The following is a 43133-nucleotide window of genomic DNA, read 5'->3' as shown; positions in this document are numbered from 1 at the left end:
ATTCTGGACAATCACAAGCACAGCCAGGACCCCAGCGTCCACCCGCGGCTGGCCGGCCCCGTGGCGGGGGCCCCCCCCGCGCGGGCGCCGCACAGCCCCCCGCCGCGCAGGCGCCCGCCCCCGTCGCCACCCCCATGACCAGCGGCCCCGGCGGCGGCCAGCACTCCTGGGCGCAGCAGGTCCACCGGCTCGCGGGCGCCGACGAGGACCAGCCCGTGGCCCCCTGGAAGCCGCCGGTCGAGGACATCTTCCAGGCGGCCGCCAGGCGCCAGGCGGCGGCCCGCCCCGCAGGCCTCGGCAAGCGGCTGGCCGCCCGGCTGCTGGACACCGTCGTCCTCGCGGGCGTCACGGCCGTGGCCGCCGTACCGCTCGGCGCCAAGGCGGTCGACCACGTCAACCAGAAGATCGACGAGGCCAGGCTCTCCGGCCAGACCGTGACCGTCTGGCTGCTGGACGGCACGACCTCGGTGTACCTGGGCATCATCCTGGCCGTCCTGCTCGGCTTCGGCGTCCTCTACGAGGTGCTGCCCACCGCCAAGTGGGGCCGCACCCTCGGCAAGAAACTGCTGGGCCTTGAGGTGCGGGACATCGAGGCGCACGAGCCGCCGACCTTCGGCGGGGCGCTGCGCCGCTGGCTCGTGTACAGCGTGCCCGGCCTGCTCGGCATCGGGGTCGTGGGCGTCCTGTGGTGCCTGTTCGACCGTCCGTGGCACCAGTGCTGGCACGACAAGGCCGCGGGTACGTTCGTCGCGGGCTGAGCGCATACGACGTATGCACCGGCCGATTCGGTACTCCGGACGGCCGTCCGCCGGATGCGGAGCCGGGTGGTTCGCGGTCCACTCGGGCCATGAGCAGCGAACCGCCCCCCGGATCCGGCGGACCGCCGGAGGACGACCCGTTCAGGAAGCCACCGTACGACGCCCCCGGCGGCGGCGGGCAACCCCCGCCGTACGCCGGACAGCCCCCGCCGTACGGAGGTGACGCCCACGGCGGCGGCCAGTACCCCACCGACCCCCTCGCCGGTATGCCCCCGCTCGCCGACAGCGGCAGGCGCACGCTCGCCCGGATCATCGACCTGATCCTCGTGGGCATCGTCGTCTGGCTGCTCACCTGGGCGTTCAACGTCCACGAGTACGACGTGAACGGCAACAACCTCTCCTACACCAAGTCCTTCGCGCAGTCGGTGATCGCCGCCGTGCTCTACATCGGCTACGACACGTATCTGATCAGCAGGACGGGACAGACGCTCGGCAAGAAGTGGCTGGGCATGCGCGTCGCCGACCTCGACAACGGCTCCACGCCCTCCGTGCAGACCTCCCTGACCCGCGCGGCGGTCCTGTGGATCCCGTTCGCTTTCTGCTGCGCCTGCATCTGGACCGCCATCTCGGGCGGCTGGAGCTACTTCGACCGCCCCTACAAACAGGGCCTGCACGACAAGGCCGCGAAGACGGTCGTGGTCAGCACAAGTTGAGCAGGCCGGCCCCTCCGAAGCGGCCTGCGGTGCGGGAGCGCCCAAAAGGTGCGCGGGCCGTATCAATAGGCGGCTCCGCCGCGTGGGAGCGACCGGCCACGATGGCGCCGCAGTCGACCGACGGCCGTATCGCGTTCAGGAAGCGGCGCGCTCCCGTACCGGCTCGGAAGCCGCTGCCGCGACCGGCACGGGCGCCTCCTCCGCAACCGCCGGAGGCTGCTGCACCGCAACGACCCTCGGCTTCGGCAGCGGAACCGTCATGGCGACCAGAAGCCCGAGGGCGAGTGCCGCGAAGGCGATGACCGCGATCCCGACGCCCGAACTCGTCTGCGACAGCAGCAGCATGGCGAGCGTCGAGAAGATCACGGTGCACGAACCGTAGACGAGCTGGGCGGGCGTCGGACGAGGCATGGCAATCGTGTCCTCGGAAGTGGGGGTACACGGGGGAGTCGGCCTGGTTTTCTGCCGATTTCCGGGCAGTCCGCCAACCGACTCTAATCGCGTGCATGCCCGAGTGGAACGAACGGTAAGCGTGACCTAACCGACAGGGCCGGTGCACAGGGGGCGCACGGAGTCATGGCGTCCATCAAGTGGACGTTCGAACGCGCCGGTCAGGGTGTCCGTAAAGCGGACCCCAACTCCGCATAGTGCAATTGTTGTGTCCAAGTCAAGGTCTGTTTTTTCTTACCGACCTCTAGTCAAATTGCGTCACTTGACTTGCCACCTTGACCAAGAGGAACTCAAGTGACTCCAAAACCCTGGACGTTCAGAGCAACCGCGGTCGGCGTCGCGCTCGCGGCGGCCACCGCCACGTTCTCGACGTTCGCCGTGGCCCAGGCCGCCGACCCTGCCGGCGCGACGCCCGCCCGTGACCGTCATGACCCGGCGGCGGTCAAGAGCCTGGAGCAGGACGACCTCGACGGTCCGCTCTCCAAGACCCGGGATGCCCAGCGCCAGGAGGCCCTGAACCAGGTCATATCCGGCCGGGCCCAGGTCAGGGACCGGGACGGTTCACAGGTCGTCCAGCTGAAGGGCAGGAAGGGCGACAGCAAGTACGTGGAGCTGGGCCGGGAGAAGACCGACAAGATCTTCACGATCCTGGTCGAGTTCGGCGACAAGATCGACAGCACCTACGGCGGCACGGCGGGCCCCGCGCACAACCGGATAGCCCAGCCCGACCGGGCGAAGGACAACTCGACCGCCTGGCAGGCGGACTACAACCGGCAGCACTTCCAGGACCTCTACTTCGGTACCGGCACCGACTCCATGAAGTCCTTCTACGAGAAGCAGTCCTCGGGTCGCTACTCGGTGGACGGCGAGGTCGCCGACTGGGTCAAGGTCCCCTACAACGAGGCCCGTTACGGCAACAACGCCTGCGGCTCCACCAACTGCCCCAGCGTGTGGAACGTCGTCAGCGACGGCGTCACCGCGTGGGTCGCCCAGCAGAAGGCGGCAGGCAAGTCCGACGCCGACATCAAGGCGGACCTGGCGAAGTTCGACCAGTGGGACCGCTACGACTACGACGGCGACGGCAACTTCAACGAGCCCGACGGCTACATCGACCACTTCCAGATCGTGCACGCCGGCGAGGACGAGTCCGCGGGCGGCGGCGTCCAGGGCAAGGACGCGATCTGGGCACACCGCTGGTACGCCTTCGGCTCCGACACGGGTGTCACCGGCCCCACGGGCAACAAGCTGGGCGGCGCGCAGATCGGCGACACCGGCATCTGGGTCGGCGACTACACCATCCAGCCGGAGAACGGCGGACTCGGCGTCTTCGCCCACGAGTACGGCCACGACCTGGGCCTGCCGGACCACTACGACACCACCAACGCCGGGGAGAACTCGACCGGTTTCTGGACCCTGATGTCCAACGGGTCCTGGCTCGGCCGCGGCGAGGACGCCATCGGTGACCTGCCGGGCAACTTCAACGCCTGGGACAAGCTGCAGCTGGGCTGGCTGAACTACGACACGGCGAAGGCCGCGACGAAGTCGAAGCACAAGCTGGGCGTCGCCGAGTACAACACCAAGAACAAGCAGGCGCTGGTGGTCTCGCTGCCCGACAAGGCGGTCACCACCGACGTGGTCACCCCGGCGCAGGGCGCGTCCCAGTGGTGGAGCGGCAGCGGCAACGACCTCAGGAACACACTGACCCGGTCGGTCGACCTCACCGGCAGGTCCAAGGCCGCCCTCACCCTCGACGGCTACTACGACATCGAGGCGAACTACGACTACCTCTACACCGAGGTGTCGACCGACGAAGGCGCCAACTGGACCCCGCTCGACGGCACGGTGGACGGCCAGGCGATCCCGCGTGACGGCAGCGGCAAGCCGGCGCTGACGGGCACGGTCGACGGCTACAAGAAGCTGTCCTACTCACTGGACGCCTACGCGGGCAAGAAGATCGGCCTGCGCTTCCGCTACCAGACCGACGGCGGTGTGGCGCAGAAGGGCTTCGCGGCCGACGAGATCACGGTGACCGCTGGGGGTACCCCCTCTGGGGGAGGCACGGCGCTGTTCAGCGACAACGCCGAGAGCGCGGACCCGGGTTGGACCGCCACCGGTTTCTCCCGCATCGGTGCGTCCTTCACCAAGGACTACAAGCAGTACTACATCGCGGAGAACCGCCAGTACGTGTCGTACGACAGGACCCTGAAGGTCGGCCCGTACAACTTCGGCTTCTCGGCGAGCCGTCCGGACTGGGTGGAGCACTACCCCTACCAGAACGGCCTGTTGATCTGGAAGTGGGACACCTCGCAGCAGGACAACAACACCAGCCAGCACCCCGGTGTCGGCCTGGTCCTGCCCGTCGACTCGCACCCGACGGCGCTGAAGTGGTCCGACGGCACGCTGATGCGCAGCCGTATCCAGTCCTACGACTCTCCGTTCAGCCTTTACCGCACGGACGGCATCACGCTGCACAACGCGGACGTCGTAACGACGCTCCCGTCGTCGAAGGGCGTGCCGGTCTTCGACGATCATGCGAGCACGTACTACGACGACGCGACCCCCTTCGCCGGTGTCAAGATCACTGACACCAACACCAAGATCAGGATCGTCAAGGAGGCCAAGGATGGCTCGACGATCAAGGTCGAGGTCGGCCCTGCGGTGAAGTAGTCGGTATTTCTGCAGGTCAGAGGCGTATCGGCGGTGACCCCCTGGCGGGTCGCCGCCGATCGTGTTTAGGTGCGTCCTGTGCTTCCCTTATTGACACCGGTAACGACATCGACTCGCACGGGGGTGTGACTGCATGGCCGCAGGAGGTTTCTGCAAGCTGCCGACAGGCAGCGTGGTGGTGGCGCTGAACCTGCCCAGCCCCACCGCCGACGGCACGGGCTGCATACGCTTCCTCGTCCACGCCCAGAACCGGGCGCGCGCCCTGACCAGGCTGCGCAACCTGGGCATGCGGGCGGTGTACCTGCGCGGCAACGCCGCCCCGCCGACCCCGGACGAGATCACCGCGGTCCTGCACCACCCCGACGGCCTCATATGGCGCACGGCACCTGACAACGGTGTCGTAGTCGGCCCGCAGGAGCTGTGGCACCCCGTCAGGGCATTGCTGAGGCAGCGCATCGAAGGGGCGCGGGGAACGGCGCGACCAGCCACATTGGACCTGTAAACGCCGGACAGCCCATCGTGGCACCCCAGAGCGCAAACGCTCAGGCAACCACAGGCTTCCCGGACAACTCCACACCCGCCGAGCGCAGCTCTTCGAGGGCCCGCTCGGTGGTGTCCTCGGCCACCCCGGCGGTCAGGTCGAGCAGCACCTGGGTGCGAAACCCCTCCCTCACGGCGTCCAGCGCGGTAGCGCGCACGCAGTGGTCGGTGGCGATCCCGACGACGTCGACCTCGCCGACCTCCCGGGCGCGCAGCCAGTCGGCGAGCTTCACGCCGTGCTCGTCGTCCCCCTCGAATCCGCTGTACGCCGCCGCGTACGCCCCCTTGTCGAAGACGGCGTCGATCGCCCCGGAGGCGACGGCGGGCGCGAAGTTCGGGTGGAAGCCGACACCCTCGGTGCCCGCGACGCAGTGCGCGGGCCAGGAGTGCCGGAAGTCGGGGTTGTCGGCGAAGTGGCCGCCGGGTGCGATGTGGTGGTCGCGGGTGGCCACCACGTGCTGGTAGCCGGAGCCGCCCGCCTGCCCGATCAGCTCGGTGATGGCGGCGGCAACATCGGCACCCCCGGCCACGGCGAGGCTGCCCCCCTCGCAGAAGTCGTTCTGGACGTCAACGACGATCAAGGCGCGGCGCATGGTGGTTGTCCTTCTCGACGATGGGGTCGGGGGAGGGGTGCGGGCCCGGCCATTGAACCTCCGAGCGTATTGAGTTCCCGCCCGGTAGGGGAGGGGGCGTCACGGGGCGTATCCGGCGGCACCAGCTTTAGCTACCCGAGCGCCCGTGCACGTACTCCGTCGGAATGACCGGTTCGCCGCGCGAGAGCTGGGTCGCGGACAGCGGCAGATTGGCGCGCGCGGCCGTGTGCCGGTCGCGTACGACGTCCAGCGGCTCGCGCGCCACCACGTCACCGCCCTTGACCAGTTCGACCAGCAGCTGCAGGTCCGCCAGCTCGGCCGGGACGATGCCGGTGCCCACGACCTCGGCCTCCGCGACGCCGTCCGCGTCGAGGCGCCGCGCGGCCCACTTGCGGCCGCCGACGGACGTCTTGCCGCCGCTGGACTTCTTCGCCACCGGCACCAGTGGCGCCTTCGGGTCGGCGGACTCGGCGCGGGCGACCAGCTTGTACACCATCGAGCAGGTCGGGTGCCCGGACCCGGTGACCAGCTGCGTTCCGACGCCGTACGCGTCCACGGGCGCCGCGGCCAGCGAGGCGATGGCGTACTCGTCGAGGTCCGAGGTCACGATGATCTTCGTGGCCGTCGCACCCAGCTCGTCCAGCTGCTGTCGCACCCGGTGCGCGACCAGCAGCAGGTCGCCGGAGTCGATGCGCACGGCACCCAGCTCGGGCCCGGCGATCTCGACGGCCGTGCGGACCGCCTCGGCGACGTCGTAGGTGTCCACGAGCAGGGTGGTGTTCCGGCCCAGCGAGTTCACCTGGGCCTGGAAGGCGTCCCGCTCGCGGTCGTGCAGGAGGGTGAAGGCGTGCGCGGAGGTGCCGACGGTCGGGATGTTGTAGCGGAAGCCGGCCGCGAGGTCCGAGGTGGACGCGAAGCCGCCCACGTACGCGGCGCGGGAGGCGGCGACGGCGGCGAGCTCGTGCGTACGCCGGGCGCCCATCTCGATCAGCGGGCGGTGCCCGGCGGCCGAGGACATCCGGGAGGCGGCCGCGGCGATCGCGGAGTCGTGGTTGAGGATGGAGAGGATCACCGTCTCCAGCAGCACGCACTCGGCGAACGACCCCTCGACCCGCATGATCGGCGAGCCCGGGAAGTACACCTCGCCCTCCGGATAGCCCCACACGTCACCGGAGAAGCGGTAGGAGGCGAGCCACTCGAGGGTCGCCTCGTCGACGATGTTCCGCTCGCGCAGGAAGCCCAGGACGCCCGCGTCGAAACGGAAGTTCTCCACGGCGTCCAGGACCCGCCCGGTGCCGGCCACCACTCCGTAGCGCCGCCCTTCCGGCAGCCGCCGGGTGAAGACCTCGAAGACGCTTCGCCGTTCGGCCGTACCGGCCTTGAGGGCGGCCTGCAGCATCGTGAGCTCGTACTGGTCCGTGAAGAGCGCCGTCGAGGGAACGTCCACCGGCAGCCCAAGGTCCGCTACGTCCACCACAGCTCTCCTAGCTATGACTCTTCGGGTGCCCCCAGGTCGGCCGGGGGTTCGGGGGTTGTCCCCCGATGTGTGCAGCATGGCAAGGGATGCTACACCCCTTTACGTCAGTGTGACGATTTGTGGGGCCCGTGGCAGCATGGGCTGTGTGACGTCACCCGCTCCCCTTGAGATCGAACGCACCGAATCCGCGGAAGAGGTCTTCGCCGTACCCGAGCCGGACGTCCCCTGGGTCACGATCGTCCACAACGACCCGGTCAACCTCATGAGCTATGTGACGTACGTCTTCCAGACGTACTTCGGCTACACCAAGGACAAGGCCACCAAGCTCATGCTCGATGTCCACCACAAGGGCCGGGCGGTCGTCTCCAGCGGCACTCGCGAGGAGATGGAACGCGACGTGCAGGCCATGCACGGCTACGGACTGTGGGCCACCCTCCAGCAGGACCGGAAGTAGCGACTCAACCTGATGCCAGGAACCTTCGAACCGCTCCCCGGCGGCGGCGCGGCCGTCGCGCTCGACGACGTCGAGATCTCCATCATCCGGTCACTGGCCGTCCAGCTCCTGGAGCTCGTCGGACCCGGGCCCGGCGAGGACGCCCCCGACGACCCGCTGGCCGAGCTCTTCGCCGAGGGCCCCAGCGAGCCCCCGAAGGACCCCGTGCTCAGGCGGCTCTTCCCGGACGCCTACAGCGACCCGGAGGGCACCCCCGGGCCCAAGGAGGCGGAGGAGCAGCGGGCGTACTCCGCCGAGTTCCGCCGCTACACGGAGAACGACCTGCGCGCCGGCAAGCGCGAGAGCGCCCTCGCCGTGATCCGCTCCCTGGACGCGCTCACACCGGCCGGTGACGGCGGGGCGATCCTCAAGCTGTCCGTCGAGGAGTCCCGGCAGTGGCTCGGCGCCCTCAACGACCTGCGCCTGGCGATCGGCTCCCGCCTGGAGATCACCGACGAGGACGACACCGACCTCCTCTACCGCCTCCCGGACGAGGACCCGCGCAAGCCGATGGTGATGGCGTATCTGTGGCTGGGCGGTCTCCAGGAGACGCTCGTCTCGACCCTTATGCCCTGATCCGAGGCGTTCGGCGTTCGCTCAGAGGACGCTCAAATCCGGATAACGATGAGGTCACCGGGGCCGCCTTCTATGCGCCCGTGAGGTGGCCTTTGTCCGGTTCTCCCTGTGATGTGCGCCACATCTCGCCCGGATGATCAAGATTGCGGCCGTGATAAATCTTCACGACCGCCCGGCGAACACCACCCATGTTCGGCCGGGTGCGCCACCGAGCCGGTAACCGCCGGCCAGGCATCGCTCCATCTATCCGGGGGGATCGAGAGCCGATCCGGGGCCGACGAGAGGCCCGGGGTCGGAATGGAGAAAGGCGCACCACCACATGACCTCCGCTCAGGTCGGTACGGACAACGCCCCCGAGGGGGCCGAAGAGGGGTACGAGCGCGGACTCGGCAGCCGTCAGGTCCAGATGATCGCGATCGGCGGCGCCATCGGCGTCGGCCTCTTCCTGGGTGCCGGGGCGAACATCGCCAAGGCCGGCCCCAGCCTCATCTTCATGTACGCCCTCGCGGGCGTGATCATCTTCTTCATCATGCGGGCACTCGGCGAGCTGCTCCTCTACCGCCCGGTCTCGGGCTCCTTCGCGGAGTACTCCCGCGAGTTCCTCGGCCCGTTCTTCGGTTACTTCACCGCCTGGACGTACTGGCTGATGTGGGTCGTGACCGGCATGGCCGAGCTGACGGCCGCCGCGATCTACGTCCACTACTGGTTCCCGCACATCCCGCAATGGACGACCGCCCTGGTCTTCCTGGTGATCCTCTTCGGGGTCAACCTGATCTCCGTGAAGCTCTTCGGCGAGCTGGAGTTCTGGTTCTCGATGGTCAAGGTCACCGCGCTGATCGGCATGATCGTGATCGGCCTCGGCGTCCTCACCTTCGGCTTCAGCGCCGCCGGTGACACCGCGTCGGTCGCCAACCTCTGGCAGTTCGACGGCTTCTTCCCCAAGGGCGTCGGCTCGTCCCTGATGACCCTGCAGGGCGTCATGTTCGCCTACCTCGCCGTCGAACTGGTCGGCGTCACGGCCGGCGAGTCCGAGAACCCGGAGAAGACCCTCCCCAAGGCGATCAACACCCTGCCCTGGCGCATCGCGCTGTTCTACGTCGGCGCGCTCACCGTCATCCTCTGCGTCGTCAAGTGGACCGAGTTCGCTGCGGGTGTCAGCCCCTTCGTGAAGGCGTTCGCGCTGATCGGCATCCCGGCCGGCGCCGGCATCGTCAACTTCGTCGTCCTGACCGCGGCCCTGTCCTCCTGCAACTCGGGCATGTACTCCACGGGCCGCATGCTGCGCACGCTGGCGGACAACGGCGAGGCCCCGCGCGCCTTCTCCCGGCTGTCGGCCTCCAAGACGCCGGCCCTCGGCATCACGGTCTCCGTCGCCTTCATGGGCATCGGCGTGGTCCTCAACTACATCGTCCCGGAGAAGGCGTTCGGCTACGTCACCTCGGTGGCCACCGCGGCCGGCATCTGGACCTGGCTGATGATCCTGATCAGCCATGTCCTCTACCGCCGCGCCGTCGTCGCGGGCCGGCTGCCCGCCTCGTCCTTCCCGGCGCCGGGCGGCGCGGTGTGCTCGTACATCGCGATCGTGTTCCTGCTCTTCGTCACCGGTCTGATCGCCTACGACGCCGACTCCCGCGTCTGCCTCTACGTGATGGCCGGCTGGGCGGTCGTCCTCGGCATCGGCTGGGCGATCCTCAAGGCGAGCAACCCCGAGGTCACCCGGCGGCGCGAGCCGGAGCTGGAGAAGGTCGGCTGACCCCGTCCCCTGTTCGGCATCCGGGCCGTTCCGTACCAGCCATCGGTACGGAACGGCCCTCTGCTTATCCTGGCGAGCATGCTGACCATCACCCAGGCCCTCGTCGACCAGATCGTCGCGCACGCGCGCAAGGACCACCCCGACGAGGCGTGCGGCGTCGTCGCGGGCCCGGTCGGTTCGGACCGCCCCGAGCGGTTCATCCCGATGCTGAACGCGGCCATGTCGCCCACGTTCTACGAGTTCGACTCCGGCGACCTGCTCAAGCTCTACCGCGAGATGGACGACCGCGACGAGGAGCCGGTGGTCATCTACCACTCCCACACCGCGACCGAGGCCTACCCGTCACGCACCGACATCTCCTACGCCAACGAGCCCGGCGCGCACTACGTCCTGGTCTCCACCGCGGACACCGACGGCCTCGGCGACTTCCAGTTCCGCTCGTACCGGATCGTCGAGGGCGAGGTCACGGAGGAGGAGGTCACGGTCGTCGAGGCCTACTGATCTCGCGCTTCGGTCAGAATTCGTCCGGTATTCGAGATCACATTCCGGGACCGGCTCCGGGAATCGATACGATGACCCCATGGTTTTCCACGACGTGAGCGACAAGACGCCGGGCATGCTGCTCGTGGCGCGGCTGCACGTCGACCTGTGCAGGCTGCAGAGCGCCATCTGTACGCGCTGATTCCTGCCGCCGTACGGCCGTGAGCCGCGGCGCCTTGTGCACCACAAGCTCCAGCGCTGCCGCGCGCCCACCGACTGACTACTCCCGACAGGAGCCCTGAGCCATGGCCATCGAGGTCCGCATCCCCACCATCCTTCGCACCTACACCGCCGGCGAGAAGGCCGTGGAGGGCAACGGGGACACCCTCGCCGAGCTCTTCGCCGACCTCGAGACCCGGCATGCGGGCATCCAGGCCCGCATCGTGGACAACGGCGAGCTGCGCCGCTTCGTCAACGTCTATCTGAACGACGAGGACGTCCGCTTCCTCGAGGGCATCAACACCAAGGTCGCCGACGGCGACAACGTCACGATCCTGCCGGCCGTGGCCGGCGGTATGGCCTGATCCGCATGCGCTACGACTCCCCGCTGGCCGCGGTGGGCAACACCCCTCTGGTGCGCCTGCCGCGGTTGTCGCCGTCCGAGGACGTCCGCATCTGGGCCAAGCTGGAGGACCGCAACCCCACCGGCTCGGTCAAGGACCGCCCGGCCCTGCACATGATCGAACAGGCGGAGAAGGACGGCCGCCTCACCCCGGGCTGCACGATCCTGGAGCCGACGAGCGGCAACACCGGCATCTCGCTCGCCATGGCCGCGAAGCTCAAGGGCTACCGCATGGTGTGCGTGATGCCCGAGAACACCTCGCAGGAGCGCCGCGACCTGCTCGGCATGTGGGGCGCGGAGATCATCTTCTCCCCGGCGGCGGGCGGCTCCAACACCGCGGTCCGGGTGGCCAAGGAACTCTCGGCCGAGCATCCGGACTGGGTGATGCTCTACCAGTACGGCAACCCGGACAACGCGGGCGCGCACTACGCGACGACCGGCCCCGAGATCCTCGCCGACCTCCCCTCGGTCACCCACTTCGTGGCGGGCCTCGGGACGACGGGGACGCTGATGGGCGTCGGCCGCTTCCTGCGCGAGAACAAGCCGGACGTCAAGATCGTCGCCGCGGAACCGCGCTACGACGACCTGGTGTACGGGCTCAGGAACCTCGACGAGGGCTTCGTGCCGGAGCTCTACGACGCCTCCGTGCTGACGACCCGCTTCTCCGTCGGCTCGGCGGACGCCGTCACCCGCACCCGTGAACTCCTGCAGCAGGAGGGCATCTTCGCGGGCGTGTCCACCGGCGCGGCCCTGCACGCGGCGATCGGCGTCGGCCACAAGGCCCTCAAGGCCGGCGAGAGCGCGGACATCGTGTTCGTCGTGGCCGACGGCGGCTGGAAGTACCTCTCGACGGGCGTCTACACGGCGGCCACGACGGAGGAAGCCATCGAGACGCTGCAAGGACAGCTCTGGGCCTAGTCCTTGGTGAGCCTTCCTTGGTGAGCCTGCCCGAAGGGCTCATGTCGCAAGGTGACGGACCTGGTCCCACAGGACCGGGTCCACCACACCCACCCTCCGGCGGAACTCCCACACCGGAACCTCGCGCAGCTCGTCCGTCTCCAGGAAGCTCGCGCGCCCCTGCGCATCGCCGACGGCCCCCGGGGGCAAGGGGATCACCCCGGCCCGCTCGTCGTGGTACTTGCTGGTGATCTTCGCGACGACCGCCCGCTCCCCGTGCACCACCAGCACCAGACAGGGCCGGTCCTTGTTGCCCGGCTTGTCCTCGTAGGGAACGTTCGCCCACCAGATCTCCGCGGGCTTGGGCCGCCCGCCACCCCGCACACCCGGCCGGCCCGGCGGCCGCGTCCGACGCCCCGTGGGACGCCGCCCCCGTCCCCAGCCGTCGACGAGCGTGGCGACCAGCGCGAGCAGTATCACCGCCGCGAGCGCGAGCCACCATGACGTGTCCATACGAAGACGTTACCGGCGCACGATCGGTGCCGCGCGCCCTCTGCGCAACCCGTGCTCGCCCTCTCGCGCCTCACCCGCCCCGCTTCCAGCCGAACCGGTGACACCACAGGTGAGTTCGCCCACAACAGCCCTTGCTTGAGGAGCGACCGGACGTTTTGCGCCTTACGCTCGACGGACCGCACGACCCCCGTTCTCCTTCCCGGAAAAGTTCCCGCCAGCGGAGGTTTCTGCTTCATGAAGCTCACCGTCGTCGGTTGCTCGGGGTCGTTCCCGTCCGCGGAATCGGCCTGCTCGAGCTACCTCGTAGAGGCCGACGGCTTCCGGCTGCTTCTCGACATGGGCAACGGTGCCCTTGGCGAGCTGCAGCGCCACTGCGGTCTCTACGACCTCGACGCGATCTTCCTCAGCCATCTGCACGCCGACCACTGCATCGACATGTGCGCCTACTTCGTGGCGCGCTACTACCGGCACGACGGCGGCCGCTGCGACCCCATCCCGGTCTACGGACCCGAGGGCACCGAGCACCGGCTCACCACCGCCTACGCCGACACCCCCACCGCCTCCTCCATGAGCGAGGTCTTCGACTTCCACACGGTCAAGCCGTCCACGTTCGAGATCGGCCCGTTCACGGTGCACACGGAACGCGTGGCCCATCCCGTGGAGGCGTACGGCATCCGCGTCGAGCACGGCGGGAAGTCCCTGACGTACTCCGGCGACACGGGCACGACCTCCGTCCTGGACGAACTCGCCCGCGACACCGACCTGTTCCTGTGCGAGGCCGCCTTCACGCACGGCAAGGAGAGCATCCCGGACCTGCACCTCAACGGCCGCGAGGCGGGCGAGACGGCGGCGCGGGCGGGCGCCCGGCGCCTGGTCCTCACCCACATCCCGCCGTGGACCGATCCGCAGATCAACCTGGCGGACGCCCAGGCGGTCTTCGACGGCCCGGTGGCCCTGGCGGCGCCGAGGCAGACGTACGAGATCTAGAGCTACGAGATCCAGAGCGGCGAACATGCGGAAGGCTCCCGGAACCAAGGGTTCCGGGAGCCTTCGTGCACGGTGGCGTGAGGCTACTTGGCCTCCGCCTTCTGCAGTTCCGCCAGTTCCTCGTCGGACTCGCGGCCCGGCGTCGGCAGGTTGAACCTGATGATCGCGAAGCGGAAGATCACGTAGTAGAGGACACCGAAGCACAGGCCCACCAGGATCAGACCCAGCGGGTTGGTCGCGATGCCCCAGTTCAGGCCGAAGTCCACCACGCCCGCCGAGAAGCCGAAGCCGTCCTTCATGCCGAGCGCCCAGGTCAGCGCCAACGACACACCGGTGAGGACCGCGTGGATGGCGTACAGGACCGGCGCGATGAACATGAACGTGAACTCGATCGGCTCGGTCACACCCGTCACGAACGACGTCAGCGCGATCGAGAACATCATGCCGCCGACCACCTGGCGGCGCTCCGGACGGGCGCAGTGCACGATCGCGAGACAGGCCGCCGGCAGACCGAACATCATGATCGGGAAGAAGCCGGTCATGAACTGGCCCGCGTGCGGGTCGCCCGCCAGGAAGCGCGCGATGTCACCGCTCTTGCCGTGGTAGTCACCCGCCTGGAACCACGGGAAGGAGTTCAGCAGGTGGTGCATGCCGATCGGGATCAGCGCACGGTTGGCCACACCGAAGATGCCCGCGCCGACCGCGCCCGACTTGACCAGCCACTCACCGAAGCTGTGCAGACCCGTGCCGAGGACCGGCCAGATGTACCCGAACACGATGCCGATGACCAGGCCCGCGAAGGCCGACAGGATCGGCACCAGACGCCGGCCGCCGAAGAAGCCCGCCCAGTCCGGCAGCTTGGTGCGGTAGAAGCGCTGGTAGAGCAGCGCGACCACGAGACCCATCACCACACCGCCGAGCACCTTGGCGTCGACCGGCGCGTTCACCATGACGACCTTGCCGTCGACGGCCGTCGCCACCTTCGGCAGGTTCTTGTCCGTGAACGTGGCCAGCACGTTCTTGAAGACCAGGTAGCCGACGACCGCGGCGAGCGCCGTCGAGCCGTCCGACTTCTTGGCGAAGCCGATCGCGATGCCCACGGCGAACAGCAGCGCCATGTTGTCGAGGATCGCGTTGCCGCCCGCCGCCATGAACCCCGCGATCTTCGTGAGGAAGGTGGGGAAGGACGGGCGTCCCAGCATGTCCGTGTTGCCCAGCCGCACCAGCAGAGCGGCGGCGGGCAGGACGGCCACCGGCAGCATCAGGCTGCGCCCGATACGCTGCAGCACAGCCATCGCGCCGGGGCCCTTCTTCTTCTCGGCCGCGGGAGCGGCGCTGGCCGTGGTCACAACTTCCTCCAGGGGGCAGAGCGCCGCCCGGGGACAGGGAAGAGGACGGCGGCGTCGCTGGTCCGAACCATTGTGGAACACTCAGTGGTTTAGACCTGTGGTGTAGACCTGTTGTAGCACGGTGAAGGCTAGATAAGGAACCCACTGTTTTCTGGCGGCCTGTCAGGCCTCGGCGGCGAAGTGCGGCCCCAGGTTGGCGACCACCTCCCGGGTGGTGTAGACCAGCTACGGGCGACAGCAACTGCGCGTGAGGAGACTGACATGGCCAGCAAGGCTGAGAAGATCGTTGCCGGGCTCGGCGGCATCGACAACATCGAGGAGATCGAGGGCTGCATCACTCGGCTGCGCACCGAGGTCAGCGACGCCTCGCTGGTCGACGAGACCGCCCTGAAGGCCGCCGGCGCCCATGGCGTCGTCAAGATGGGCACCGCGATCCAGGTCGTCATCGGCACCGACGCCGACCCCATCGCCGCGGAGATCGAAGACATGATGTGACCAGACGTGAGATGAGCCACGGCCGCCCCGGCCGGCACTCACTCGTTGGGGCCCCTTCCCACCGCGGGAGGGGCCCTTTCCGCTTGTACGGCTAGGCTCGTCGCCATGTCTCGAATCGACGGCCGCACCCCCGAACAACTCCGCCCGATCACCATCGAACGCGGCTGGAGCAAGCACGCCGAGGGCTCCGTCCTCATCGCCTTCGGCGACACCAAGGTCTTCTGCACCGCCTCCGTCACCGAAGGCGTCCCCCGCTGGCGCAAGGGCAGCGGCGAGGGCTGGGTCACCGCCGAGTACTCCATGCTGCCCCGCGCCACCAACACCCGCGGCGACCGCGAGTCCGTACGCGGCAAGATCGGCGGCCGCACCCACGAGATCAGCCGCCTCATCGGCCGCTCCCTGCGCGCCGTCATCGACTACAAGGCCCTCGGCGAGAACACCATCGTCCTCGACTGCGACGTCCTCCAGGCCGACGGCGGCACGCGTACGGCGGCGATCACCGGCGCATACGTGGCCCTGGCCGACGCCGTCGCCTGGGCCCAGGGCAAGAAACTGATCAAAGCCGGCCGCCAGCCGCTCACCGGCACCGTCTCGGCCGTCTCGGTCGGCATCGTCGGCGGCATCCCCCTGCTCGACCTCTGCTACGAGGAGGACGTGCGGGCCGACACCGACATGAACGTCGTCTGCACCGGCGACGGCCGCTTCGTCGAGGTCCAGGGCACCGCGGAGGCCGAACCGTTCGCCCGCGAGGAGCTCAACTCCCTTCTGGACCTGGCGGTTTCCGGCTGCTCGGAACTCGCTGTCCTGCAGCGCAAGGCACTTGATACCGTCCTCGAAAAGTAAAGGACGCACCAAGCGGAACGGCGGCCCCGGGCAACCCCGACGCCCGCCCCGGCGTCCCTACGAATGCGGGCGCACGGCACACCACCGTGCGCCCGACCAGTACGGGGGGCCCACGGGCCTGGACAACGGAGGGACCACAGTCATGGCCGCGAGCCGAGGCCGCCGCATCACCGTCACCGTCGCAGCACTGGCAGCCACCGTGCTGACCGCGGGCCTCACCACCGGCTGCGGCGCCGTCGACAAGGCCATGGACTGCGTCCAGACCGCAGACACCATCGCGGACAGCGTCACCAACCTCCAGCAGGCCGTGGAAAACGCCTCGAACGACCCGACCAGGCTCGACGAGTCGCTCGCCTCCATCGACAAGAACCTCGACGAGATCGGCGACAAGACCGACAACGCCGACGTCAACAAAGCGGTCGACGACCTGAACAAGGCCGTGAGCAACGTCCGTACGGCGATCAAGAACGGCGACAGGACCCCGGACGTCAGCCCCGTCACGGACGCGGCCGGCGAACTCACGAAGGTCTGCACCTCCTCGTAAGGACCCCTACGGGCCGCGCCGTACTGTTGCCCCATGACGACGCGCTTGATCCTCGCCACCCGCAACGCCGGAAAGATCACCGAGCTCAGGGCGATCCTCGCCGAAGCAGGACTCGCTCATGAGCTGGTCGGGGCGGAGGCCTACCCCGAAGTGCCCGACGTCAAGGAAACAGGCGTGACGTTCGCCGAGAACGCCCTGCTCAAGGCCCACGCCCTGGCACAGGCGACGGGCCTGCCCGCCGTGGCCGACGACTCGGGCCTCTGCGTCGACGTCCTGCACGGCGCCCCGGGCATCTTCTCCGCCCGCTGGGCGGGGCGGCATGGCGACGACAAGGCCAACCTTGAGCTGCTGCTGGCCCAGCTCGGCGACATCGCGGATGAGCACCGGGGTGCCCACTTCGCGTGCGCGGCCGCGCTGGCGTTGCCCGACGGGCGGGAGCGGGTGGTCGAGGGGCAACTGCGGGGTGTGCTGCGTCACACGCCGGTGGGCACGAACGGCTTCGGCTACGACCCGATCCTGCAGCCGGAGGGGGAATCGCGGACGTGCGCGGAGCTGAGCCCCGAGGAGAAGAACGCGATCAGCCATCGGGGGAAGGCGTTCAGGGCGTTGGTGCCGGTGGTGCGGGAGCTGTTGGGCTGACACCGGTGAAGGTCCACCTGTATTCAGGTGGACCTTCGAATCAAAGGTGTGCGGCCGGAGGGACTCGAACCCTCAAGGGATTTCTCCCACAACATCCTAAGTGTTGCGCGTAGGCCAATTCCGCCACGGCCGCCTGCGCGCTCATGCTACCCGGCGAGGCGGCTTCGTAGTCGAGGGCCTACGCGGCTCTACGGCCCCCTCGGCACCACGTGCTGGTGATCGAGTGGCAGTTGGGGCACAGCAGCCGCAGGTTCTCCCGCCGGTCGTCGCTCCAGTCCCCGTTGATGTGATCGACCTCCAGTGTCATGGGCTTGCCGAGCCACTCGGGGTCTGTTCCGCACTCGGCGCACTCCTCGGGGACGCCTACCTCCAAGAGTGCCCGGCGGAGCAGATGAGTCCTGGTCCGGCGCTGGCCGTCATGCTGGACAAGGATGTCCTCGGCGCGCCTGAGCGGTGTGGTGCCTGACCCGCCGCGTTGATGGGCCTGCCCAAGGAAATGGGAGGTGTCGAGACCGTCCTCCATCACCCAGCACCGGAGCTGAGCGCGCAACCTGCTGTTGTAGGGCTCCATCCCCAGGGCGCGCAGCGTATCGGCGATGGAGGTTGCTCCTGCGACCGCTCGGCGCAACTCGTCCGCAGCTGGTCTGGCGGGCACTCCGCTCGCTCGCCTCTGGCGGGGCATGTGCGAGACGTCGATTCCGAAGTGGTCGAAACGTCGGAAGAGATGACGGCGCAGTTGGCCGTATGGTCGGGTGCCGAAGAAGGCGATGACCTCGTCGATGTCCGAACACTGGGCGGCGGCTTCGGCCAGCCGTTCCCGGGTGTACTGCACGCCGTCGCTCATGAAGTCCTGCCTTTGCCGCGACCACGGTAACTGTCCCTTGTCGAGTGGCAGTTGGGGCACAGGAACCGCAGGTTCTCGATGCGGTTGTCACGCCAGTTGCCGTCGATGTGGTCGACCTCCAGCGGGAGCGGATGCCCTCGCCAGACCGCTTCGGTCCCGCACAGAGCGCACTGCTCCTGCATTCCCATGGCCTTCATCGCCCACTTGAGCCGGTCGCTCGGGATGCGCCGAGCCTGGCCGACGGGCTGCTCGACGAGTAGTCCCTCAGGTGTCCGGGGGCGCCACGGTTTGCCGCGTCGGGTCGGCACCTGAAAGTGCGAGGTGTTGATCCCGTATGCCTGGATCTGTCGGCTGATGTGTGTGTGGTGCCCGCCCACGACCTCCAGCCCGAGATGCCGTAGGACGTCGCACATGTTCGTCGACGCCGAGACCGCCGCCTGCAGGATCTCTCTGGTCCACTTGACGCCCTCGCGCTCAAAGTGCGCCGTGTCCACCCCCAGCTTCTTCATCCGCCCCAAGACATACCGCCGCGTAGAACTCCCCGGATCCACCCCCAACCTCTCGCATGCCTCCGACAACGTCCGCGCCCCCCGAGCCGCCTCCTCCAGCCGCTCCTTGGTGTACGCACTGGCCCCCATCGAGTCCCCTCCGTTCCGGCCGCACGTTCGCAGCCTCGCACGGAGTAGCGAACCGCTAATCGGACAGTCACGCCCGAAACGTAAAGCGGCCCGCACCAGGGCATCCCGGTGCGGGCCGCTCAGGCAGCGGAAGCGGATCCTCAGATCCCCAGATCCTTGATGATCTTCGCCACGTGCCCCGTCGCGCGGACGTTGTACAGCGCCCGCTCGACCTTGCCCTCCTCGTCCACGATCACCGTGGAGCGGATGACGCCCATGTACGTCTTGCCGTAGTTCTTCTTCTCGCCGTACGCGCCGTAGGCCTCGGTGACCGTCTTCTCCGGGTCGGCCGCCAGTGTGATCTTCAGGGACTCCTTCTCGCGGAACTTCGCCAGCTTCTCCGGCTTGTCCGGGGAGATGCCGATGACGTCGTAACCGGCACCGGCCAGGAGTTCCAGGTTGTCGGTGAAGTCGCAGGCCTGCTTGGTGCAGCCGGGCGTCAGGGCCGCGGGGTAGAAGTAGACGATGACCTTGCGGCCCTTGTGGGCCGAGAGGGACACGTCGTTGCCGTCGGCGTCGGGGAGGGTGAAGTCGGGGGCCACGTCCCCCGGCTGGAGTCGCTCGCTCATCGAACCAGCGTAACCGGGGGTCCTGACAGTGCAGGGGTGGGCGGAACTGACAGACTGTCCAGAACAAGTAGCAGCAGGCAGGCACCAGGCGACTTCGGAGGCCCCACGGTGGCGGACACGTCGGACACCAGAACCCCGGCGCAGATCGAGGCGGACATCAGGCGCCGCCGCGAAGTGCTGGCCGAGACGCTCGACGAGATCGGGGTGCGGGTGCATCCGAAGACGATCGTCGGCGACGCCAAGGCCAAGGTCGTGTCGAACATCGACCAGACCCTCGGGCGGGCCTACGTCGAGGTCAACAAGGTCGTGAGCGATGTGAAGGCGCAGTTCGTGGACGAGGAGGGCGCGCCCCGGCTCGAGCGGATCGTGCCGGTCGCGGTCGTCGCCGTAGGACTGGTCGGGCTGCTGGCGCTCGGGACCCGGCGGCGCAGGGGCTGAGCAAGCGCCGACCCGGCGGCGTACGGACGTGGCGAAGGCAGGTAGGTTCAAGACGTGAGCGCCAAGAGAAACGAGCACAGCACCCAGCACGACAAGCTGCCCATCCGGATGCTGCACGACCGAGTCCTCGTGCGGCAGGAGACCGGTGAGGGTGAGCGTCGCTCGGGCGGGGGCATCCTGATCCCCGCCACGGCGGCGGTCGGGCGTCGGCTGGCCTGGGCCGAGGTCGTAGCGGTGGGCCAGAACGTACGGACCGTGGAGCCGGGCGACCGGGTCCTTTACGACCCGGAGGACCGTGCCGAGGTGGAGGTCCGGGGCGTCGCCTATGTGCTCATGCGTGAGCGTGACCTGCATGCCGTGGCCGCGGACCGGTTCGAGGGGTCCGAGGACACCACGGGCCTGTATCTGTAGGACCCGGTACCCGCAGGACAGCGACGAAGAGGGCTGGTGACCATCGTCACCAGCCCTCTTCGTCGTGTCAGGTCGGTGGGCCGCCGGTGCCCGCCGACGTACCCACGTCCGTGCCGGCCGTCGTGCCGCCGTCGATCGTGCCCCCGGTGTCCGTGCCCGCCGTGGTCCCGCCGTCCGTCGTGCCGCCGGTGGTGTTGCCGCCCGTCGTGGTGTTTCCGCCGTCCGTCGTGCCGCCGGTGGTGTTGCCGCCCGTGGTGCCGCCGGTGGTGTTGCCGCCGGTGGTGTTGGTCCCGCCGTTCGTCGTGCCGCCGTTGTTCTGGCCCTGGGTCTGGCCCTGGTTGCTCTGGCCGTTGGTGGTGGGCGTGGGGCCGGTGGTGCCGCCCGTGCCCGGCTGCTGCGGGGGCTCGCTGGTGGCGGGCGGCTGGGTCTCTTCGGCGCCGGCCTGGAGCTGGAGGTCGAAGTCCGTCGCCGGCTTCCCCTTCAGGGCGTCCTTCGTGTACTGCGCCCAGATGTCACCGGGCGGGCCGCCGCCGTTGACGCGGGGCAGGCCCAGGGCGCCGTACAGCGACTTGTGGGCGGCCGTGACCGGGTCCTGGCCCATGACGGAGACGACGGTCGCGAGATCGGGTGTGTAGCCGGCGAACCAGGCTGCCGTGTCCTCCTCCGCGGTGCCGGTCTTGGCGGCGGCGGGGCGGCCCGCGTCCTGGGCCGCGGTCGCGGTGCCGTTGTCGACGACGCTCTGCAGGATGGACGTGGTGGTGTCGGCGGCCTCGCGGCTGACGGCCTTCGTGGTGGTGTCCTTCGGCATCTCCACGACGTCCTTGCCGTCCTTGGTGATCGAGTCGATCATCGTGAACGCGCTGTGCTCGCCGTGGTTGGCGAGCGTCGCATAGGCCTCGGCCATGTCGAGGACGCTGGCGGTGTTCACGCCGAGCGCGATGGAGGGCGTCGCGGTCAGGTCAGGGGTGTCGGACGGGATGCCGAGTGCGACCGCCGTGTCCTTCACCTTGTCGGGGCCCACGTCCACGGCCATCTGCGCGTACACCGAGTTGACGGACTTGTCGGTGGCGGTGCGCACGGTGATGTCGCCGTACGAGCGGTCGTCCTCGTTCGCGGGGGAGTAGCCGCCGCCGGACCAGCCCTGCACGGGGCGCTTGTTGGTGCCGTCGTAGTAGGTGTTCGGGGTGATGGTCTGGTTGTCCTGCGTCGTGGAGTGGTTCTGGACGGCCGAGGCGAAGACGAAGGGCTTGAAGGTGGAGCCGACCTGGAAGTCGCCGCGGGTCGCGCCGTTCGTGTACTGCTTGACGTAGTCGATGCCGCCGTACATCGCGACGACCTTGCCGGTCTTCGGGTCGACGGAGGCGCCGCCCGCGCGGACGTAGTTGTCGACCTTGTTGTTCTTCTTGTCGAGCTTGGAGATCACCTTGTCGTTGACGGCCTTCACGAAGGCGTCCTGCTTGCTCTTCTGCAGGGTGGTGGTGATGCGGTAGCCGCCGGCCTCCAGGTCGTCCGTGGTGACGATCTTGTTCTTGGTGAGGTAGTCCCTGATCGCGGTGACGATGTAGCCGCGCTGCCCGGACATGCCGGTGGAGACGGTCTGTTCCTTCGGCATCGGGAACTTGAGGCCGGACCGCTTGGCCTCGCTCAGCCAGCCCTTCTTGACCATGCCGTCCAGGACGTAGTTCCAGCGGGCGACGGCCGCCGCCTTGTTCTCGGGGTGCGCGATCACGTCGTACTCGCTGGGGGCGTTGACGAGCGCGGCGAGGTAGGCGGCGTGGGCCGGGTCGAGGTTGGTGGCGTTCTGGCCGTAGTAGGCCTGGGCGGCGGCCTGGATGCCGTAGGCGTTGCGGCCGAAGTAGCTGGTGTTGAGGTAGCCCTCGAGGATCTTGTCCTTGGGCTGCTCCCGGTCCAGCTTGATCGAGATGAAGAACTCCCTGGCCTTGCGGGTGAGGGTCTGCTCCTGCGCGAGGTAGTAGTTCTTCACGTACTGCTGGGTGATCGTCGAGCCGGACTGCTTGCCCTTGCCGGTGGCGGTGTTCCAGGCCGCGCGCAGCATCGCCTTGGGGTCGATGGCGGACTCGGAGTAGAAGTCGCGGTCCTCGGCGGCCAGGACGGCGTGCTGGGCGTCCGTGGAGACCTGGGCGAGCGTCACGTTCTCCCGGTTGATGTCGCCGTCCCGGGCGATCTGGGAGCCGTCGGCGTAGAGGTAGACGTTGGCCTGCTTGGTGGCGAGGGCGTTGGCCGGCGGGATCTGCACCATCGAGTAGCCGAGGAAGAACAGACCGATCAGCAGCAGTACGCCGACGACGAAGGTGCCGAGGACCATCCGCCAGGTCGGGATGAGCCGGCGCCAGCCGGTGCGCCGCGGCCGCTTCGGTTTCGCGCCGCCCGGCTCGGCAGCGCCTTGCGGCTCTCTCGGTGCCCAGCCCCGGTTCGGCTGCTGCGGCTGCGGCTGGTCGCTCATCTCGTGCACGGACTCCTGTTTCGCGTCGTACGTTCCCGTACGCCCTCGTACGCCATCTGCGCCCCCTCTTGAAGACTCTCGCACCATGCGTTCCGTTCCCGGATCACGGCACGCGTCCCCTCGGGAAAATGCGTGGCGTACGTCACTGCCAGCGGACTAGGCTCCTGCGCTTCGGTGTCGGGCGGTCCGGGAGGTTGACTTACGTGGGCTCGGGACGGTTGTACGTGGCCGTCGTAGCGGGCGGTTTCAGACGTTACGCGACGTATCGGGCGGCCACTGCGGCAGGGGTGTTCACGAATACCGTCTTCGGGTTGATCCTCGTCTACACGTATCTGGCGCTGTGGGACGAGAAGCCGCACCTCGGAGGGTACGACCAGGCGCAGGCCGTCACCTATGTGTGGCTGGGCCAGGCGATCTTCGCGGCGCTGGCGATCGGGGGCAGCGGCGTCGAGGGCGAGTTGATGGAACGGATCCGGACGGGGGACGTCGCGATCGACCTGTACCGGCCCGCCGATCTTCAACTGTGGTGGCTGGCGGCAGACGTGGGGCGCGCACTGTTCCAGCTGCTCGGCCGGGGCGTGATCCCGTTCGCGTTCGGTGCACTGGTCTTTCCGGTGGCGCTGCCGGGGGATGTGGCGACCTGGGCTGCGTTCCTGGTGACTCTGGTGCTGGCGATGATGGTCGGTTTCGGTATCCGTTACCTGATCGCGCTGTTGACGTTCTGGCTGATGGACGGCACGGGCATGACGCACATGACCATGCTCGCCGGGTTCTTCTGCTCGGGGATGATGCTGCCGCTCAATGTGTTCCCGGGCGCGCTCGGCGATGTCGTACGGGAGTTGCCGTGGTCGGCGCTGCTGCAGAAGCCGGCCGACGTGCTGCTCGGGGAGGCCGATCCGTGGGCGACGTTCGCCTTCCAGGGCGCGTGGGCGGTGGTGCTGCTGGGGTCCGGGCGGCTGCTGCAGGCGGTGGCGACGCGGAGGGTGGTCGTTCAGGGTGGCTGAGGTGAGCCGGGTGGTGGACGGGCTGCGGGCCTACCGCCTGATCGGTGGGATGTGGATCCGCTCCACGATGGCGTACCGGGCGTCCTTCGCGATGACCACGTTCGCGAACTTCGCGGTGACCGCGCTGGACTTCGTGGGGATCCTGCTGATGTTCTCGCGGGTGAAGGTGCTGGGCGGCTGGCCGCTGCCCGAAGTCGCCTTCCTGTACGGCCTGTCGAGCATCGCCTTCGGGTTCGCGGACCTCGCGATCGGTTCGATGGAGCGGCTCGGACAGCGGGTGCGCGACGGCACGCTGGACACGCTGCTCGTGCGTCCGGCGCCGGTGCTGGCGCAGGTCGCGGCCGACCGGTTCGCGCTGCGCCGGCTGGGGCGGATCATGCAGGGCGCGCTGGTGCTCGGGTATGCGCTGACCGCCGTCGACATCGACTGGACGGCGTCGAAGGTGCTGTTGATGCCGGTGATGGTGGTCAGCGGTGCGGGGATCTTCTGCGCGGTGTTCGTGGCGGGCGCGGCCTTCCAGTTCGTGGCGCAGGACGCGTCCGAGGTGCAGAACGCGTTCACGTACGGCGGTGCCACGCTGCTGCAGTATCCGCCGACGGTGTTCGGCAGGGAGCTGGTGCGCGGGGTGACGTTCCTGCTGCCGCTGGCCTTCATCACCTGGCTGCCCGCTGCCTATGTGCTGGGGCGGCCGATGCCGCTCGGGCTGCCGCACTGGGTGGCCTTCGCGCCGCCCCTGGTGGCGGTGGCATGCCTTGCGCTGTCCGGTCTGGCGTGGCGGGCCGGGCTCAGGTCGTATCGGAGTACGGGGAGTTAGCAGGGTGGGTGGCAGGGTGACGATGGACGCCTTCATTGAACTGGACCGCGTCGAGAAGGTCTTCGACGTACGCAAGAAGACCGGTTTCCTCAAGCGCGAGCGGCGGCAGGTGCGGGCCGTCGACGGCATCTCCTTCACCGTGGCGCGCGGCGAGATGGTCGGCTACATCGGCCCGAACGGCGCCGGGAAGTCGACGACGATCAAGATGCTGACGGGGATCCTCACCCCGTCCGGCGGGCGGCTGCGGGTCGCCGGCATCGACCCGTCCCGCGAGCGCACGCGCCTCGCGCACCGCATCGGGGTGGTGTTCGGGCAGCGTACGACGCTGTGGTGGGACCTGCCGCTGATCGACTCGTACAAGCTGATGCACCGCATGTACCGGATCCCGGACGCCCGCTACCGCGAGAACCTCGACCGCTGTGTCGAACTCCTCGAACTGGGCGAGCTGTTGGACGTTCCGGTACGGCAGCTGTCGCTCGGCCAGCGGATGCGCGGGGACATCGCGGCGGCGCTGCTGCACGACCCGGAGGTGCTGTACCTGGACGAGCCGACGATCGGCCTTGACGTCATCTCCAAGGCCAAGGTGCGGGGCTTCCTGCGGGAGTTGAACGCCGAGCGGGGCACCACCGTGCTGCTGACCACGCACGACCTCCAGGACATCGAGCAGTTGTGCTCGCGGGTGATGGTCATCGACCACGGGCGGCTCATGTACGACGGTGCGCTCGCCGGGCTGCACGAGGTGGGGGAGAGCGAACGCACCCTGGTGGTGGACCTGGAGCGGGAGACGGCGCCGATCGACGCGGCGCCCGCGCGGGTGGTGAAGGTGGAGGGGCCGCGGCAGTGGCTGGCGTTCCCGGCGGGGGAGTCGGCGGCGGCGCTGGTGGCGCGGATCGCGGCGGAGTATCCGCTGGCGGATCTGTCGGTACGGGAGCCGGACATCGAGGCCGTGATCGCCAAGATGTATGCCGGTTCGGCCCCGGGACAGACCGAGAAAGCGGTCTCGTAGCCGCGGGGCGGGCGAACTCGTAGGCTGCCTTGTATGACCGACGACGCCGCAGTCCCGGAGCTTCGCGCATCCGATGCCGATCGTGAACGAGTCGCCGAGGTCCTGCGGGACGCCCTCGCGGAGGGGCGTCTCGACATGGAGGAGTTCGAGGAGCGGCTGGAGGCCACCTACAAGGCACGGACGTACGGCGAACTCACGCCGATCACCCGTGATCTGCCGGCCGCCGGGGTGACCCCGCCGCCTCCCGTGTCGCTGGTCAAGGAGCCTGTGTCGAACGGGAGTTGGGCCGGTCGGATTGTCGGCGGTGAGGGGTCCTCGTCGTGGGCCGTCGCCGTGATGTCGGGGTTCCAGCGCAAGGGGCGCTGGACCGTGCCGAAGGTGTTCACCTGCTTCGCCTTCTGGGGCGGCGGGGAGATCGATCTGCGCGAGGCGAACTTCGCGGACCGCGAGGTCGAGATCAACTGCGTTGCGATCATGGGCGGGGTGAACATCATCGTGCCGCCGGGGGTCGAGGTCGTGGTGCGTGGCATCGGGATCATGGGCGGGTTCGACCACAGCGAGGAAGGTGTGCCGGGGGAGCCCGGGGCGCCGCGGGTGATCGTGAACGGGTTCGCCTTCTGGGGCGGGGTCGGGATCGAGCGCAAGCGGACTCGGGAGGAGCGGCAGCGGCTCAAGGAGGAGCGGCGGCAGGGGAAGCTGGATCGCGCGGGGGCGCAGGCCCTGGGTGAGGGGTTTGCGGATCACCGCCGGATGCTGGAGGAGCATCGGGAGTGGCGGCGCGACCTGCATGAGCAGCGCCGGGAGCGGCATGAGGAGCGGCGGGAACGGCAGCGGGAGCGGCGGGAGCGGCGGCGGGACGGGGAGTACTGAGCCGGCGGCTGCGCTGGGGTGACGGCGGGTTCGCCTGCCGGGTGCCGCCTGTCTTCGGGTCGGGAGCCGCCCTTGGGCGGCACGACTGCCCGCAGGCTCGGTGAGGCCGGGTCCCCTAGAGCTCTGCCGGGGCCGAGCCCTTCAGCTCGTTCAGGTCGAAGGCTGCGGCCATCCTCGCAAAGCCCCTGTCCGTCGGGTGGAGGTGGTCGCCCGAGTCGTAGTCGGAGCGGAGGCGGCGCGGGTCGTACGGGTCCCGTAGGGCCCTGTCGAAGTCGACCACCGCGTCGTAGATGCGGCCCGAGCGGATTTCGGCGTTGATCTGTTGCCGGACCGCCTCGCGGGCCGGGGTGTAACCGCGGTGGCCCTCGAAGGGCATCAGGGTGGCGCCGATGACCTTGATGCCGTGGGAGTGGGCCTCGCGGACCAGGGTGCGCAGGCCGTCGAGGATCCTGTTCGGGTCGGCGAGACGGGGGTTGCGCAGGATGTCGTTGACGCCGAGGTCGACGACGACGACCTTGACGTTCGTACGGGCGAGGGCGTCACGGGAGAAGCGGCTGAGGCCGCTCTCGTTGTCCGCGGGGCGGCCCAGGCCGCTCGCGAGGACCTGGTTGCCGCTGATGCCCTCGTTGACGACGCTGTAGCGGGGCAGGTCCTGGCCGGACCTGATCGCCGTGCGCAGCCGCTCCGAAAGGACGTCCGTCCAGCGGTGGTTGGCGTTCTGGGTGGACGTTATGCCGTCGGTGAGGGAGTCGCCGAACGCGACGACGGCGCCGTCCGACTCGTTGCTCAGCACGTCCAGCGCCGTGAGGTAGCGCCAGAACGGCGTCTGCTCGGTGTAACCGGTGCCGGTCACGTCCTCGGTGAGGTCGCCCTCTGCGACGTACGAGATCTGGCGTGCCTGCGGGTGGTAGGTGACCGGGCCGGACGGGGTGGGCGAGTACGTGGTGACCAGTACGTCGCTGCCCTCCGGGATCACGATGCGGACGGCGTCGCTGAGGACCTGCTGTCCGGCCGGGACGACGACCGTGGTGCCGCCGCCGAAGGTCAGCCGCCGCATGGTGTCCGCGGAGGCCGCCGCGGTGTCGGAGGCGACGGCCACGGCGATCGAGGCGTGCGTGACGGTCAGCGCCGTCCGGCCGTAGAGATTGGAGAGGGTGATACGGGCACTCGTACCGCCCACGCTCGTGTGCACGACGTTGCGGACCGAGCGGCCCGCCATGCCGAACGTCTCGGTGCCGGGCTCGGCGCCCGCCGGGGAGGCCGACCAGGAGCCGACCCAGATGCCGGTGGAGGCGGGGGCGGCGGGGTTGTGCGGGGCGACCGCCCCGCCGAGGGCGTTGGTGCCGGCGCTGCCGTCGTCGGCTGCGACCCCGACGTATATCGCAGTGGAAAGGCCCACGATCACGGCGATGATCGCAGAAAGCAGGGCATAACCGTGATACCTGGTCATGCGGTGCGGGTCTCCTCGAAAAAGTGGAGCCCCAGGCTCCGAAGTGAGCAACCCCATGATGCGACATGGGGTCAGGGGTGGCCGAACAGGACCCCCCTTTGGGCCCCCGGAGTTCACGAAGAGCCTCCCCCTCCTGACCGACGCCGGGAACTCTTGTTCAGTTCCAGTAGTCGGTCAGGAAGGGACAATGTGTGCAGGGGATCACGAACGGGTGGAGTGTATGGAGCGCACGAATCCGGTGGAGAAGGCGGAGAAGGGTGTCACCGCCCGCGCGATGACGACGTTCAGTGCCGCCGACGAGGAGAAGCAGCGCGGGGTGCGCCGCATGAAGCTCACCGCGGCCGGGCTGCTCCTCTTCGTGGCGCTGGTGTACGCCCTCGCCAAGTGGGCGGAGAACTCCGGGGCCGGCCCCTGGGCGGGCTATGTCGCCGCGGCTGCCGAGGCGGGCATGGTGGGCGCGCTCGCCGACTGGTTCGCGGTCACCGCCCTCTTCCGGCACCCGCTGGGCCTGCCGATCCCGCACACGGCGATCATCCCGACCAAGAAGGACCAGCTCGGGGTGTCCCTCGGCGAGTTCGTCGGCGAGAACTTCCTCTCCGAGGACGTCGTACGACAGCGTCTGCGTGCCGTCGGCATCGGCAGCCGGCTCGGCGCGTGGCTCGCCGACCCCGAGCACGCGGACCGCGTGACGGCCGAGCTGTCGGCGGCGCTGCGGGGTGCGCTGACCGTGCTGCGCGACTCGGACGTGCAGGCGGTGGTCGGCGAGGCGATCACGCGGCGCGCGGACTCCCAGGAGATCGCCCCCGGCATCGGAAAGATGCTGGAGAAGGTCGTCGCGGACGGCGGCCACAAACGGGTCGTCGACCTGATCGTGACACGGGCGCACGACTGGCTGGTCTGGCACGACTCGGAGATCATGGAGGCCGTCCAGGGCGGTGCCCCCGGCTGGACGCCCCGTTTCGTCGACAAGAGGGTCGGCGAGCGCGTCTACAAGGAACTCCTCCGCTTCGCCGGCGAGATGCGTGACATGCCGTCCCATCCCGCGCGGGCAGCGCTGGACCGGTTCCTGTCGGACTTCGCCTCCGACCTGCAGTCCGACACCGACACGCGCGCGCGTGTCGAGCGGCTCAAGGGCGAGGTGCTGGGCCGCGGCGAGGTCCAGGACCTGATCGCCTCCGCCTGGACCGCCGTACGATCCATGATCGTCTCGGCGGCGGAGGACGAGCGCAGCGAGCTGCGCCTGCGCGTGCGGGCCTCACTGCTGTCGCTCGGCGCGCGGATGGCGGCCGAACCGAAGGTGCAGGCCAAGGTGGACGGCTGGGTGGAGGGCGCGGCGGTCTACGTGGTCACCACCTACCGCAAGGAGATCACCTCCCTGATCACCGACACCGTGGCCGGCTGGGACGCCGAGCACACCACCCGCAAGATCGAGGCCCACATCGGCCGTGACCTGCAGTTCATCCGGATCAACGGCACGGTGGTCGGCTCGCTGGCCGGGTTGTTGATCTATACGGTGTCGCAGGCGCTGGGGGCGTGAGGGCGGGGCCGCACATCGGCCGGGTGCCGCACATCGGCCCGGTTTCGCTCCTCCGAGCCGGGTGACTCACCGACCGCCGGGCGTAGTGCCGCCGGTCCGGGATACCCGCCACTGGTTCGCTCGATGAGGAGGGAGCCCATGCCCAGCGCCCAACCCGGCGGCAGCGTCACCGCCGCAACCGGCCACACCGTGACCACCGACATCCCCGCCCGCCTCGACCGTCTCCCCTGGTCGCGCTGGCACTGGACGATCGTCATCGGCCTCGGCACCGTCTGGATCCTCGACGGCCTGGAGGTCACGGTCGTCGGCAACATCGCCAGCCGGCTGTCCGAGTCCGGCAGCGGCCTGCCGATCTCCTCGGGCCAGGTCACCGGCATCGCGGCCGCCCTGTATGTGGCGGGAGCGTGTGCCGGCGCCCTGTTCTGGGGCCGGCTGACCGACAAGTGGGGCCGGAAGAAGCTCTTCATGATCACCCTGGCCGTGTATCTCGCGGCCACCGCCCTGACCGCCGTCTCCTTCGCGAGCTGGTGGTTCTTCGCCTTCCGCTTCCTGACCGGCTTCGGCATCGGCGGCGAGTACGCGGCGATCAACTCGGCGATCGACGAGCTCATCCCGGCGTTCTACCGTGGCCGCGTCGACCTGATCATCAACGGCAGCTTCTGGCTCGGCGCGGTGGGCGGCTCACTGCTGTCGATCCTCGCGCTGAACACCGCCGTCCTGCCGAAGGACGTGGGCTGGCGGCTGACGTTCGCCCTCGGCGCGCTCCTGGCGTTCGTGATCCTTCTCGTACGACGGCACGTCCCGGAGAGTCCACGGTGGCTGCTGATCCACGGCAGGGACCGTGAGGCGGAACAGATCGTGACAGCGATCGAGGAACAGGTGGAAGCGGAGAAGGGCCGGCCGCTGGAACGCCCCGAGGGCGAGATCACGATCCACCAGCGCCGCAGCGTGACCTTCACGGAGATCGCCCGCACGCTGTTCTCCGACTACCGCCGGCGCTCGATCCTCGGCTTCTCGCTCTTCATCGGCCAGGCCTTCCTCTACAACGCGATCACCTTCGGCTTCGGCGCGATCCTCACGAAGTTCTTCAACGTCCCGACCGGCGACACCGGCTACTACTTCGCGGTCATCGCGATCGGCAACTTCTGCGGCCCGCTGCTGCTCGGCAAGCTCTTCGACACGGTCGGCCGCCGGGTGATGATCTCGTCGACGTACCTGATCTCCGGTCTGCTGCTGTTCGGCACGGCATGGCTGTTCGACCGGGGCTCGCTGAGCGCGGACACGCTGACGGCCTGCTGGTGCGCGGTCCTGTTCTTCGCCTCGGCCGGCGCGTCCAGCGCCTATCTGACGGTCTCCGAGGTCTTCCCGATGGAGACCCGTGCGATGTCCATCGCCTTCTTCTACGCCCTCGGAACCGCGGCCGGCGGCATCAGCGGCCCGCTGCTGTTCGCCGACCTCACCGGCACGGGCAAGGTCGGCGACACGGTCCTCGCCTTCCAGATCGGCGCGACGCTGATGTGCGCGGCGGGCCTGGTCGCGGCGTTCCTGGCGGTACGAGCGGAACGCCGCTCCCTGGAGGACATCGCGAAACCGCTGACTGCGGCGGCCTCCGCGGTGCGGTCGAGGAGAGGACGGGAGCCGGAGTCCCGCCCGGCCACGGCGTAGGGCTGCGCCGCACGGTCATGGCCCGGGACTGCCGAGGCCCGGGGTCACTGAGCGCCGTCGCGGCGAACGCGGTCGCGGCGGCGCAGGAACAACAGACCACCGGCGACGGCGGTGACCCCCGCCGCGGCCGCCCATCCGACGACGTCCTGCGAACCGGTGGCGGCCAGGTCGCCGCCGCCGGGGGAGGCGGACGCGGTGGCCGCCACCGAGGGCGCAGGCGCGGCGGCGGCGGTCACCCCCTTGTCCCGGGTGAACGCCAGCGTCCCGAACCCGAGCTGGTCGTACCCCCCACTGTTCGGCCCGTAGTCCCCGCCGCCGCCCTCGGGCGCGGACTTGGCGGCGATCTGCGTGAGATAGGTGGCGGACAGCCCGCGCCGCTTGGTGTAGTGGTTGGCGACCATGGCCCAGACCGGCCGTACCTGTGTCGGGCCGGCCTGGGCGACCGCGGTGGGGTGCTGGATCCCCGGACGCTGGTCCAGTTGGGCGTAGGGCGTGTACGGCACATTCCCGCCCAGGCTCCACTTGGCCACGTACTGAGCGCCCTTGAGGAAGCGGTTGTCGTCGTAGCCGTACAGGTCGATGCCCTGGTTCCAGGCCATCTCGCAGAAGGTGCCCATCAGCCCGACGCCCATCAGCGAGTGCCCCTGGTCGCGCCCGGCCTCCATCCACTCGGCGAGCCCGTCGTCGTGCACGACCGGGATGGCGTGCTTGATCGAGCCCATGCCGGCGCCGTGCTTGAAGTACTCGACGGCCCGCTCGACCTTGCTCTGGTCGTCGCAGAAGATGCCCGTGGCCAGCGCGCAGGCCATGTTGCACAGGTCCCAGTTGGGCCAGTAGTGGGGGGCCGGGGTGCCGTTGTTGTGCCTGACGAGAAAGTCCTCACTCACCGAGTAGAAGACGTCGACCAGCATCTTCTGGAATCTCTCGAGCTGGAAGTCCTTGTGGTCGCGGACGAGTTCGGCCGCATTGGCGGCCTGGTACCCGTATATCCCGGCGGCCAGGAACCGGTCGGCGCTGCCGAAGACCTTCGTCAGCTTCGCCGACCAGGCGTTGAGGATCGCGACGGCGGTGTCGGCGTGCGCGCTGTCACCACTGACGTGATAGCGCAGGGCGTTCTGGTAGGCGGCGTGGATGTCGTTGTAGAGGGCCCCGTAGTTCTGCGGCCACGTGCTGCGGGGGCGCAGTTCCACGCCCCGGTACACGACGGCCTGCGGATTGGGTATCCAGTCGCTCTGCGAATGCCGGTTGGCGGTCAGCTTCGCGTACCCGGCGGTGTAGGGGGCGGCACCGGCCTTCACCTTGGCGGCCATACGGGCGAGGTCGGCGCCGGTGTGGAGGAGCCCGGGATGCGCGAAGGCCCCGCCCGCGGCCACCGCGGGGGTGGTGACAGCGGTGAGACCGACGGCTCCGGCTGCGGCGCCCGTGGCCTTGAGCATGGTGCGGCGGCTGATCTGTCGTGTCACATGCATGGTACGGAGACGGCCGGGCCGCCCCTCGATAACAAAAACTGGCGGGCAGCCGCACCGGGTTTGTGCCCGGGGTGCGGCTGCCCGCCTCCGTGGGCGCGCTCAGCCCCAACGGCGCCGCACCCGAAAAGCGATTCGTCCCGGCCCGCCCGGCGGAGCGAAACCTGCCGACGAACTGAGCCCGGCGGTGGACCACCGCCGGGCTCAGTCGTGTCTACGGCGACGCGCCGGCTCCCCAAGGGGCCCGGCGCAAGGCTCAGTTGTAGAACGCCACCCTCGGCGCCACCGTGCCCCTGGCCTCCGGGTTGGTGACGGTGAGGCGGTAGACCTGGGTGAGGGTCTCGCCCGCGTGCAGTGTGCGCCGGCCGGTCGAGAGGTCGGTGAACAGCGTGCCGGTCTGGGTGCCGACCTGGACGGCCTCCCAGCAGCCGTCCGCCGTGCGCCGCTCCAGCCTGATGTCCGACGGCGCGAGGAACGGCCCGGCGTCCGGCGACTCCACCAGCAGCTGGGGAGCGACGGTCCGGTCCGCCGAAGAGTCGTTGCGGTAGGTGACCGTGAACTCGTGCTGCGCGCTGCCCACCGGGAGGGCGCTCGTCGGCAGGTCCACGAAACCGGCAGGTACGGCCGGCGCATGCTCCTGCGACCCCGCGGCCGCGACCGCTCCCGCGGCGGTGTGCCGCGTGGCCGCCATGGCCGGGCTCGCCATGGCCAGGCCGGAGACCGCCACGACGAGAGCCAGGGAAGCAAGCCTGAGACGACTGTTCTTCAACGACACGTTCGCTGTTCCTTCGTTCGGGTTCGCTGGGGTGAACTGGCCTGCCCGGCAGGGCTGTCGCTCACGGACTTCCTCAAGACTACGCAGTGCAGCACAGGAAGTCGGCGCCACCCGGCGTATCGGCCGAAAGGACGAGGTGGACGGGCCGGATTCCGGCCGAAGGTGGAGGAGAGCCGTCCCGCCTCCTGACCGAACAGGCAAGGCGAACGACACGTGAAGCCCGGCGATCCGGCTGGGTGCAGATGTGAAGGCCCTGCAACGAGCGCGCCGCTCAGGCAAGAGAGGAACCCCGGCCGACGCACGGCCGGGGTTCCTCAGGTCGGCGAGCGGGTCAGCGCTGCAGAGTGAGCAGACCCGGCCGCCACGGCAGCAGGTTGTAGGGGGTGCCCGACGGTGTGTCGGGGGACAGGCCCTGGTAGAGGAGCTGCAGGTTGCAGGGATCGATGGTCATGGTCTGGTCGGGGTTGTTGCGGACCAGGTCGCCGTGGCTGATGTCGTTGGTCCAGGTGGCACCGCTGTTGGCCTTGCCCGCGAAGGGGTTGGACTCGGTGGCGGCCTGCGGCGTCCACGTACCGTTCAGGCTGGAGGCCGTGAACGAACGGAAGAAGCGCTGCTCGGTCGCACCCCGCGCCTCGACGATCATGAGGTACTGGTTCTGGCCCTGGACCTTGTAGACCTGCGGCGCCTCGAAGAGGTTCTTCACCGAGTCGCTCATGACCGTCGTGTACGACGAGCCGAAGCTGCCCGGGAAGTTCCCGATCGGCATGCTCGCCCGGTAGATGCTGCCGTTGTCACCGGCGAAGAACAGGTACATGTTCTGGCCGTCGGCGATCAGGGTCTGGTCGATCGGAGCGGCGCCGCCCGGGAGGCTGCCGGTGAACAGCGCCTGCGGCGCGGACCAGCTGTTGGGGTTGGTGGGGTCGCTGGAGGTGCGGTAGAAGAAGGGCCACTGACCCCACTGGGACGCCAGCACCCAGATGTTCTTGGGCGCGAAGTAGAACAGCGTGGGCGCCACCGTGCCCTGGTTCATCCCGGTCTGGCCGGCCGACGCCATGTCGGACCAGTTCGTGAAGGGAGCGAAGCCCATCGAGCCGTACGACCCGGATTGGTTGACGGTCGAGCCGTAGACCAGGTGCTTGCCGTTGTACGTCACGTTGGTGAAGTCCTTCAGCGAGACCCAGCCGTTCGCCGGCTGCGCCAACGGGCCGGTCGAGCTCCACCGGTACGTCGACGGAAGCGAACACGTGCTGCCCGCCCCGGACAGGCCGGTCCACTTCTGGTTGCTGCCACCGGTGCAGTTCCAGAGCTGCACCGCCGTGCCGTTGGCGGTGGCTCCGCCCGACACGTCCAGGCACAGCCCGGACTCCACGGCGACGACCGTGCCGTCGGAGTTCACCCGCCACTGCTGGTTCGTGCCGCCGTTGCAGGACCAGATCTCCACCTTGGTCCCGGCCGTGGTGGCATGACCCGGAACATCCAGGCACTTGTTGCCGTACACGGTCAGCTGACTGCTGTCCGTCAGCGTCCACTGCTGGTTGGACGCGCCCGTGCAGTCCCAGATCTGCAGGAGCGTGCCGTCGGTCTGGCCGGCGCCCGGTACATCGAGACACCGGCCGGCACCGACGCCGCGTAAGGCACCGCTGGTGGCGGCCTGAGCCGGGCCGGCGACGAGCATTGCGGCCAGCGAGACCAGGATCGCTACCGCGGCGGCGAGCACTGCAGAGGGATGTCTGCGGCTGAAAATACGTCTGCGCATGGAGACCTCGTCATCCTCGAACAAGCGGTTCCGTTTGACCCCGACGGGGGCTTTGCGGTTGAGCTGTGCGGACTGTCGATGCGGTGCAGCCGTGGCGCCGTTCGCTATTCCGAACAAAGGTCGAAGGGTCGGGCAACCGGATCATAGAGAACCCCTGATCGGCGTCAATACCTCTCACACAATTCGCGAGTCGAAAACATTCGCAGGCTGAAATCGGGTGGTCTCGAGTTCCGTGGTGGTGCGGGCTCTGGTCCCCGCCTGCGGTGCGTCCGCGGAGGTCACGCGCCGGCCGCCACAACTCCTACCCGTCGCTGCCGTGTTCGTCGACGGCCGTCCATCCTGGCACCGGGATTACCTGCTCCGAGCGGGGGCGGGCTTGCCTTCAGACAAAGGTGCACGCCGGGCCCGCCTCTGCGACTCACCCCTGATACGCCCGGAACGGCACGGCGTTCTACAGCGCAAGCTCACGCCACGCGAGGTACTTGCCGATGTCCGGATCCCGGATCAGCTCCCGATTGATCTGCGTCCCGTCCGGGCGGTAGTTGAGGTGTACGACGGTCGTCTCGTCGAACATCCAGAAGTCCTGTTCCGGCAACCCGGGATTCGGCCGCTCGGTCACATCGAGGATTCGGTAGTCCTCCCCGGCTTCGACGTTTCCGGGGATGCCCCACGCGAACAGGTAGCGGCTGTACGACGAGAGAGGGTGCCGAACGATCTTTGCGCGGGTCATCGTCCGCCCCGCCGCCGCGTTGTCCCGGATGGTCTGGTGCCACGCCTTGTTGAAGTCCGTCGGCATCGGTTCCCCGGAGCGGAAGGCGCGGAACGTCTCAGCCTCGCCGGGCATCGTGTACGTCTGGTGCACTTCGAGCCGGAACGCGGAGCGTTTGAAGTCGCGGAAGTATGCCTTCCATTCGTCGCCGTCCAGGTACACGGGGTCGGAGCCGGTGTCAGGCATGTGCAGCCTCCTCAGAGCGAAAGCGTGGAGTTGGCGCGGGTCGTCAGCTCGATCCGGCCGGTCATCAGGACGTCGTGGTTGGCGAACAGCGCGTCGAGGGCGAAGCGTCGGCGGATGTACGCCGTCCAGGTCGCGTCCGGCAGGTCGGTGTAGGCGCTGACCATCCGGGCACGGCTGGCCTGGGTGAGGATCCACCGCGCCTGGTCCCCGCCGGTCGTACGCCCGCCGAGGTCCAGCGCGAGCTGCCACAACTCGTCGCCGTCGTAGCCGAGTTCGTCGCCGTCTTCGTGGACGACGGTGACGAGCCCGATGTCGCCCAGGTCGCGCTTGTCACTGGACTGAGTCGTGTAGGCGACGGTGAGCTTGTCGAGCGGGAAGACGGTCAGGCGGCTGGTCGCGCTCAGTTCGGTCAGGGGCACGGGGGTGAGTCCGATCTGGCGCAGGGGGAGCGAGCGGGCCGACCGGGAAGGCCGACCCGCTCAGAGGGGGAGGGTTACGGGAGTGCGCTCAGCAGCAGGGACCGTCGCCGCAGCAGCTGGGCGGGTTGCAGTCGGCCGCCGTACCCCACAGCCGCTCGTCGACCTCGAATCCGGCCGCGCGGATCCTCCCGACGACGTCGGTCATCAGGCCGCGCGTGCGGGTCTTGCTGTTCGGCTGGTGGTGGAGGAAGTAACCGAACTGCTCCTGGCACCAGTTGGCGTACCAGTCGGTGTGCAGGATGAGCGTGTGCCATCCGGGGTCGACCTGCTGGGAGGGGGCCATGGTGGCTCCCTCGCCGGTCGAGCCCATGACGTACACCAGGGCAAGGGCCTGATCCGTGACGCGGTCGGCGACGCCGCGTTCCAGGCCGTACTCGTCGGCGCAGAAGGCGGCGAGCATGTCGAAGTCGGGGTCGGTGACGAGGGAGCGGCCGGTGCGGGTTGCGGTGGCGACGGTGGTGGTCATCGCGTCGCCCCCTTCGCGCACTGATCCGGGCATGACGGGGTTGTGTAGGTCACGAATTCACCTCACAGTGGATGGACCTTCGGGTAGACCTCTCCCTGAGTGCCGAATGCCTGTCGAATCTCAGGGAGAGGGCTTTTGCGCTCGCCGCCGAACTGGTGGGCGTGTCTGACTCCATCCGATACGGCAGCGAGATTCCGTAAAGCCGAAGTCAGGCGGTGGCGTGCAGCGCCAGCGTCCGACGGCCCTTGGCGATGAGGGAGCGCACGGCTCCAGGGCGACAGAGATCACCGTCGTATCGCGGAGGCACCACCCAGTAGGTTCCGGGCGGTTCTCGGCGATCGATGCGCGGGACACCGAGGTAGGTGCCCGTGCTCAGGCAGGGCGCATCCTCGTTGTGGTCCATCTGCTGGATTACGCCCGCGCCCCAGTTGATCAGGGCGTAGTACGTGGGGCCTGTGGTCCGGTGATCGTGGATGACGGGGCCTTGCAGCAATGCATCCAGGGCGGAGGCCACTTGGCTGGCGTCCTCGCTGTTGACGGCGGCGTGGACGAGTTCACCCGGCAGACGAACCGCGGCGAACAGGCCGCCGAGCGGGAGTAACGCCACCGCTTGGTTCGACCATTCCGCACGAGCACGCTGTGGCACTGGATGCGCCCGGGCAAGCCACTCGGAGATCAGTCTGTCCATGTCTGCTGGCGCCAGCACCGTAGCTCCCTGGGTTGAGTGCGCTGTTCACACTCATGAGGAAACCCGAAGTGACCCGTCGTCCATGAGGACAGATGTTGGGGAGTTACCCGCCGCCGACCGGACAGTTTTACCGAGCGGCGGTTGGTAGGACTACCGTCGAGGGACCAGCCAGGCGAGGGAGCATCTGTGGCCGCCAAGAGGAACACCAGGCTTGAAACCCTGTTAGCCGAGTTCGGCTACACCCACGAGGAACTCGCTGAGGCTGTGAACAGCGCCGCGGTGGATCTCTTTGGCAACCCTGTGAACTGCACTGATCGCCATGTGCGCAGGTGGATCGCAGGCGACGTGCAGTGGCCGTGGCCGCGCTACCTGGTGCCCCTCCAGCAGATCTTCGACCGAAGCCCGCAAGAGATGGGATTCATCCCGCGCAAGTCCTCACGCATCCCGCCACAGCCGACACGGCCACGGCAGGGATTGCAACAACAGGCCTTAGGTCGAAGGGAGTTCATTGCGGTCGGCTTGGCCGCAACCCTCAGCCTGGATCTCATTCCGACGGTTGGTCGGCTCGGCACCAGCGATGTGGAGCGCATCCGCGACATCGTTCCCACGCTGTACAAGTACGACCACGCCCTGGGCGGCGGTGCCTTGCACGACGTCGCTTCGGAAGCTCTGCGCCGTGTTCAAGGTGCCGTCAACCGCTGCACCTACGGAGAGCGAGTGGAGCGATTGTTGTACTCGGCAATGGGAGATCTGGCTGCCTCTGCTGGATGGTTCGCCTACGACGCCGGTCGGCAGACAGACGCGGCCAATCTGTACAACGAGGCACTGCAAGCTGGCATGCTCTCCGGAGACGGGATGCTGCAGGCTCGGGTCTGGTCCAACCTTGCGATGCAGGCTCGGCTTCTCAACCGTGACAGGGAGGCCCTGTGCATTGGACGTGCCGCCGTTGAAACTAGGCAGGCGAAGAACGATGCGTGGCTGATGGCATTGCTCCACTGCCGCCAGGCTGTCGGTCATGCTCGAACCGGCGACCGTACGCGTGCCCAGCGGTCGCTCGCCCGAGCTGAGACTGCATATGAGCGAACGCAGGGCCAGCCCGTTGCCTGGCTCTCGTTCCTCACCCCCGCAGAGCTGACAGGCCTGGCGGGTGCCGCGCATCAAGCCCTCGGGCAGTACCGGCGAGCCGAGGAACTTACCGCCTCGGCACTCCAGATGCTCGAACCGCGCTTCGAGCGCAACCGGGTCTACTACACCGTCCAACACGCCCAGGCGCTCCTCGACGACGGCAATGTCGAGCACGCTGCTGCCCAGGCCGGCGAAGCAGTCGCCCTTGCGGGACGCGTTCAAAGCGAGCGAGTTCAGGGAAAGCTCGATGACCTGCGGCGGCGTCTCCAGCGTCACGCGCAAGTCCCCGCCGCCGCAGACTTCCTGGAACAGACACGACGGGCGGGAGAATGAAAATGGAAGGGCTGCGGCTGGAACGCAGGGACGCGGCAGGCCTGAGCGAAATCCGACAGCAGCTCCTCGACGTGTATGCCGATATCTACAAGGACCAGCTGGGCGAAGACTTCCACAGCGTCGAGCGGTTCGACGAGCGGCTCGGCTGGAACGCTGAGGTTCCGGGATTCGCCGCGGTTGTCGGCTATCTGGATGGCACCCCGATCGGTTACGCGTACGGATGCACCTTGCAGGAAATGACGCGATGGTGGAATGGGCTGCAAACCCCCGTGCCGGACGAGGCCACTAGGGAGACCGGTTCACGCACCTTTGCGCTTTCAGAGCTGATGGTTGTCGAGAAAGTCCGCGGTACTGGTACGGCGCGACAAATCCACGACGCCTTGCTGAGCGGCCGTCCAGAGGAGCGGGTCACACTCCTTGTCGAGCGCGATCACCCTAAGGTCCGCGCGCTCTACGAGTCGTGGAGCTACGAGTGGTTCGGGGAACTACTGCCGTTCCCTGATGCGCCGTTGTACGACGCGTTGGTGCTCCGGCTACGGGCTGGATGAGACCGGACTCCTGATCGGCTAATCGGCGACCGTCAGAGCGTGAGGCGTGGAGCTCGCGGATCAGCATGGACCGAGCAGGCCGTCCATACTGCTGAAGCCTGGACTCAGGACCGAGCGCCCTTGTGGAACTTTACCCCGGACGGTGCTTTGGAAAGGCCAAGCGTGCAGGTGCGGACGCTGAGGTCGATTTCGCGTCGATCGTCACAGAGTACGCACACACGGTGGTGATGACTGGGACACGCTGGCACTTCGGGTATGCCCCCTGTGCAGTTACGGATCTTGCTGAGCGGATGCTGACGAGACGTCCAGTCCAGAACCTCCCAACCCGGCGTTCGGATCTCTGACGGTACCCCTGGCATGATCCGGCTCCAGCATCGGCCTGTCATCGGCTCAGTTACGTCAACTAAGCATGGAGCAATGGCCAGTTGGCTTGACTAGCGCTACCGTTGGAAGCTCCATCGCCTGAACTACAGCTCCAGGCGCGGAAACAAGGGGAAGTCCGTCCCTCGGCCCATAAGGGGTTGGGCCGGGGGGCGGGCATCGCCTCCACGAGCGGGACGAGTGCCCCCCTTGCACTCCGTTCCGGGCGGGTTCGCCCGTCGTCCGCAAAGGAGCTGTATTCGAATTCAGGAGGTGGAGCGGTGGCCGAGAGCAAGAAGGAGTGGCGCAGGGAGCTGGTCTCAAAGTTCGCCGTCGCAGCAGCTGTAAAGGTGCTGTGGGGCCTGATCGTTGAGCTGGTGATCCGTCCTCACGAATGATCTTGGCGCCAAGCGGTGCCCCGGCAAACCCCTTTACCGGGGCACCGTCCGCCTTCCTCGGTGACGACCTGAAGACGTTCGGCTCAAGTCGACCTGCGTGTATCCGCGTACCGCGACCGAGTGTCCTTCGCCGTCGGCCGGAGGCACTGGCTGGGCCCGTGGTCATGGGTCGTCACTCGGTCAAGCTGCCGTTCGTGTTGTGCAGTCGGTGTCTGCCGGCGGGCCGGCACGGCGTAGTCAGCCGCGCAAGTAGGCGTATACCGCTGAGGCAATGGCGGTGCCAAGAGGGATGGGCACGGCATTGCCGATCTGTCGGGCGATGTCGGTCTTCGAACCGCACCAGCGGAAGTCGAGCGGGAAGCCCTGGATTCGGGCAGCCTCGTAGTGAGTGATCGGACGGGGTGCGGTGGGGTGGAGGTAGCGGCCCTTCTCCGGCTTGAAGAACTCGGTCCGGATGGTCACCGAAGGCTCGCCCAGTCGAAGTCGGCCCATGACATCCCCGGTACCGGTGTTGTGGTTGTCCCAGCTCTCGGTCGAGAGGTAGCTCACCTGCGTCTCCACACCCGCGGGCTTCGAAGTGTCGAAGATTCGGATCTCGCCATCCCCGTCCACCGTGTACCACTTGCCGCTCAGATCTTTGCGGTTACCACCCTTGGGGATGGCACGATAGCGGGCCCTTGAGAGTAGTTCAGGATTGCGGCCGAAGTGCAGGTCGATGGTTGTGAATACTCCGGGGAGGACGGAATCCACGTCAACGATGTACTCCTTGCCGTCCGGAAGTTCGGTGCCTCGGAGTTCGAGCAATTTCGATTCGTCGAATACGCCATCGACTGCCCTCCAGTAAGAGGGCTCCATGTTTACGTCGGCGAAGGGTTGGCTGGGGATGCCGATGCTACGCTTTGGGCGTCGGAAATGAGTCGTAGCGGGGTACTTCAACGATTGGCCATCGTCAATGTCCTTGCGGACGCCGATCACGATGGCTCGGCGACGTGCTTGAACCGCACCGTAGTCGGCCGCATTGAGGAGGTAGCGCTTGTGTTTGGTCTCCTCTGTTTCCCCTGTCTCATGGCCGGGGGGATCGACCAGTCGGTATTCGGACAGTCGGCCGCCCTCTTCTACTTCGTTGAGGAGGTTGCGGAACTCGTCCGATTTGAGGAATCGATCGACATTTTCAATGACGAAGACCTTCGGGCGGATTCTGCCGACAATGCGAACGTATTCCTCCCACAGGCGGTTCCGTTCAGCGCCCTTTTTGTGGCGGTTGAGAGCCGAGAAGCCCTGGCAGGGAGGCCCTCCGACTACGACGTCCGAGTGGAGTGCTTCCTCCGTAGGCTTCCAGTCCTCGATGTCCTCGAGATGTACGCGCGCAGCGGGAAGTCCATTGCCTGAATTGTGGGTTCCGAAGTTCACCGCATACGTCGCCGCGGCAGCGAGGTCGTGCTCGACTGCCGCGACGCTGCGGAAGACGGGCCCGCTCCCCTCGGCCCCCTTCGGGCGAAACTCATGAAACCCCTGGGTGAAGCCCCCACATCCAGAAAAAAGATCAAGGACAGTGATGGGCTCGGGGGTGAGTGGGCGGGGCGTGCTCATGAGGCGATCTTAGCTGCGCAGGGCGGCCGAGATGGCCCGTCCGACGGCGGTTGCGAGCGGCGGTGGCATAGCGTGTCCGATCTGTCGATACTTGGACGTCTTGCCCCCGAAGAAGCTCCATTCCTTGGGGATCGACTGGATCAGCGCAGCCTGTTCGACGGTCAACTTGGGTTGGCCGTCCGCGGGGAAGTCCGTCCCCGGGGGTTCATCACCGAGGCTGGTGCCGTTCACGCCGAGGGTGGCCCATGCCTTTTTGGTGCCGGTGGGACCGAGGTCGGCGCCTCCCCGACGGTCGGAGCCACCGACAAGGGCGGGTGCGATGCGGTCGGCCCCCTTGATCCAGCGTTCGGCGCCCGGCCATCCATAAGCGGACATGGAAGAGCCGAGTACCTCGCCGACGGACGGTGGTGGCGACTTGTCCGGCTCTGGCCAGGAGAACCGGGAGAAGTACGGGGCCTGCATGGCGACGAGGAAGCCGCTGCTGCGATTCTGCGGCACACCGAAGTCCGATGCATTGAGAACTCGCCAACTCCACTTGTAGCCGGCATCCCTGAGTTCGGTTTCGATCCACGAACGGTCGGAGGCGAAGTCAGGACTCTCCACGAGGTCCGGAACGTTCTCCAATAGCACCGCTTTCGGGCTGATTGCGCGTACCAGCCCTATCGCAGCTCTGAGAACTCCGCGCTCCTCCATGTCTTCTGTTCGGCCGACACTGGCGGGAGACTTCACGCGGGGCAGCCCACCGCTGACCAAGTCGACACCCAGAGTCTCTGGACGCTCACTCGGACGGAATTGGGCGACGTCCATGCAGATCACGTCCCACTCCGGCCGATTCAGGTCGATCGTGAAGCAGGAATCAGCTTTGCTGTCGATGAGTAGGACGGGATCGAACCCGGCTCGTTCCAGCCCGAGGGCCTGCGCTCCTGCCCCAGCACAGATCTCGACCGAGCGGAATCGACGAGGTGACTGCTCAGGTCGTTGATTACGCGTGAGCGGGTGGCAGCCAGGGGTTTCCGGCGAAGAGGTCGCGGAGCACGGTCAGGGGGTTGAGGTCGT

44 protein-coding genes, 1 tRNA gene and 1 pseudogene are annotated in these 43133 nt (G+C 68.1%); 26 read left to right on the top strand and 20 right to left on the bottom strand.

Features of this window, described 5'->3' with window-relative positions; genetic code table 11:
* Positions 1 to 758: RDD family protein (locus tag AB0N07_RS35055; protein WP_365842150.1), on the top strand; the 758-nt coding region annotated here is incomplete at its 5' end.
* Between the two features lie 89 nt (positions 759 to 847).
* Positions 848 to 1471: an RDD family protein gene (locus tag AB0N07_RS35050; protein ID WP_365842148.1), complete on the top strand. Its 624-nt coding sequence runs from the start codon at positions 848 to 850 to the stop codon at positions 1469 to 1471.
* 135 nt (positions 1472 to 1606) lie between these two features.
* Here AB0N07_RS35050 and AB0N07_RS35045 read toward each other — a convergent pair whose 3' ends face one another.
* Positions 1607 to 1882, bottom strand: coding sequence for a hypothetical protein (locus tag AB0N07_RS35045; RefSeq protein WP_365842146.1), 276 nt, complete (start codon positions 1880 to 1882; stop codon positions 1607 to 1609).
* 333 nt (positions 1883 to 2215) lie between these two features.
* On the opposite strand from AB0N07_RS35045, the gene AB0N07_RS35040 reads away from it, so the two are divergent.
* Both AB0N07_RS35040 and AB0N07_RS35035 read left to right on the top strand, forming a co-directional pair.
* The gene (locus AB0N07_RS35040) at positions 2216 to 4588 is read left to right on the top strand and encodes an immune inhibitor A domain-containing protein (protein WP_365842144.1); all 2373 of its coding nucleotides are present in this window, start codon (positions 2216 to 2218) and stop codon (positions 4586 to 4588) included.
* Between the two features lie 133 nt (positions 4589 to 4721).
* Positions 4722 to 5090: a hypothetical protein gene (locus tag AB0N07_RS35035; protein ID WP_365842142.1), complete on the top strand. Its 369-nt coding sequence runs from the start codon at positions 4722 to 4724 to the stop codon at positions 5088 to 5090.
* A gap of 40 nt (positions 5091 to 5130) precedes the next feature.
* Here AB0N07_RS35035 and AB0N07_RS35030 read toward each other — a convergent pair whose 3' ends face one another.
* A complete protein-coding gene (locus tag AB0N07_RS35030) occupies positions 5131 to 5721 on the bottom strand; it encodes an isochorismatase family protein (protein ID WP_365842140.1) in 591 nt (196 codons plus the stop codon).
* Positions 5722 to 5848: 127 nt separating this feature from the next.
* Positions 5849 to 7195 carry a nicotinate phosphoribosyltransferase gene (locus AB0N07_RS35025; protein WP_365842138.1) on the bottom strand — a complete coding sequence of 449 codons (1347 nt, stop codon included), beginning with the start codon at positions 7193 to 7195 and terminating at the stop codon, positions 5849 to 5851.
* 139 nt (positions 7196 to 7334) lie between these two features.
* On the opposite strand from AB0N07_RS35025, the gene clpS reads away from it, so the two are divergent.
* From clpS to AB0N07_RS34990, 7 genes are all read left to right on the top strand, one after another.
* Positions 7335 to 7652, top strand: a complete 318-nt coding sequence (clpS, locus tag AB0N07_RS35020; RefSeq protein WP_030943626.1) for an ATP-dependent Clp protease adapter ClpS — start codon at positions 7335 to 7337, stop codon at positions 7650 to 7652.
* 12 nt (positions 7653 to 7664) lie between these two features.
* The gene (locus AB0N07_RS35015) at positions 7665 to 8267 is read left to right on the top strand and encodes a DUF2017 domain-containing protein (RefSeq protein ID WP_365842136.1); all 603 of its coding nucleotides are present in this window, start codon (positions 7665 to 7667) and stop codon (positions 8265 to 8267) included.
* A gap of 319 nt (positions 8268 to 8586) precedes the next feature.
* Positions 8587 to 10020, top strand: a complete 1434-nt coding sequence (locus AB0N07_RS35010; RefSeq protein WP_365842134.1) for an amino acid permease — start codon at positions 8587 to 8589, stop codon at positions 10018 to 10020.
* 78 nt (positions 10021 to 10098) lie between these two features.
* Positions 10099 to 10521, top strand: a complete 423-nt coding sequence (locus tag AB0N07_RS35005; RefSeq protein WP_365842132.1) for a M67 family metallopeptidase — start codon at positions 10099 to 10101, stop codon at positions 10519 to 10521.
* 79 nt (positions 10522 to 10600) lie between these two features.
* Positions 10601 to 10702: a putative leader peptide gene (locus tag AB0N07_RS35000; protein ID WP_311736770.1), complete on the top strand. Its 102-nt coding sequence runs from the start codon at positions 10601 to 10603 to the stop codon at positions 10700 to 10702.
* A gap of 103 nt (positions 10703 to 10805) precedes the next feature.
* Positions 10806 to 11084: a MoaD/ThiS family protein gene (locus AB0N07_RS34995; protein ID WP_115907918.1), complete on the top strand. Its 279-nt coding sequence runs from the start codon at positions 10806 to 10808 to the stop codon at positions 11082 to 11084.
* A gap of 5 nt (positions 11085 to 11089) precedes the next feature.
* Positions 11090 to 12040, top strand: a complete 951-nt coding sequence (locus AB0N07_RS34990) for a cysteine synthase (RefSeq protein ID WP_365842129.1) — start codon at positions 11090 to 11092, stop codon at positions 12038 to 12040.
* A 39-nt stretch (positions 12041 to 12079) separates the two neighbouring features.
* Here AB0N07_RS34990 and AB0N07_RS34985 read toward each other — a convergent pair whose 3' ends face one another.
* The gene (locus AB0N07_RS34985; RefSeq protein WP_365842127.1) at positions 12080 to 12532 is read right to left on the bottom strand and encodes a type II toxin-antitoxin system PemK/MazF family toxin; all 453 of its coding nucleotides are present in this window, start codon (positions 12530 to 12532) and stop codon (positions 12080 to 12082) included.
* A gap of 234 nt (positions 12533 to 12766) precedes the next feature.
* Here AB0N07_RS34985 and AB0N07_RS34980 point away from each other — a divergent pair, with 234 nt between their 5' ends.
* Positions 12767 to 13519 (top strand): MBL fold metallo-hydrolase, encoded by a 753-nt coding sequence (locus AB0N07_RS34980; protein ID WP_365842125.1) that lies wholly within the window; start codon positions 12767 to 12769, stop codon positions 13517 to 13519.
* An 83-nt stretch (positions 13520 to 13602) separates the two neighbouring features.
* On the opposite strand, the gene AB0N07_RS34975 is transcribed toward AB0N07_RS34980, so the two are convergent.
* A complete protein-coding gene (locus AB0N07_RS34975) occupies positions 13603 to 14868 on the bottom strand; it encodes a PTS transporter subunit EIIC (RefSeq protein WP_365842123.1) in 1266 nt (421 codons plus the stop codon).
* Positions 14869 to 15048: 180 nt separating this feature from the next.
* On the opposite strand from AB0N07_RS34975, the gene AB0N07_RS34970 reads away from it, so the two are divergent.
* The 4 genes from AB0N07_RS34970 to rdgB all read left to right on the top strand — a co-directional run bounded on the left by AB0N07_RS34970 (position 15049) and on the right by rdgB (position 17389).
* Positions 15049 to 15363 (top strand): PTS glucose/sucrose transporter subunit IIB, encoded by a 315-nt coding sequence (locus AB0N07_RS34970; RefSeq protein ID WP_365842121.1) that lies wholly within the window; start codon positions 15049 to 15051, stop codon positions 15361 to 15363.
* 105 nt (positions 15364 to 15468) lie between these two features.
* Entirely contained in the window at positions 15469 to 16206 is a 738-nt protein-coding gene (gene rph, locus AB0N07_RS34965) for a ribonuclease PH (protein ID WP_030943652.1), read from the top strand.
* A 142-nt stretch (positions 16207 to 16348) separates the two neighbouring features.
* Positions 16349 to 16750: a hypothetical protein gene (locus AB0N07_RS34960; protein WP_365842119.1), complete on the top strand. Its 402-nt coding sequence runs from the start codon at positions 16349 to 16351 to the stop codon at positions 16748 to 16750.
* A 33-nt stretch (positions 16751 to 16783) separates the two neighbouring features.
* Positions 16784 to 17389, top strand: a complete 606-nt coding sequence (gene rdgB / locus AB0N07_RS34955; protein WP_365842117.1) for an RdgB/HAM1 family non-canonical purine NTP pyrophosphatase — start codon at positions 16784 to 16786, stop codon at positions 17387 to 17389.
* A 49-nt stretch (positions 17390 to 17438) separates the two neighbouring features.
* On the opposite strand, the gene AB0N07_RS34950 is transcribed toward rdgB, so the two are convergent.
* From AB0N07_RS34950 to bcp, 4 genes are all read right to left on the bottom strand, one after another.
* Positions 17439 to 17522, bottom strand: a tRNA-Leu gene (locus AB0N07_RS34950).
* A 45-nt stretch (positions 17523 to 17567) separates the two neighbouring features.
* Entirely contained in the window at positions 17568 to 18233 is a 666-nt protein-coding gene (locus tag AB0N07_RS34945; protein WP_365842115.1) for an HNH endonuclease signature motif containing protein, read from the bottom strand.
* Positions 18230 to 18871, bottom strand: a complete 642-nt coding sequence (locus AB0N07_RS34940) for an HNH endonuclease signature motif containing protein (RefSeq protein WP_365842112.1) — start codon at positions 18869 to 18871, stop codon at positions 18230 to 18232. Before AB0N07_RS34940 ends, AB0N07_RS34945 begins: the two co-directional genes overlap by 4 nt.
* Positions 18872 to 19011: 140 nt before the next feature.
* A complete protein-coding gene (bcp, locus tag AB0N07_RS34935; protein ID WP_115907926.1) occupies positions 19012 to 19479 on the bottom strand; it encodes a thioredoxin-dependent thiol peroxidase in 468 nt (155 codons plus the stop codon).
* Between the two features lie 108 nt (positions 19480 to 19587).
* Between bcp and AB0N07_RS34930 the strand changes: the two genes are divergently transcribed.
* Both AB0N07_RS34930 and AB0N07_RS34925 read left to right on the top strand, forming a co-directional pair.
* Positions 19588 to 19917, top strand: a complete 330-nt coding sequence (locus AB0N07_RS34930) for a DUF3618 domain-containing protein (protein WP_365842110.1) — start codon at positions 19588 to 19590, stop codon at positions 19915 to 19917.
* Positions 19918 to 19971: 54 nt separating this feature from the next.
* Complete coding sequence (locus AB0N07_RS34925; RefSeq protein WP_266955698.1) at positions 19972 to 20328, top strand: co-chaperone GroES; 357 nt, start codon at positions 19972 to 19974, stop codon at positions 20326 to 20328.
* A 67-nt stretch (positions 20329 to 20395) separates the two neighbouring features.
* Here AB0N07_RS34925 and AB0N07_RS34920 read toward each other — a convergent pair whose 3' ends face one another.
* Entirely contained in the window at positions 20396 to 22792 is a 2397-nt protein-coding gene (locus AB0N07_RS34920; RefSeq protein WP_365842107.1) for a transglycosylase domain-containing protein, read from the bottom strand.
* A 203-nt stretch (positions 22793 to 22995) separates the two neighbouring features.
* On the opposite strand from AB0N07_RS34920, the gene AB0N07_RS34915 reads away from it, so the two are divergent.
* From AB0N07_RS34915 to AB0N07_RS34900, 4 genes are read left to right on the top strand one after another with little or no spacing between them, the layout of a single operon-like run.
* Positions 22996 to 23796: an ABC-2 family transporter protein gene (locus AB0N07_RS34915; protein WP_365842105.1), complete on the top strand. Its 801-nt coding sequence runs from the start codon at positions 22996 to 22998 to the stop codon at positions 23794 to 23796.
* A gap of 49 nt (positions 23797 to 23845) precedes the next feature.
* The gene (locus AB0N07_RS34910) at positions 23846 to 24610 is read left to right on the top strand and encodes an ABC transporter permease (RefSeq protein WP_365842152.1); all 765 of its coding nucleotides are present in this window, start codon (positions 23846 to 23848) and stop codon (positions 24608 to 24610) included.
* 22 nt (positions 24611 to 24632) lie between these two features.
* The gene (locus AB0N07_RS34905) at positions 24633 to 25616 is read left to right on the top strand and encodes an ATP-binding cassette domain-containing protein (protein WP_365842103.1); all 984 of its coding nucleotides are present in this window, start codon (positions 24633 to 24635) and stop codon (positions 25614 to 25616) included.
* A gap of 33 nt (positions 25617 to 25649) precedes the next feature.
* On the top strand, positions 25650 to 26486 hold the full coding sequence (locus AB0N07_RS34900; protein WP_365842101.1) for a DUF1707 domain-containing protein: 837 nt from the start codon (positions 25650 to 25652) through the stop codon (positions 26484 to 26486).
* Between the two features lie 115 nt (positions 26487 to 26601).
* Here the strand turns inward: AB0N07_RS34900 and AB0N07_RS34895 are convergent, their stop codons facing one another.
* Positions 26602 to 27936, bottom strand: a complete 1335-nt coding sequence (locus AB0N07_RS34895) for an SGNH/GDSL hydrolase family protein (protein WP_365842099.1) — start codon at positions 27934 to 27936, stop codon at positions 26602 to 26604.
* A 220-nt stretch (positions 27937 to 28156) separates the two neighbouring features.
* Here AB0N07_RS34895 and AB0N07_RS34890 point away from each other — a divergent pair, with 220 nt between their 5' ends.
* Together AB0N07_RS34890 and AB0N07_RS34885 are read left to right on the top strand one after the other, a co-directional pair.
* A complete protein-coding gene (locus AB0N07_RS34890) occupies positions 28157 to 29473 on the top strand; it encodes a DUF445 domain-containing protein (RefSeq protein ID WP_365842097.1) in 1317 nt (438 codons plus the stop codon).
* A 138-nt stretch (positions 29474 to 29611) separates the two neighbouring features.
* On the top strand, positions 29612 to 31138 hold the full coding sequence (locus tag AB0N07_RS34885) for an MFS transporter (RefSeq protein ID WP_365842095.1): 1527 nt from the start codon (positions 29612 to 29614) through the stop codon (positions 31136 to 31138).
* A 44-nt stretch (positions 31139 to 31182) separates the two neighbouring features.
* Here AB0N07_RS34885 and AB0N07_RS34880 read toward each other — a convergent pair whose 3' ends face one another.
* The 7 genes from AB0N07_RS34880 to AB0N07_RS34850 all read right to left on the bottom strand — a co-directional run bounded on the left by AB0N07_RS34880 (position 31183) and on the right by AB0N07_RS34850 (position 37723).
* Entirely contained in the window at positions 31183 to 32607 is a 1425-nt protein-coding gene (locus AB0N07_RS34880; RefSeq protein ID WP_365842093.1) for an alginate lyase family protein, read from the bottom strand.
* Positions 32608 to 32860: 253 nt separating this feature from the next.
* The gene (locus tag AB0N07_RS34875; RefSeq protein WP_365842091.1) at positions 32861 to 33379 is read right to left on the bottom strand and encodes a signal peptide protein; all 519 of its coding nucleotides are present in this window, start codon (positions 33377 to 33379) and stop codon (positions 32861 to 32863) included.
* Between the two features lie 331 nt (positions 33380 to 33710).
* On the bottom strand, positions 33711 to 35135 hold the full coding sequence (locus AB0N07_RS34870; protein WP_365842089.1) for a non-reducing end alpha-L-arabinofuranosidase family hydrolase: 1425 nt from the start codon (positions 35133 to 35135) through the stop codon (positions 33711 to 33713).
* A 451-nt stretch (positions 35136 to 35586) separates the two neighbouring features.
* Entirely contained in the window at positions 35587 to 36090 is a 504-nt protein-coding gene (locus AB0N07_RS34865) for a DUF6879 family protein (protein WP_365842087.1), read from the bottom strand.
* An 11-nt stretch (positions 36091 to 36101) separates the two neighbouring features.
* Positions 36102 to 36509, bottom strand: a complete 408-nt coding sequence (locus AB0N07_RS34860; RefSeq protein WP_365842085.1) for a hypothetical protein — start codon at positions 36507 to 36509, stop codon at positions 36102 to 36104.
* Between the two features lie 88 nt (positions 36510 to 36597).
* On the bottom strand, positions 36598 to 37035 hold the full coding sequence (locus AB0N07_RS34855; RefSeq protein ID WP_365842083.1) for a hypothetical protein: 438 nt from the start codon (positions 37033 to 37035) through the stop codon (positions 36598 to 36600).
* A 208-nt stretch (positions 37036 to 37243) separates the two neighbouring features.
* Positions 37244 to 37723 (bottom strand): hypothetical protein, encoded by a 480-nt coding sequence (locus tag AB0N07_RS34850; RefSeq protein WP_365842081.1) that lies wholly within the window; start codon positions 37721 to 37723, stop codon positions 37244 to 37246.
* Positions 37724 to 37909: 186 nt separating this feature from the next.
* Here AB0N07_RS34850 and AB0N07_RS34845 point away from each other — a divergent pair, with 186 nt between their 5' ends.
* Positions 37910 to 39181 (top strand): hypothetical protein, encoded by a 1272-nt coding sequence (locus tag AB0N07_RS34845; RefSeq protein ID WP_365842079.1) that lies wholly within the window; start codon positions 37910 to 37912, stop codon positions 39179 to 39181.
* A gap of 2 nt (positions 39182 to 39183) precedes the next feature.
* A complete protein-coding gene (locus AB0N07_RS34840) occupies positions 39184 to 39729 on the top strand; it encodes a GNAT family N-acetyltransferase (protein ID WP_365842077.1) in 546 nt (181 codons plus the stop codon).
* Positions 39730 to 40724: 995 nt separating this feature from the next.
* Here AB0N07_RS34840 and AB0N07_RS34835 read toward each other — a convergent pair.
* Entirely contained in the window at positions 40725 to 42077 is a 1353-nt protein-coding gene (locus AB0N07_RS34835; protein ID WP_365842075.1) for a DNA cytosine methyltransferase, read from the bottom strand.
* 9 nt (positions 42078 to 42086) lie between these two features.
* Positions 42087 to 43019, bottom strand: a pseudogene (locus tag AB0N07_RS34830) (DNA cytosine methyltransferase); the annotation flags it as partial.
* Between the last annotated feature and the right edge of the window lie 114 nt (positions 43020 to 43133).

Origin of the sequence: Streptomyces sp. NPDC051172, from assembly GCF_040682555.1 — a bacterium.
Lineage (GTDB): Bacteria > Actinomycetota > Actinomycetes > Streptomycetales > Streptomycetaceae > Streptomyces.
The sequence above is the reverse complement of the archived record's forward strand: the minus strand, read 5'-3'. Positions and strand labels throughout refer to the sequence as shown.

Coding starts and splice junctions, on each gene's coding strand:
- AB0N07_RS35050 (WP_365842148.1), top strand. CDS start 848: ATGAGCAGCGAACCGCCCCCCGGATCCGGCGGACCGCCGGAGGACGAC.
- AB0N07_RS35045 (WP_365842146.1), bottom strand. CDS start 1,882: ATGCCTCGTCCGACGCCCGCCCAGCTCGTCTACGGTTCGTGCACCGTG.
- AB0N07_RS35035 (WP_365842142.1), top strand. CDS start 4,722: ATGGCCGCAGGAGGTTTCTGCAAGCTGCCGACAGGCAGCGTGGTGGTG.
- AB0N07_RS35030 (WP_365842140.1), bottom strand. CDS start 5,721: ATGCGCCGCGCCTTGATCGTCGTTGACGTCCAGAACGACTTCTGCGAG.
- clpS (WP_030943626.1), top strand. CDS start 7,335: ATGGGCTGTGTGACGTCACCCGCTCCCCTTGAGATCGAACGCACCGAA.
- AB0N07_RS35015 (WP_365842136.1), top strand. CDS start 7,665: ATGCCAGGAACCTTCGAACCGCTCCCCGGCGGCGGCGCGGCCGTCGCG.
- AB0N07_RS35010 (WP_365842134.1), top strand. CDS start 8,587: ATGACCTCCGCTCAGGTCGGTACGGACAACGCCCCCGAGGGGGCCGAA.
- AB0N07_RS35005 (WP_365842132.1), top strand. CDS start 10,099: ATGCTGACCATCACCCAGGCCCTCGTCGACCAGATCGTCGCGCACGCG.
- AB0N07_RS35000 (WP_311736770.1), top strand. CDS start 10,601: ATGGTTTTCCACGACGTGAGCGACAAGACGCCGGGCATGCTGCTCGTG.
- AB0N07_RS34995 (WP_115907918.1), top strand. CDS start 10,806: ATGGCCATCGAGGTCCGCATCCCCACCATCCTTCGCACCTACACCGCC.
- AB0N07_RS34990 (WP_365842129.1), top strand. CDS start 11,090: ATGCGCTACGACTCCCCGCTGGCCGCGGTGGGCAACACCCCTCTGGTG.
- AB0N07_RS34985 (WP_365842127.1), bottom strand. CDS start 12,532: ATGGACACGTCATGGTGGCTCGCGCTCGCGGCGGTGATACTGCTCGCG.
- AB0N07_RS34980 (WP_365842125.1), top strand. CDS start 12,767: ATGAAGCTCACCGTCGTCGGTTGCTCGGGGTCGTTCCCGTCCGCGGAA.
- rph (WP_030943652.1), top strand. CDS start 15,469: ATGTCTCGAATCGACGGCCGCACCCCCGAACAACTCCGCCCGATCACC.
- AB0N07_RS34960 (WP_365842119.1), top strand. CDS start 16,349: ATGGCCGCGAGCCGAGGCCGCCGCATCACCGTCACCGTCGCAGCACTG.
- rdgB (WP_365842117.1), top strand. CDS start 16,784: ATGACGACGCGCTTGATCCTCGCCACCCGCAACGCCGGAAAGATCACC.
- AB0N07_RS34945 (WP_365842115.1), bottom strand. CDS start 18,233: ATGAGCGACGGCGTGCAGTACACCCGGGAACGGCTGGCCGAAGCCGCC.
- AB0N07_RS34940 (WP_365842112.1), bottom strand. CDS start 18,871: ATGGGGGCCAGTGCGTACACCAAGGAGCGGCTGGAGGAGGCGGCTCGG.
- bcp (WP_115907926.1), bottom strand. CDS start 19,479: ATGAGCGAGCGACTCCAGCCGGGGGACGTGGCCCCCGACTTCACCCTC.
- AB0N07_RS34920 (WP_365842107.1), bottom strand. CDS start 22,792: ATGAGCGACCAGCCGCAGCCGCAGCAGCCGAACCGGGGCTGGGCACCG.
- AB0N07_RS34910 (WP_365842152.1), top strand. CDS start 23,846: ATGTGGATCCGCTCCACGATGGCGTACCGGGCGTCCTTCGCGATGACC.
- AB0N07_RS34905 (WP_365842103.1), top strand. CDS start 24,633: ATGGACGCCTTCATTGAACTGGACCGCGTCGAGAAGGTCTTCGACGTA.
- AB0N07_RS34900 (WP_365842101.1), top strand. CDS start 25,650: ATGACCGACGACGCCGCAGTCCCGGAGCTTCGCGCATCCGATGCCGAT.
- AB0N07_RS34895 (WP_365842099.1), bottom strand. CDS start 27,936: ATGACCAGGTATCACGGTTATGCCCTGCTTTCTGCGATCATCGCCGTG.
- AB0N07_RS34890 (WP_365842097.1), top strand. CDS start 28,157: ATGGAGCGCACGAATCCGGTGGAGAAGGCGGAGAAGGGTGTCACCGCC.
- AB0N07_RS34885 (WP_365842095.1), top strand. CDS start 29,612: ATGCCCAGCGCCCAACCCGGCGGCAGCGTCACCGCCGCAACCGGCCAC.
- AB0N07_RS34880 (WP_365842093.1), bottom strand. CDS start 32,607: ATGCATGTGACACGACAGATCAGCCGCCGCACCATGCTCAAGGCCACG.
- AB0N07_RS34870 (WP_365842089.1), bottom strand. CDS start 35,135: ATGCGCAGACGTATTTTCAGCCGCAGACATCCCTCTGCAGTGCTCGCC.
- AB0N07_RS34865 (WP_365842087.1), bottom strand. CDS start 36,090: ATGCCTGACACCGGCTCCGACCCCGTGTACCTGGACGGCGACGAATGG.
- AB0N07_RS34855 (WP_365842083.1), bottom strand. CDS start 37,035: ATGACCACCACCGTCGCCACCGCAACCCGCACCGGCCGCTCCCTCGTC.
- AB0N07_RS34850 (WP_365842081.1), bottom strand. CDS start 37,723: ATGGACAGACTGATCTCCGAGTGGCTTGCCCGGGCGCATCCAGTGCCA.
- AB0N07_RS34840 (WP_365842077.1), top strand. CDS start 39,184: ATGGAAGGGCTGCGGCTGGAACGCAGGGACGCGGCAGGCCTGAGCGAA.
- AB0N07_RS34835 (WP_365842075.1), bottom strand. CDS start 42,077: ATGAGCACGCCCCGCCCACTCACCCCCGAGCCCATCACTGTCCTTGAT.